Here is a 57,671-nt window from a genome sequence, read left to right as displayed (position 1 = left end):
GATTGCCGCGCTTGCTCCGAACGTCCGAATGTTGCTGCTGGTCGCCGCGGTCGAACCGCTCGGGGATCCCGTGCTGGTGTGGGGCGCTCTCACTCGGATGGGCGTGCCGGTCGACAGCCATCTCAGTGCTTCGTGGGCCGCCGCCGAATTCGTGGATTTCGGGTTCGGGGTCCGGTTTCGGCATCCCCTGCTGCGCTCGGCGGTCTACCGGGCCGCCAGCGCAGCGGAGAGGCGTCAGGCTCATGCCGCGCTCGCCGACACCATGGTGACGGGCCTGGATCCGGACCGGCGAGCCTGGCACCGGGCACAGGCAGCCGCAGGACCCGACGAGGACGTCGCAACCGAGTTGCAGACATCCGCGGCTCGGGCGCAGACCCGCGGCGGGTTCGCGGCGGCCGGAGCGTTCCTGGAACGAGCTGCGGAACTGACCCCGGATCCGACACGGCGAGCGTCGCGGCTGTTGGCCGCGGCGCAGGCCCGCCATGTGGGTGGCGCCCCGGACGCCGCGCTGCGCCTGCTCGCCCTGGCCGAGGCCGACCACTCGTCCGAGCTCGACCGGGCACGCGCGGATCTCCTGCGGGCCGACATCGCCTTCACGGTCGAGCGGGGCCGCGAAACGGCGGACCTGTTCCTTCGAGCGGCTTCGCGGCTCGAGCCGCTGGACGTCGGTCTCGCCCGCAGCACCTATCTCGACGCGTTGCGGGCGGCCTGGTACGCGTCAGATTCCGGCAGCAGCGGCACCCTTGGCGATGTGGCCCGGGCGGCCGTGGCCGCGCCGGTCGCCACACCGCCAGCGCGGCCGTCGGACCTCCTCCTGGACGGTCTGGCGGTGCGATACACCGCAGGCTTCGCGGCTGCCGTGCCGAAGATGAGAGAGGCGCTCAAGGCGTTCCAGAACCCAGAACTGGCGAACGAGGAGAGCCTCCGGTGGATGTGGTTCGCCAGCTCGATCGCGACAGACCTCTGCGAGGACGATGCGGCAGACGCGCTCACCGGCAACTATGTCCGGCTGGCACGCGAGAGCGGGGCGCTGGCCGGCCTACCCCTGGCGCTGACGACACGCATCCTCATGCACCTGTTCGCCGGCGACCTGTCCGAGGCATCCGTGTTGATCATGGAACTCGACGACGTCGCGGACGGAACCGGGATTCCGGTGCCGGGCTACATGGCTCTGTTGCTCGCCGCGTGGCAGGGTGACGAGACGCGGACCACCGAATTGGCCGCTGTCAGCACCGCCGACGCCCGCCGCCGTGGTGAAGGGCTCGCCCCGGCGATCGTCGGCTGGGCCCAAGCGCTGCTCTACAACAGCGTGGGCCGATTCGGTGAGGCGCTGAAGGCGGCTCAGCTGACGATCCAGTCGAGCCTGGAACCCGGGGTGCTGACCGGGGCGCCGCTCGTCGAGCTGATCATCGCCGCTGCCCGCAGCGGACAACCAGCAGTCGGGGCCGACGCGTTGGAGCGGCTGTCAACATCGACACAGGCATGCGGCACCGACTGGGCGCTCGGGATGGAGGCATGCTGCCGCGCCATGCTCACCACCGGCGCGAGAGCGGAGGACTCGTATGTCGAGGCGATCGAGCGGCTCAACCGTACGAAGATTCGACCGCTGACGGCACGCGCCCACCTGTACTACGGTGAATGGTTGTGGGAGCTCGATCGACGCGACGATGGTCGCGGCCAGCTTCGGACGGCCTACGACATGTTCACGGCGATGGGCATGGAGGCGTTTGCCGCCACAGCTGCTCATCGGCTTGACATCAACGTTCGCCAACGGCCCGGTAACGCCGGCCCGCTGACGCCACAGGAGACCCACATCGTCAAGTTGACCCGTGAGGGGCTCTCGAACGCAGAGATCGGCACCCGTCTGTTCATCAGTCCACGGACGGTGGAGTGGCATCTGAGTAAGATCTTCGCCAAGCTGGGCATTACCTCACGGCGTCAGTTGCGTCGCTGACTCCCAGGGCATCAACGACACTTTTCAAGAATCCGTACGGCTCGTCGCACTGCGGCTCGAGGCACCTGGTCGCGCGGTCGGCAACGGTCTGCCCACTCGGGTCGCCGACCACGAAGCACAACTGGAGTTACATGTCACAGCGTCGGTCCGTCGCGACCAACGGTATCAATCTCACGATAACGGAGGCAGGAGACGGGCCTCTCGTCCTGTTGCTGCACGGTTTTCCGGAGTCGGCTCACTCGTGGCGGCACCAGATCCGCCCGTTGGTCGAAGCCGGCTATCGGGTGGTCGCTCCCGAACAACGTGGCTATGGCACAAGCTCGCATCCGACGGCGGTCGAGGCTTATTCGATCATGCACCTGGTTGCCGACATCACGGGCCTTCTGCGAGAGCTGGAGGCCCACGATGCCGTGGTGGTCGGCCACGACTGGGGCGCCATTGTCGCGTGGCACCTCGCCCTCATGCGTCCCGACCTGGTCCGGGGGGTCGTGGGGCTGAGTGTTCCCCCCTATCTGCGGGGAGAGAGTGGACAGCTGACCACCATGCGCGCGGTGCACCACGGGCGCTTCTACGTGAACTACATCGAAGAGTCTGGCGTCGCGGACGAAGAGCTCGGCCGTGACCCGATGACGAGCCTGCGACGCACCTTCTACGGCCTGAGCGGCGACAATCCGGCGAACCGTGCGCCTCGGAACATGCTGGTCCCCCTGGGTGGAGGGCTGCTGGAGGCGGTCGACCCGGAGCGCAGTACGGCGATGCCGCAATGGCTGACCGAGCAGGACCTGCAGATCTATGCCGCCCAGTTCGAGGACGGCTTCACCGGAGCACTGAACTGGTATCGCAACCTCGATCGCAACTGGGAGCTCACCGCTGCCTTCGACGGGATCCGCTTGCCGATGCCCGCGCGGTTCATCTCCGGGGACCTCGATTCCGTACTGGGGTTCCGCGGACTCCGCGACTATGTACAGACCCTTCCCCGTCGGCACGACCACTTCGCCGAGCCCATCTTTCTGGCGGGGTGTGGACATTGGATTCAGCAGGAACGCCCGCAAGAGGTCAACCGGCTGCTGCTCCAGTTCCTTTCGGCCCTCTGACACTTGCCACAATGGCACTGACCGGTCCGGCCGCAGACCGACCGGACCGGCAGTGACATCCTCGATCGGGGCTATCTCGTCGCCCGGATCGTTCGGCCGCTCAGTCGGCTCACGTTCCTAGCTCCGGACGGGCTTCGCCCGCACGCGACGTCAGGATGTCCGCGACCTGGTCAGGCTGCGACAGCATCGGCGAGTGGCCCGTCGGGATCCGCACGACATCCGTCGTCTGCGCCGCATACCGCTCCTGCAGAGAGACCGGGAACTGCTTGTCCTCGGTGCAGATCACATAGGTCGATCCGACCCTGCGCCAGGCCGCCCGCGTCGTCGGCTGCACACACGACAGCAGGCTCTGGTCGACGAGCTGATCGATGGCCACCTTCGCGTCGACGTCCGACAGGTCCGAGTAGAACGTCTCCCGCGGATTGCCGTACGCCTCGCGCGGGGCGAGGCCGCTGGGGTCGTCGGGCACAGGAATGCCGAAAGCTGTCGCGGCGGAGACACCTTCGACCGGCATGAAGGCCGCGATGTAGATCAGGCGGACGAGGTTCGGGTGTTGGTCGCCGAGCTGGCTGATGGTCAGGCCGGCGTGGGAGTGACCGACCACCACGACGGGACCCTCCATCCGCCGCAGCCGTGCGGCCAGCGCCTCGGCATCGTCGTACAGGCCAGCAGTGGGCTGCTTGCCTGCGCTGGGCATGCTGATCGCCTCGGACTCCCATCCGTCGGCGGCGAGGATGTCCCGCACCGGCGACCAGGAGGACGCGGTGTGATAGCCGCCGTGGACGAGCAGGAACGAGGGACGAAGGACAGAGCCGGACAAGGTGGAACTCCTTCTGTTGGACATCACGACCGCCTGGAGCGGTCTTCATTGGCCAGCCGGAGTGCGGCCAGCAGGGCCAGGAAGCCCATTCCGTAGATCGCGGAAAGAGCCGAGCTCTCGTAGACGTCCGTGGAGCGCCACAGATGTCCGGTGGCATCCACGACCTGAGCCGGCACGCCATCGTGGCCGCCGGTCAGCCAGGTGACGACGTAGTCGCCGGCCACCACGACGTAGGCGACGATCGGCAGCGCCCGGTAGCCGCCACGCAACCGTTCGAGACTGTCGGCCTCGGGTCCCCGGTGGCGCAGGTACAGCGCGAAGAGCTGGTAGAAGACGTAGACGGTCAGGCTCCAGCCGAGGAAGTTCGTGAGCGGCACCCCGAAGTAGCCACCGCCGTCCTCCCACTCCCAACGTCCACGCAGGGTCGCCGAGGACGGGTCTAGGGCCAGATCCCAGGCCACCATGACGAAGGAGGCGACGAGGGGCGTACCGATGACCGCGGCGAGGGGGCTGCCCCGGTGCACCGGACGGAACAGGGTGGTCGCAATGGACCAGGCCATGTAACCGACAGCGAAATAGGCCGGCCCGATCAGCACGGGCACCTCGAACACCTTGGCACCGAGCTCGTCGGTGTAGTGATAGTGGCCGAACGGCACGCCGGTCAGCACGCCGATGTCCTCGATGACGTTGCTGACCACCAGCGCCAGCATGAGAAGAACCAGAATCCCCCGCCACCGGTAGCCAACTGCTCCGTGCAACAGCGCGAACGTCAGCTCCATCAGCAGGCTCACCACGGTCACCACCGAGCCTGCCAGCGGCAAGGGGACCAGATTCGCCATCGCGTCCACGCCGACTGCGAACCACATCACTACGAGGACTGTCCGGGCGGGGCGGCGCGACAGCTCGCGCCGCCCCCCGGCCTCAGAATCTTGGACTTGAGCGTTCACAACCAAGGGGTACGAGCCGCCACGGGTGGAGTTCGCTCGGTGCGGGAGATCACAGAGGTGGGCTCGGATGACGCGGCTCGGATCAGGGTGCGCGCCAGACGTGGTTGCGGCGTACGTAGAGCGGCTTCATCCCCACACGCAGCATGTTGTCCATTGACGTGTTCGACTTGCCCTCGTCGGGCTGACCGGTCTCTCCCATCACCCAACGACAGCCGAGTTCCCGCGCTCGGGCGATCCGGGCCGCGATCAGGGCGGTCTGCGCGCCCCGGTTGCGGAATGCCTGGTGTACCGCACCGGCGACGAGTGAGCCGACCTGCCCGTGCACGAACAGGGTTCCGCCTCCGACGATGGTGTCGCCGTCCCACACCCCGTACGGGTGGAATTGATGGTGGCCGACCATCGCCGCGAACATGCCGGCCAGGCCCTCGTGCGGCATGCCGAAGGCGTCGAGCAGGACGCGGGCCCACTGATCGCCGTCCTCCGGTGCGACCGGTGCGACCAACAGATCCGATCTGCCGGCCGGGCTGAGTTCGTCGATCGGCGCCGCCATCTTCGCGATCCGCCCGCCCGGCGACAGCCGGCGTGTTTCGCAGATCTCCTCCCAGTTGGCCGGAAGTGCCTCGGGGGCGATCTGCAGCGCGCCGATCGGGTTCCGTTCGGCGCGCCAGACGTTCAGGATCCGGTCGACCAGCTGCCCGCTGACCGGCTCGGCGAACCCGAGACCAAGGGCCTTGCTCCAGTACGAGGTCGGATCGTTGCGGACGGCCAGCACGACACCGCCGCCCAGCCGCTCGGTCGCGATGCCCAACAGTTGCCGGTCGGAGGCGGGCGCTGCGGTTTCGAGCTGGTACATGAACTCGGCTTCGACAGCTTCGGCCTCTGCGGCCAACAAAGTTCTCATATCTGCGTATCACGTGGGGTCGGGTTGATTTTTCAGTCCTGATTCAGTGGCATCGGTCACACGTTGACGACGCACGGCCCGTGGCGTTCGGGCAGCGTGATGTTCGTCGACTTCAACTGTTTATCGAGCTGGTGACGGCGGCGTTCGTCCTACTCCTCGCCGCCCGGTCGGCAACCGTGCGCGCCTCTTCCGGTGTGGCTCCTACTGCGGTCGCATCAAGGTACGCCTTCTGGCGCCGCTGCTGGACCTGCCTGTCCCGCCAGTTCTTGAGCTTGCTCCACATGGTCATGACAAGATCCTTTCCGGATCGGGGCTGCGGCAAACGGAGGGCCGAATAACCTCTCACAAGCTCTGCCGAGGTCCTAACGACGTAGGACGACCATGCGGCCGAGGTTCGTCGTGGCGATGCGCACCAGAGTGAAGCCCACCGCCCCGGCCTCAACGGCGAGCTGCTCGGCCGTCGACGCGAACGGAGCGCCCCAGCCCTGAAACACCATGCGGCGCAGCGCGAACGCCGACGCGTGTTCGATGTCGGTCGGCTTGCTGTCCAGCTCCTGTTCGAGCAGGATCCCGCCGGGGGCGAGCGCACGATGGATCGCCCTGAGGGTGGGCAGGCGTGCGTCGGCACTGAAGAACGGCTGAGCCCAGAAACACGCGTCGTAGGCGGCGGTCTCGTCGAGGTGACGGGCGTCCGCCGCGCGGATCTCGATGCGGTCGGCGACCCCGTGAGCCGCCGCACGCCGTGTGGCTTCCGCCGCCACCGCAGGCACCAACTCGAGGCCCAAGCCGTAGATCTCGGGAAAGAGCGCTGCCGTGGTGAGCAGCCCGCTGGCCACACCGCAGCCGACGTCCAGCACCCGGCCCTGTCCGATGGCGGCGGCGTACTCCGGCACGCGGTCCAGCGTCTGGCGGAAGATCGCCCGGCCGACCTCGGTGGGTTGGAACGTGGCACCTCGAGCAGCCGTCAACGCATCGTCGCTGCTCAGCATCGGCAATCCGTTGACCTCGACCGCTTCGCCCACCAGCCGGGCCATCAGGTGGGCCTCGTCGAGCTTGTCGCCGAGGGAGAGGAGTCCGTCGGGCGTCAGCATCTCGGCGAACGGGGCGGTCAGCCGCAGCTCGTCCCCGGTCTGCTCGACGATCTCGAGGCTGACAAGAGCGTCGAGGCCGTCACGCAACCGCTGCGGCGGGATAGCGGTGTGACGGGCCAACTCCGCGAAGGATCGTGGCTCCCGCAGGAATTGCGCCCACCCCAGCCGGTGGACCGAGGAGAGCAGAGACAGCGCCTGCGCACCCTCCGACCACGCGGCGAGACGACTGCGGGCCTCGCCGATGAGCTCGACCCTGTCGGTCGGTGTCGTGTTCATGCCTGACATCACGGCGGAGTCCGGGCCGGGTTCCCGTGACCTCGGTCTCCCGGGGCACCGGGCTGGCGACCCGTACCTGTTCGTGGCCGGTGTGCGGACGACGGTCTCGGACGTGGATCTGACCTCGGGCACTCACCTGTCCGGCAGGTCGCCCGACGAGGTCGCCAAGCTGCCGGCGTTTCTCGTCGGATCGCCGGCCGCCATCGCCGAACGCCTGCCGCGCTATCACGAGCAGTTTGGCGTCACCTACATCAGCGTGCTGGAACAGGACATGCACACCTTCGCGAAGGTCATGCCGCTGCTGCGCTGAGGCCGCAGGTGACGTGCAACGTGGCGGTGGGCACAGACGCGCAGCCGAACCGGGCGCCGGAGCCGACGTGACAGCGTTTATGGAACGTCCAGACCTGAACAGCCGGGCGTCCGCCGACGACGTGGATGAGCAGGAGTCACTGCTCAGGGCACTCGCCGTGCAACGGCTCGCGCTCGGCGACGACGTCGCCGCCGCCAAGTACGGCAGCACGATCCCGATCAACGACGAAGCTCGGGAGGAGCGGCTGCTCGCGGACGTCGTCGCGCGTTCCCGGGAGATCGGACTCGACCCGTTGCTCAGCCGTCGCTTCTTCCGGGCCCAGATCGAGGCCAACAAGGTGCTCCAGCGGTGCCTGCACGCCCTGTGGATGGATCATCCGGAACTCCGGCCACGGTGCCGGCCGAATCTGGACTCCGATGTGCGTCCGCAACTCGACATGATCACTGAGCAGATGCTTCTGCGGCTGAAGGCACTCGAGTGCGCCCGGAAGGCGGCAGACCGTCTCGACGGCACGCTCCACGAGTCACTGCACGGTCTGCACGAGGAGGCCCTGCGCATCGCGCTCGGGCGGATCCGGGAACGTGCCGACGCGAACGCGACGTCTGACGGCTCGCACCGAGACTGCCACGAGTGGTGATGGCAGCGGATCGTGCTGGTCCGACGCTCCGTTCGGCCCCAGGTGGTTCGCCGGGATTCCCGGGGATGGTCCGGGGCGAATACGGACTCACTCGGAACGACGAAATGCAACGGTGATCGAAGCTGACCCGACCATGCGATTCCGAAAGGCGAGAATGATGGGAAATTCCGAATTCAAGGCTACCGCGGACAGGACCTACGACGTGATCGTCATCGGCGCAGGTCCAGTCGGACAGAGCGTCGCCGCGCGCGCTACGGCAGGTGGCCTGACCGTGGCGGTGGTCGAGAAGGAGCTCGTCGGCGGTGAATGTTCCTACTGGGCGTGCATCCCGAGCAAGGCGATGCTCCGCCCGGTCGTGGCGGTGGACGAGGCCCGCCGGCTCGACGGCGCACGGCAGGCCGTCACAGGGCCCGTCGATGCTGCCGGTGTCTTCCGTCGCCGCGACCTGCTCGTCAGTGGTTGGGACGACTCCGGGCAGGCGCAGTGGGTCAAGGACATCGGTGCCGACCTGTTCCGTGGCCACGGCCGTGTCGACGGTCCGCGTCGGGTCGCCGTCGTCACCTCCGAGGATCAGATCGTCGGTCTGGCGGCCCGACACGCGGTCGTGGTCTGCACCGGCAGCCGCGCGGCGATCCCGGACATGCCGGGTATCGCCGAGGCGTGGGTCTGGACGAACCGGACCGCCACCGACACGTCGGCCGTACCCGCCCGCTTGGCGATCATCGGCGGCGGCGCGGTCGGTGTGGAGATGGCCACCGCCTGGCAGGGCCTCGGGTCCGCGGTCACGCTGGTGGCGCGGGAGTCGCGGCTCCTGCCACAGCTCGAATCCTTCGCTGGCGAGATGGTCGGTGCGGCGCTGCGGAAGGCGGGGGTCGACGTCCGCCATCACGCGACCGTGACCTCCATGCGCCGGCCGTCACCCGCCGGTCCCGTGACGCTGGTGCTCGACGAGGGGGACGAGGTAGAAGCGGACGAGGTGCTCGTCGCCGTCGGCCGCGTCCCGCTCACGGGCGACATCGGTCTCGAAACGGTGGGGCTCAGGCCCGGGTCCTGGCTCGACGTGGACGACACCTGCCGGGTACACGGCGTCGAAGGCGGTTGGCTGTACGCGATCGGTGACGTCAACCACCGGGCGCTGTTGACCCACCAGGGCAAGTACCAGGCCCGCATCGTCGGCGACGCCATCGCATCGGTTGCCGCGGGCAAGGCCCTGGACACGTCGACCTGGGGTGTGCACACGGCGACGGCTGACGTACACGCCCTGCCGCAGGTCATCTTCACCGATCCCGAGGTTGCGTCGGTCGGGCTCTCCGCCCAGCAGGCGCGCCGCAACGGCCGTGATGTGCGGGTCGTCGACGTCGACATGGCGGCAACCGTCGCCGGCGCTCGTCTGTTCGCGGACGACTACCAGGGCCGTGCCCGCATGGTCGTCGACAGCGCCACCGAGCACCTTCTCGGCGCAACCTTCGTGGGGCTCGGAGTCGCCGAACTGCTCCACTCGGCCACGGTCGCCGTGGCCGGGCAGGTGCCCATCAGCCGGCTGTGGCACGCCGTGCCGTCATTTCCGACGATCAGTGAGGTGTGGCTGCGGCTGCTGGAGGCGTATCGCGACGGTGCCAATGCCTGACCGCGCCCGCAGAGATCCGGAAGCTGCTACAGCTTCGCACGGGACTTGATGCCGAGTTTGGCGAAGGTCTTGTACAGGTGGTATTCGACCGTACGTGGGCTGATGACCAACTGTGCGGCGATCTCGGCATTGCTGAAACCGGCCCGGGCCAGCGATGCGACCCGCGTCTCCTGCGGGGTCAGCTGTCGTCGGCTCTCGTCGGTCTGTTTGCGCGTGGTCTCCCCGGTCGCGAGCAGTTCCCGGCGGGCCCGCTCGACGAAAGCAACGGCGCCGAGCTCGCCGAAATGCTCGCACGCGGCGCGAAGCTGAGCCCGGGCGTCAACGCGCCGGTTACGCCGACGCAACCATTCGCCGTAGAGCAGCTCGGCCCGTGCCAGCCGATAGCGCAGGCCGGTGCGGCCGAGCCGCTCGATGGCCTCCCGGTATGACGCCTCCGCGTTCTGGTCCTCGGCGAGTAACGCCTCGGCGGTCGCTTGGACGCCCAGCGCCCAGTCGCTCCCCACCGGGGTGGTGCGCTGAGAGAGCTGGGCCGCGGTCTTCGCGGCCAGACTCTCGTCGCCCGCACGGACCGCTGCCTCGACCAGCTCGGTCAGCGCCCAGCCTGTGAAGCCGGGATGCTCCGAGCGCACCGCCTCGCCAGCCGCCTCGACGGCCAGGTCGTACTGCCCTGCCGCGTTGTGTAGCGCCGCGGCCGCAAGCACATCGGCGATCCCGGCGTCGTGACTGCGGGCCCTCGCGGTGATCTGCGGGAGCGGGCTGTCCAGCCGTGGGTCCCGTCCGGTCGCGGCGTAGCGCTGAGCAAGGTCTCGCCACGCCTGGCCGTCCCACACGTCTGCGGCGAGCAGACCCGCAAGGCCGAGCCAGCGTGTCGCTCGCAGGTCGAGAGACGGGTCCCGGAACGCCGAGATCGCGGCCCGAACTGGGGCAACCGAGCGGGCATAGCCGTCGAGTACCCGCGTGGCCAGCCCGAACAGCAGCTGATCGGCCGGCCGGCGAAGTTGTTGGCACGCGGCGGCGCGGCCCTCGGTCGCCGTGACGAGCAGCAGCGCGCGATCCGTGGGTCCGGCGGCGAACGTCGCCGCGAGGAGGGCATCGAGGTACGCCTCCCGTGCGTCGGCCGGGTCGAGTGGCCACAGTCGCCGGGCCGCCTCCAGCAGTTGGCGCGCGGAGCCCTTACCGGGACGCACGACGGTCGTGATCCGGGCCTGGTGCCAGTTCCGCCGAGCCGAGCGGACGGCGTCCTGCGACTCCGTCGCCACCAGGGCCAGGAGCCGCTGGGCGCCGGCGAGGTCACCGTTGTCGTACATCGCGGCCGACGCCGCGAGCGCACGGTCGGCGCGTCCGGCCGCGTCGCTGGTGAGCAGGGCCGCCCTCTCCAGGAACGCCGCCCGGGCCGCTGTCCCGCCGCGGGGCTGCGCCAGGTCGGCGTGGGTCTCGAGGTCGCCGGCGAGGTCGTCGTCGTGGGCTGCGGCCGCCAGGCCGAGGTGCCACAACCGCCGCGTCGGATCGCCGGCGGTGTTCTCGGCGAGCTTGCGGTGGATCGATCGCCGTTCGTCGGGCGCGGCCGAGTGGTAGCTGACCGACCTCAGGTCTGGGCAGGCGAAGGTGACATGATCGCCGACCTCGACCAGATGGGCCGCGGCGAGGGCTTCCGGGTCGGCGCCCAGCTCGGCGGCCATGCGTGTGAAGAGCAGGACGTCTCCGGTCGGGTCGGCTGCCGCGGCGAGCAGGAGCCGCCGGGAGACCGGCGTGAGACGCCCGACACGGTCCGGGCAGCAGCCTTCGTGCGAGCACGCACGGACGGGACGTGGGCCGGGGATCGCGAATCCTCCGGCCAGCTCGGCCACCGTGTGGCACTGGAGCGACTCCACCAGCATGCGCAGGTTGCCGCCGGACTCCGCCAGCATGCGTTCGGCCACGGCGTCGTCGACGAGACCCGGCCAGGCGGCCCTGAGGTGCCCGCGGAGCTCGCCGCGACCGATCGGCCGCAAGCGCATCGTCGGGATCTGCCCGAACGGGTCGAGCCGCGGGGTGTGCGTGCCGGCGATCACGATCATCAAGGCTCGCCGGGTTGCGTGGGCGGCGAGGAAAGCCAGAACCTCGGCGGTGGCCTCGTCCAGCCAGTGGGCGTCGTCGACGGCGGCGCAGACGGGCTGCACCTGGGCGATGCCGCTGAACAACTCGAGCACGGCGGCAGCGACCGTGCCGACGGCGGGCCTGGGCTCGTCGATCAGGCCGAACGCGGCCTTCAGTGTCGCGAGATGGGCGGCCGGAAGGAACGCGCAGTGGTCGAGCAGCTCACGACAGAGCAGGTGCAGGGCCGCAAATGATATCTCCTGCTCGGCCGCGACCGCTCGAACCCGGAGCACGCGGAAGTCGGCAACCTGGTCGAGCACATGATCCAGGCCTGATGACCGTCCGATGCCGCGGTTTCCGACGATGCGTATCCCACCGCCGCGACCGGCGGCCGTACGCCGTCTCAGGTCCTCGAGTCGGTCTTCCTCGTCAGGGCCGTACAGCGGCGGTCGAGGGCTGGCCGGCAAGCCCTCGGCATCTGGGTCGACGTCCACAGGACAATCCTGCGCGTCGCCGGCCGGATCGAGTCACGAGTCCGCCACCGGTTGCACCCCCGGACCTGGCGACCGTACCCCCGGGGCAGTGGCCCGAGACCCCGGGGTCCAGCTGGTTGATCTTGTGAGGCGACCAGTCCGGCCCTACGGCGACAGTGACCCCTGCGCCGGACAACGCCGGTGCACTGCGGAGGACGCCGCCACCAACACCCTGCCTGAACAGGACAAGGCGGCCGAGACAGCCCACGCCGACGCCGCCGGGAACCGGTCGCCGGCCGAAGTCTCGCCAGGCACCCGTGATCAGGCCGGGGGTCGGCCCGTGGTGATTCGGAGGCGAAGCCCCTTCTCGCCGAGCCAAGCTCGCAACCGTACAGGTCGAAGACCGTCCTGACGGTCGATCCGCAGCGGCGAAGGAGGAGCCATGCCCACCGGGGTCCCCGACTAACAGGTAAGCCGGCCGGCCGCCCCCGACGTGCCCGCACGCGAGCTGCGGCAACCCCGCTCACCTGACCACGCTGTCCAGGAGCACATAATGGTTGTTCATACTCCGCGCCTCGACGGCCCGGACGAGAGCCCGCACGTCGCCGGAGAGTCGGGGCGACTCCCACGAGACGACGACCGGAATTCCCTCCGGCGGCGTGACGTGGAGCAGTTGCGGCAGATCTTCGAGGAACGTTCCGGCGTGCTGCTCCGGTTCCTCAAACGAATCAACACCTACCGGCCGCAGATCGTCGAAGACCTCTTGCAGGAGACGATGTTGAAGGTCTGGCGGCACATCGGCGACGTCCCGGTCGACGAGGACCACATCCAGTCCTGGCTCTTCACGATCGCTCGTAATGTGTCGGCGGACGAGGCGCGCAAGCGCGGACGGCGTCCCCAGGAGTTTCAGGGCGAACGTGAATTGCAGAACTATTCCTCGCCGTCGGACCCGATGGACTTCGTCATAGCCCGCGAGTCCATGTTGGATGCGTTCCGCAAGCTGAGCCCCGAGCGCCGCAGAGCGTTCGAGGAGATCTACCTGCAGAGCCGGAGCGCAGGCGAAGCCGCCGACCTCCTTTCCGTGCCGATCGGAACGGCCAAGTCGCGAGCCTTCTACGCGATGAATTCTCTGAGATCAGCAGTTTTCTCCGCCTGATCGAGAACCCCGTGGCCCTGCCCGGGGTTGGCCGGTGGACTTACGGAGGCGAAGGACCACGGCCAACGGCCAGGGTGGCAACGGTCCGGACCGATCACGAGGGAAAGCGATGCCGCAGGTGCAACGAACGATGGAGCCGGACCCGACGACGTCGATGGCTATGACGCCCGCCGGGTCGACGGCCCGCCGCGGGTTCCCGCGTTCCGGATCGGCCGGCGCCACGCTCCTCGTCGCTGCCGTCGCCGTCGCCCTCGTCTGGGCGAACCTGCCCTCGCTCGACTACGACGGCTTCTGGTCCTGGGTCCTGACCGTCCAGCTCGGCCCCTGGGCGGCGCACCTCGACTTGCGCACATGGGTCAACAGCGGGTTGATGACGCTGTTCTTCCTCGTCGTCGGCCTCGAAGCGCGCCGGGAGTTCGACCTGGGAGACCTGCGCGAGCGACGTCGCGTGGCCCTCCCGGTACTCGCCGGAGGGGCTGGCATGGTGATTCCGGTCATCGTCTATCTGATCGTGAACCACGGGGGAGCTGGTGCCCAGGGCTGGGGCATCGCGATGTCCACCGACACAGCGCTCGCGCTGGGAGCCTTCTCCCTGATTGCCGCACACGCACCGGGGCGAATCCGAACCTTCGTCCTGACCGTGTTCGTCGTCGACGACCTGGTGGCCCTGATCGTGATCGCCGTCGCGTACAGCGAGCACATCGCGGTGCCTGGCATGGTGGTGGCCGTGGTGGCCTTCGCCGGCCTGCTGACAGGGCGCCGCCTGCCGCACCGGCTCCGAGGCTGGAGTTTCGCGCTGGGTACCGTGTTGACCTGGGCTGGGCTGCTGTCGGCGGGCATCGACCCGGTGGTCGCTGGGCTGGCCGCGGGGCTGGCCGCGACGGCGTACACGCCCAGCCGCACCGAGCTGGAGGAGGCGACCAGGCTGGTCCGGCTGTTCCGGGAGCAGCCGTCGGCGAAGCTGGCGGCCCTGGCCACCCGGAGCCTGACCGGTGCGCTGTCGGCCAACTCCCGGATGCGCCACACCCTGCACGCAGCGACCAGTTACGGGATCGTCCCGCTGTTCGCGCTGGCCAACGCGGGCATCGTTGTCGACGGCGACATGGTGGGCCAGGCGCTACGATCGCCGATCACGATAGGCGTCGTTCTCGCCTACGTCGTGGGCAAGCCGGCCGCCGTCGTCATCACCTCCTGGCTGGCGGAGCGTCTCAGCGGAGGCTCGCTGCGTCCACCCGTTGGTTGGGGCGCGGTCCTGGAGAGCGGCACGATTGCCGGGATCGGCTTCACCGTCTCGTTGTTGATCGCGAACCTGGCCTTCAGCGGCGACGCGCTCGACCAGGCGAAGATCGGCACACTCGCGGCCGCGGCCGGCGCGGCTCTGCTGAGCTTCGCCGTCCATCGCATCATCGAGACCCTTCCGGCGGGAGCACGGGCGCGGGCGTTGCTCGGCACCGCGGGGCGGCTCGTCGACCTGGCCGAGCCGGTGAACGACGACCGCGACCACATCCAAGGCCCTCCCACGGCCGTCGTCACCGTCGTCGAGTACGGCGACTTCGAATGTCCGTGGACCGCGATGGTCGGGCCCACCGCCCAGGAGCTGCTCGTCGAGAACGCCGACGTGCGGTATGTGTGGCGGCATCTGCCGCTGCCGGACGTGCATCCGTATGCGCAGGAAGCCGCCGAGGCCGCCGAGGCCGCCGAGGATCAGGGCGCGTTCTGGCCCATGCACACCCTGCTGCTCGAACGCCAGGACCGGCTCACCCTCGACGACCTGACCGGGTACGCCGAGCAGCTCGGCCTGGACCTCGACCAGTTCCGCGACGACCTGGTCCGCCGCCGGCACGAGGCCCGGGTTCAGCGAGACATCGATTCGGCCGACCGCAGCGGTGTGGCCGGCACTCCCACGTTCTTCATCAACGGCCAGCGTCACGACGGACCCCAGGACCTCGCCACTCTCAACCGCGTCATCGACGAGGCTCGGGCCCAGGCCGCCGTCGTGAGCCGCTGACCAACTCCATCCGACGACGTCAACAAGGGGGGATGACATGGGACTCGCGTGGCAACAAGGTCCGCTGTCCGGACGGGCGGTCGGGAGATTCCTGGTCCCGCAACCGCTGCCCGACCGGCTGCTCTTCGCCGAGCGGCTACGCCGCCGCATGCGGGTGCGTTTCGGCGGTGCCTGGATCGCCGACAGCGAGGACGTGCTGCTGCTGCACGAACCCGGTCGTTATCCGGTGGCCTACTTCCCCCGCGCCTCGATCGACGACGGGGTGCTCCTCCCGACGACTCGCACCACTCGACATGGTGAACTCGGCGAGACCTCATGGTTCATCGTCGAAGCCGGCGACGGACGCGCAGAGCGAGCAGCCTGGGAACATTCGGATCCGCCGTCGCACGCCGAGGAATTGCGCGGGCGGGTCGCATTCGCGTGGCGGGCGATGGACGCGTTCTACGAGGAGGACGAGCGCATCCTCGGGCACGCGGCCGACCCGTACCACCGTATCGACGTCCGCCGCACCTCCCGGCACCTGCGTGTTCTTGACGGTGATCGCGTGATCGCCGACACCACGCGGCCGCTCGCGCTCTACGAGTCCGGTTTCGCACCGCGCTGGTACTTACCGCGCGAGGATGTCGCTCTGAGCGCCCTGACCGAGACCGACGTTCGGACCTTCTGCCCCTACAAGGGTCTGGCCAGGTACTACGACGTCGGCTTGCGCACTGGCGCGGCCTGGGGCTACCCCGAGGCCTGGACCGAGGTCGCCCGCATCAGCGGGTTCCTCTCCTTCGAGCCCGACAGGATCGACGTCGTCCTCGACGGTGTGCGCCTGCGTCTGGAACCCGGCCAGACCGTCGTTGCGCACGGCCTCGACCGCGGCCTCGACGCCGACGAGATCACCAAGCCCCTCACCTAGTGTTCCCGGACAGGAGCAACAGAGTCATGAACACCGAACTGGAAAACCGAACAGTGCTGGTGATTGGCCGCAGCGGCGGCATTGCCGGTGCGATCGTCGCCGCCGTACGCGACTCCGGCGCCACCGTGGTCGTCGCCTCCCGCAACCGCGACGCCCTGGCGGACGCGTACGGCGAGGATCTCACCATCGATTCCGTCGACGTCACCGATGAGGCGAGCGTGGCAGCGCTCGCTGAACGGCTGGGTCACGTCGACCACGTCGTGTCGACAGCGTCGGCCCGGGCTCGCGGGCGCCTGAACGACCTGCAGCCAGCCGCCGTGCTGCAGTCCCTGTCGACCAAGGTGCTCGGCCCGATCCTGCTGGCCAAACACTTCGCGCCGCGCATGCCGCAGGACGGCAGCTTCGTCTTCTTCTCGGGCGCCACCGCCCGCAAGCCGGCGCCGGGCATGCTGGCGGTCGCGGCCACCAACGGCGGCGTCGACGCGGTCACCCGGGCCCTGGCCGTGGAGCTCGCCCCGCTGCGGGTGAACGCGGTCTCGCCGGGAACCATCGACAGCGGCGCCTACGACGCGCTCGGCGAGCAGCAGAAAGCCGAGCTGTTCGCACGCCGGGCGGCCCACAACCCGGCCGGGCGGGTGGGCAACCCGGGCGACGCCGTCCGGGCGGTCCTCTATGCCCTCACGAGCACCTTCACGACCGGCACCACGCTGGGCGTCGACGGTGGCGAGACGCTGGTCTGATGATGAGCCCCCTCCGCCTCGAGGTCGTCGTCGTCCCCGTCGGCGACGTCGACCGATCCCTCGCCTTCTACCGGGACAAACTCGGCTTCCACCTCGATGTCGACTACCACCCGAACGACCGGTTCCGGGTTGTGCAGCTGACCCCGCCCGGCTCCTCGTGCTCCGTACAGCTGGGGATGGGCCTGACGGCGATGGCGCCGGGCGCCGTCGACGGGCTGTGCCTCGTCGTCAACGACATCGAGCTGGCGCACCGGAATCTGACCGACGCGGGTGTCACCGTCGAGCCGATTCGGCACAAGCGCAGCGTCGACTGGCAGGGAGACTTCGCGCCAGGTCTCGACCCGGACCGGCGCGACTACGCCAGCTTCGCCGATTTGCGGGACCCGGACGGCAACCTCTGGACCCTGCAGGAGCGGGGTTTCGCCGGCCGGAACACCGATTCATAGGTCGAGCACCACATCGCCGGCCGGGCGTGAGCAACAGATGAGCACCTCGCCCCCGGCCGGCGATTCCAGCGGCTCCGGTTCATTGGCGACGGAGCCGCTCAGCAGCGGCGTGGTGCAGTTGTGGCAGACGCCCGTGCGGCACGACCATCGGGTCGGCACGTCGCACGCTTCCGCCAGTTCCAGCAACGACGCATCGCTGTCGCGCCAGCGCACCGTCAGGCCGCTGCGAACGAACGTGACCAGCGCTCCGGTGCCAGCCACTCCGGCGGGCTGATGGGGCGCGGGGTCGTCTGCGCCGGCCGTGCCCGGGTGTAGACGGGAGCGTCCGCGGAATGACTCCGTGCGCACGACGATGCCCTGATCGGCGAGAGCCTGGCCAATCTCGGCCATGAATCGCTCCGGACCGCAGACGTACGCGGTGGCGTCGCGGGGCAGTCCGAGGTCGGCGAGGCGCTCGGCCGTCATCCGGCGGGTGTCACTGAGGAAGATCTCCGCACGGGCGTTCGGCAGCAGCTTCAGCAGCCGCCGCGACTCGGCGGCGAATGGCTGCTGCTCGATGTCGTGCGCGGCGTGCAACCACCAGATCTGCCGGTGCGTGCGGTCGCTCGCCAGCCGGTGGAGCATGGCCAGCAGCGGTGTCACGCCGACGCCGGCCGAGATCAGCAGCACCGGGCCGTCACCGCCGTCCAGCACGAAATCGCCGCGCGGCGCCGCCACCTGAAGAACGTCACCGATAGCCAGTTGGGAGTGCAGATAGCTGCTGACGAGCCCGTCGCGTTTCACACTGATCCGGTACGTTTCTTCGTCCGGCCCGGACGACAGCGAGTAGCTGCGCACCGGCGACGGTTCGGCCGCGCCCGGCACGCGTACGGTCAGGTACTGACCCGCCAGGGCGCTCGGCAGTTTCGTGCCGTCGGCAGCCGCGAGGCGTACGGAGATGATGGTGGAACTCTCGCGCTGGATCCCGATGACCGCCAGCGGACGAAAACCCTTCCAGCCCGGTTCGACGCCGACCGCCGGGGCCGCACCACCGGCCAGCAGGTCATGGAAGGACTGCTGCCAGCCGGGGCTCAGTGCCGGAACGTCCACCGCGTCGCGCAGCCGCCCCACATCGCGGTCCGGCAGATACAACAGGGCGTCGATCTCGGCCACGGTCAGCTCGTGCGGTCCGCGCCTGGTTCGGACGATCTCGTCGCCCGCCTGCACCCGGCCCTCGGTGATGACCCGGAGGTAGAAGCCGGGCCGGTGGTGCGCGACCAGTAACGCCGGCATGGTCGGCGCGTTCATCCGGAGGCCGAGCCGATAGCAGGTCACCCGCGGCTGGGTGACCTCGAACTCGGCCTCGCCGATGCGGTAGCGGTCGCCGACGCACACCTCGTCGTCCGGCAGCCCTTCGACTGTGAAGTTCTCGCCGAAATCCCCATACTCGTAGCTGTCGCGGCCGAGGAAGGCCCGCCAGTATTCGAGGGACTCGCGCTGGTAGACCAACACCGCGCGCTGCTCGCCGCCATGCCCGGCCAGATCTCCCTGACCGTCTCCGTCGAGATTGAGCCGCCGCACCATGCGCGGGCCGTCAACCGACTCTTTCCACATCCCGGTCCGGACCGCGCGGCCGTGCCACTCGACGTTCCTGGGCATTCCTACATTGACCGACAGAAGCCTGGGCCTGGTCATCGCTTCTCCGAATCAGCCGACAGCAGTCTCCCTGCGTCGTTCCACGTCCCGCCGGACCGGAAGTTCTGCTACCCGCCACCGTCGTCGCGTGGTGTGGCTCACGCGAATCCGACAGCAGTCGGTCGTGGGCCAGGCGGCCGAAGAGCGACCGGACCGGTAGACGGTGCCGTGCCGACAGTGGCGCGATCAGCGACCGTCGTGGAGCTCACCCGCCGAGGCCGACGGTGCGTTCACCGACGGGTCTCCTTTATCTTCGGGATCGGCCTGCCGTCGTCGCACCGCGCCTTGACCTCGCTCTGGTTGGCGGTGGACAGCAACACCACCTTGATTTCCCTGGCAGGCCCCGAGTTCTGATCCTTGATGCTGTATCCCGGGGCGGGAACAAGGCTGACAACGCGAGCCTGATCGCCGGTGCAGAGCACAGTCACGACGCCACCGAGTGCCTCAACGGGTGTACCTGGCTCTGCGGAGGCGAGCGTCGGTGCGGCACCCGAGGGCCCCGCCGGCTGCCCTGCGCCGGGTGGGGTGGTGCGGCCGACGCTGGCCGAGGCACTGGCTCCGGCGGTAGGTCTGGCCGGCTCAGGCGGAACGGCCAGCGTACGGCTTGGTCGCGAGACTGGGGCGGGCCCGCCGGAGGTCTGCCGGGAAGCAGATGGATCAGCGGCAGGTGCATCGAAGGCGGTGCCGGGTGGGGTGGCGCCGGGACGAGAGGCGGCCCCGCCCGAGCTGCCGTCGTCGGCTGAGAACTGGGGGAGCAGGAGCGCAATGATCCCTGCCGCCGCCGTCAGGACCAGTGGGATCGACACGGCACGGGGAATGCGGCGACGCCGACCGGCAGAGGAACCGGCGGTGGCCGGGGCCGACACCGGAGCGGCGGGCACCCGCTGCGCCGTCTCGTCCACCCGCCGCTCGGCGTCATCGGTCAGGCCGTGCAACGCCATCGCCACCTCGCCGGCGCCCGGACGATCGGCGGGATCCCTGGCGAGGCAACGGTCGAGGAGACGTTGAACCTCGGGTGACACTCCCTCGATAGCAGGCAGCGGTGCCGGATCGACGTACACGTGAGCATTCATCATCTGCGTGGGGGTCTCCGCCGACCACGGCAGCTCATTGGTCAGCGTCCGGTACAGCAACAGCCCGAGCGCGTAGACGTCGGAGGCAGGCAGGACGGTGCCACCTTCGAGTCGTTCGGGCGCGAGGTAGGCCGCGGTGCCCAACAGTTGTCCGTCCGCCTCCAGCTCCGGTCGGCCGACCGTGCTGGCGATTCCGAAATCGACCACCTTCACACCGGCTGGTGTCAGCATCACGTTGGACGGCTTGATGTCCCGGTGGACCAGATCACGTTCATGTGCGGCGGCGAGCGCCTCGGCGACCTGCGCGCATGTTCGCATCGCGGCGGCCGGCGGTAGCGGGCCGGCGGCAAGTCGCCGGGACAGGTTCTGGCCGGGCAGCAGTTCCATCACCACATACGACACCGGACGACCGGCAGCGTCGGTGTGCTCGCCATAGTCGTACACGCTCGTCACGTGGGGGTGCCACAGGCCCGCCGCGGCCCTGGCCTCTGCCTGGATGCGTTGTCGTGCCCCCTGGGCGGCGGCCTGCGCGCCGGCCAGGACCTTGACGGCCACCGCACGTTCGAGAACTCGGTCCCACGCCCGCCAGACGACCGACATGCCACCAGCACCGAGACGGCTCTCGATCTGATACCTGTCGTCCAACAGATCACCGACCATCACCGGGACAGCTTGCCAGAGTGAAGCCGCAGCGGCATGGTGACCGTCGGGCGCAGCTCAGACATGATCACGATCGACGCGCGTCTGCGGGACGAGACCGTCTGCCTCAGCGGTCGGGGGTGACGACGTGGCGGATGCCCCGAGCGTGTAGGTGCGCCTCGTCCTGGGCCTTGGAGGGCAGCACGATGCGCGGATGCACGCCGTCGGCGGCCAGTTCCAGGAAGGTGTCCATGGTTCGCAGACCGTCCTCGTCGAGGAGGACGATCGCGGTGTCCCGCGTCGCCGGTGGTATGTCGCGGTGATCCCGGATCGCGGCGGCGACCGCCGCGCCCATCGGCTTCACCGCGTTGTCGGTGGTGAGCAGGCCGAGGTCGTACTCCAGTGGGGCGAAGCCGGTGAGCGCTGGATCGATGTCGTGGCTGCACCACCAGGTGACGCCCCACAGTTGGCTGGCACTGGCCGTGCTGCGCAGGAAGTGGGCTGCCGCGTCAGTGATGTCCGCGGCCGGTACCCATTGTTCGGACAGGCCGATCTCCTGGGCCCAGACCTGCCGGTGCGGTGTCGCGGCGTAGGCGTTGGCCAGCTCGACCAGGTACGCGCCGATGTGCAACGCCCGGCCGTCGCGATGCCCGTAGCGGGCGAACGCGCCGGTGAAGTACGGCCAGGCGTGCACCACGGTGACCGATCCGTCGGCGGCCAACCGCTCGCGGCCGAACGGCGCGGTCCGGGTCAGCCAGGGTCGATGGTCGACGCCGTTGCAGTGCGTGCCGTTCGGCATCTCCTGCGCACAGGCCCGCAGCAGGTTGCCGGCCCAGCCGTCGGCGGAGAGCGGAGCAGGCCAGACCGGCTCATGGTCGGCCAGCACGCTGAGTTCGTTGCCGATGTCGATGCCCAACGCGGCCGGGTGGGCGGCTATCGTCCGTGCCACCGCCCGGACGTAGCGCTCCGCCGCCGACACCACCTCCGGGTCGTCGAAGAAGCTGCGGTCGGGCGACATCCACGAGGGTCGGAACAGGAAGCCGCTCATCCAGCCGTTGAGCACCGTGACCTGCGCCTGGAGACCCTCCGCGGCGCACGCGTCGAGCAATGCCACCAGGCGGTCCAGCAGCACCGGGCTGACCAGGGTCGGGTTGGGCTGGAACAGCGACCACAGCAGGTGCAGCCGGACGTGGTCGAAGCCGAGCGACCGCACCGCCGCCAGATCCGCCGCCACAGCACCCGGATCCCAGTCGGTCCACGAGTAGAGCCAGTTACGCGATGGGATGTAGTTGACACCGAAACGCATCTGACAGGGCCTCCGGGAGCGCGTTGCAGGGTTGGTCAGTATCAGGCAGGAGACCGACGCCCGGTCAGCCGGTGGCCGATGCTGGTCGCCGGACGTCCGGCGACGCGGGACCGTCCCGGAGGTGCTGCCGCACTGCCGGCCGATCAAGCCGGGCAGCTACCAACGACGGTCGACCAGCCGGATGCCGCCGGCAGCGCCGTGTGGGAGCGGCCTGTCCTGCCCGGCCACCGCCAGCACCAGGCCGTCGGGGAGCACACCGCAGGCCACACCGGCTCGGCTGCCGGGCACGGGGCGTAGCGGCAGCGACCCCAGCGGGTCCGGCCAGACGGGCGGCAGTACCAGCGGCTGCCGTAGACCACCGCCGCGCAGGCCGGTGCCGCGTGCCTTGCCGATGGCCTCCTTCTGCGTCCACAGCCACAGGAACGCGCTGGTGTGCAACGGTGCCGGTTGGTCGGTCAGCCAGTCCGCGTCGGCCGCCGTCATCCAGCGACGGGCCAGCGCCTCACCGGGCAGAGCGCGATCGCGCTCGATGTCCACGCCGACCGCCGTGACGGCAGACACGGCTACCGCGACCACGCCGCAGCCGTGGCTGAGACTCGCGTGCAACCCTCGCGCCGCGCCGGTGAGCCTGGGCCGGCCGGTCTGGTCCCGTGCCACGCCGACCTCGCCGGCCGGCACGCCGAGCAGGTGGGCGGCGGTGCTGACCAGATATTCCGACGCCCGACCCCGGGATTCGGCGGTGATCTTCGCGATCCGCACCACGACCCAGTCCACAAGAGGAGTCAAGCAATGTCAGACGAGGTACGCCAGTCCATCATCGACGCGCTGGCCCTGGGCCGGACCGGTGTCCTGGGCACCGGATGGCCGTCCGCCGGGAGGCGGAGGCGGTCAGCCCTCGAAGGGTGCGGCACAGCAGTCTCTCTACGGGTGGGCGGCTCGGGCGACGCGCCGGCGGTAGTCGGTGGCCACGGCTAGAACGAGGGGACCCCAGGCGAGCAGTGGGGCGTAGTATCGGAGCACGTTCCAGCCGGGAACGGGATGTACGGGTTCGTCCTGCCCAAGCCCCCTCCATCCGCGCGGCACGAAGTGGAACGTCTGGTTCAGGACGAAGTACAGGCTGATGGCGACGAGCAACGAACCGCCGGTCAGCGCGACGATCACGACTGGCCGCGCCGGTATCCGACGGCCTCCGAGCAGCGGTACCAGGTGCGGAACCTCCTGTCCCCAATGGTGCACCAGCCCGAGTGTCGACAGTGCCAGCCCCATCGACAGGACCGATAGGAAGATCATGTACCACGTGGGGACGGTATCGTCGGTGAACACGAGGGCCAGTCGCCAGACCGCGGACGGCAGGACGCACAGCGGGACCGCGTAGGCCGCCCAGACGGCCCAGGGCGACGGGGTGGCGGCCCAGGTACGGCCAGGGTCGATGGCAGTCATGAATTCTCCGATCTTGGCGGGCGGACGTCGTTGCGGCTTTGGCCGTGGTTGGTCCAACCGGCGGCTCACGGCGTGAGGCTGACGTTCGACGCCTGCTCTTGACGTGGCCGGGTGGCGAGGGCGTAACCGGTGGTGGTGACGCCCAGCGCCACTCCCCAGCCGAGAAACACCAGCAGCGTGGCGGCCACCGCCCACCCCTCCCACACGTCGGACCAGCGCATGTCGCCGAGGAGCAGCTGCCGCACGAACGCCGCGACGCTCAATGCGCCGTAGGTGATCAGCGCGAGCGCCACCACGCCGGCCGGAACCACCGCCAGCAGTCGGGGGACTGGTCGACGGCCGAGTCCCGGCACCCAACGCGGGAACTGTTGCCCCCACCGCTGTACCAACCCGAGGACGAGCAGGCCGGCGAGCGGCGGAACGACGGTGATCGCGACGCCCGTCGGCGTCGAGAGGTCGCGGTGGATGTCATCCAGTTGCCGCTCGGGGATCCCGAACGGGACGCCGAGCACCCAGAGCCCGTGCGGCGCCGCCCAACCGACCACCGGCAGGGCGACGGCTACATACGCCCAGATCCGGGTCCACCGGGGAACGGGCCGGTAGCCGGGAGTGACGGACCCCCGCTGCGGACCGCAGGTGTTCGCCAGCCCGGCGAACAGCATGCCCCCGGCCACCAGCGCGAGCCGGGCGCCGAGGTCACGCCAGTCCGAGGGACGCCCCGCCAAGGCCGCCGGGATCTCGAAGAGCAGGTGCAGCGGAAACGCGACGACCAGGAGCAGCGCGGCCGCCGCCCAACTGGCGGCCGCCGCCCAGCGGGCCGGGAAGCGGACCGCGCACACGACCACCGCCGCGAGGCCGACGCCGACTCCTACCGCTGCCCAGCCCGCCGAGAACGGCAGCGACTCGATGCGGTCAGCACCGCATCCACCTGCCGGATCGACCAGATCGGTCCGGTCGCAGGCGGTGTACCCCCACCGGCCACCCACGATCCAGTACGCACGCAGAGCGATCTCACCGACGACGAACACGGCGCACGCCACCGCCCACCGTCTGGCCCGGGCGGCCGCGGCCGCCCGGAGAGAACGAGCGGAACGATCCGACAGGTGAACCCCCTCGCGAAGGTGCCCCGACGACGTACCGGACCCGTGGCCGTGCCGGTCCGGAACAGGCACACGACCGAGCAGTCGCCCCCGCGCCGTCACTGCTTGACAATCTCGACCAGGGTGGGACCGGCGGCCCGGCCCCCGCCCAGACCGGTGCCAGCACCATCTAGAGCGGTAGCCGTAACGTCCCTCCCGTGCGGGCACGATCGGTCGACGGCTCGACAAGCCACTGTGGAACGCTGATTGGCAACCATGAACCAATGAAAGACGGCAGTGATCCGCCTGTCCTCCCCCGCGAATGGGACCACGTTCCCACTGCCGGGGGGCAACAGCTGTGCGCGAATCTGACCCCGAACGTTTGCCGGGCTGTGCGGCTGTCACCTCCTCGACTCGGCAGAGGACCCGGTGGGTCGACTGCGTTTCGTCTAGCGCTCCTTCGCCCGCACACGATCCCGTTCTGCAACACATCGACGTCCGTACGTGTAGGCCGCAGGCGTGTGCCTCAACTGCCTAGCGGTGGGCTGAGTGGTTTCTCGAAGGTCCGGGGTCAGCGTGTTGCGTCGTCCGTGAGGATCCTTTCGAGCCGTGTCCGGCATTCGGTTGCGAAGGCGGGCCAGGTGTTTCGGTAGTAGGAGAATCCGGCAATGCCCACGAAGATGGCCCACGCCCGAGCTTGAGCCCAGGTGAGGTGGTCAAGGTTCGCGGCATTCCAGTAGGCCTGTCGCGCAGGCTCCGGCAGGTCCCAGACAGGGGCGTGCTCGGCAGCGGGGAAGCCGACGGAGAGACACCCGAAATCGATGACGGCGTGCAGCTTGCCCTTCGCGGCCAGGAGGTTGGATGGCCTGAGGTCCCCGTGGAGCCACACGTGAGGGCTGGAGGATGCGGGCAGTCTGATGGCGGCGCGCCAGAGTTGTTCCAACGGTTCGACGTCCAGGTCGTGGTCAGTGGTGGTGCGGCAGTTCTCGAAATAGATGCTGATCGACTTGTCGCAGTCCCTCAGGTTGCCTCCGCGGTACCAGCTCAGCTCACCAGTCCGAGACGCGCCCATGAGGTCGATGTCGTGCAGCTCGTGGACGAACATCGCCAGCTCGGTTCCGACGGCGGCCCAGTCCTGGACGACATTCGTGTCGACTTCGGTCCCGTCGATCCAGCGGTAGATGGACCAGGGCAAAGGGAACTCGGGGGCGGGCGTGCCGGCATAGACCGGCTCCGGAATTTGGCAGGTCACAAGTGGTCCAAGTCGGGGGAGCCACGTCCGCTCCTTGTTCAGGGACCGAGCCTTGTCGGCTGTCCGCGGAAGCCGGACGAGCAGGTCGTTTCCCAACCGATACATGGTGTTGTCCGAGCCGGCTCCCGCTGGCGACAGTGGCAGCGAAGCCCAGTCCGGGCGTTGACATCGCAGAAGTGACGTGACGACTGCCTCGTCCACTGGGATCTCGTTCTCGTGAAGCATCACCACATGGATCATTCCGTCGTAGGAGACGCCAGACCAGTCAGATTCTCGGCAGAGCCGTCTGCTCTCAGCCGACTTGGTTGAGAAGGCACTGCGTCCGTGTCCGTGTAGCGGTCGTCTCCCGCGCTCTGGTGGTGCGCCGTCGGTCAGCCAGGTTCGGGGTTCGGCGCATCCGGCAGTGTGCCGATCATCTTCACCCGGAACGGCTCCGAGATCGTCACGTGTGCCCCGAAGCTTCCCGCCCTACGGACTGCTCACGCAGGATCGCGCGGGTTTGCATGAGTGCGAAGCCGAGCAGGCTCAGCCCGCGCCATCGTGCGGGGTCGACGGCGTGCGGGTGGTCGGCGGCCAGGCCGATTCCCCAGACCCGGTCGAGAGGGCTGGCCTCCACCAGCACCCGCTCGCCGGTGCCGAGCAGGTAGGCGCGCAGTGCGGGATGCTGGTCGAACTTCGCCACGCTGGCGGCCACCACGATGTCGTAGCGGTGCTGCTCCCATGCCTACTGGTCGAAGCCGGTGACCTGCCGGCCGAGGATCTTCGCCGCGTGCGGATGCGCCACCGTCAGAATCTGGGCGGCCGTCGCCTGGTCGCCGTCGGCGTCATGTTCGTCGTGGGGGTTGCTACAGGCTGATCGGGGTGCAGGACCAGGCGTGGTCGATGATCTCCTCGGCGGTCCGGGAGCGGCCGGCGGGCCAGAAGATCATGTCGCTGATGTGCAGACATCCCGTCCGGCGCGTAAGGCCGTCCAGCCACCAGGAGGCGATCCTTTCATCGCCGCCACCGGTGGTCACAAGAGTGCGTACCACGGTGGTCGCGGCGTCCCTGGTGAGCGGGTCGGGCAGCCGACCGGACCGTACGTAGTCGACGTAGTCCTCGGCGGCGACGCCGGCGTTCGTCCAACGCTCGCGTTCAGCGTTCGTGACCCGTTCGGCGGTGTGGAGGGCTTCGACGGCATCGCCGACCTCGGCGAGTAGTACACCGGCGTCGTCGGCTCGGGGATCCAGCGGCGGGAACTCCAGCAGATCGCCGACGTGCTCACCGCCGATGTCCCAGTTGAGGTAGAGCACCACCGCGTACCGACCGTTGCGCCGGGGCTCGACGGCGACCCAGCGGACACCTCGACGATCGCCGAGAAAGGCGGGGCCAAGAAACTGCTCGATCGAGGCCGATCGTCGCAACGCGCCGACCGCGAACGATTCGCTCAGGTATCGCACCGGGCGAGGCTAACGGCTGCACGTCGAGGACGGGTGCCCTGCAACGGAGCCGCCGGAATGGGTGGTGCAGAGTGGGAAGGCGGAGGAGGAGACCCGCGCGCTGCGGGGGCTCCTGGTTGGCCCCTTCATGCTCCTGATGTGCCAGCTAGAACCGCGCAGGTCGCCAGGCCGGCCCCGCGATCGTCGGCGGTTGGGTCAGCGTGGGCTTTATGGCGTGCCAGGTGGCGTGCCAGTCGGCGGGAGGAAGCGCCAGGGTGGCGCACACCTCGTGCGCCAACTCCTCGGGGCCTCGGCCGTGCCACGGCGTGTCGACAAAGACCTGATAGTCACCGTCGATCTGAAGGGCGACCTGGAACAGTTCGTGATCGCGGTAGTCGTTGTCTACCCAACCGGGTATGAGGCCGTAGGTGAGCAGATGTTCGCGGTCCATGTCCGTCAGGACACGTCGTCCGGCCGCACGCTCGGGCGTCTCCCACGAATGATCTGCGGCCACCCGTGCGAGTTCCCTGTCGTACTCGGCGGCTGCGAAGGAGACGCCTCGGTTCATGGGCACCTCGATCGACCAGTCCCAGTGCACCAGGTCGCCGTCCCGCGTGATGGTGACGTCTGTGGATCCGCAGCCGTACACCCCGCACGCGCAGCGGGCGATCGGGACGGTGTGTGGCTGCGCGGCGGCCACCAGACGATTGGTGGGGACAAGGACGTCGTACGGGTCCATCCCGAGGCCCGCTGCGGCAGAGGTCATCTCCGTACCGTTGACGTAGACCTGCACCTGGAACCCGCCGCCTGTGTCGCCGGGCTCAGGCGACACCTCCAGACGGAGGGCGTCGACTCCTGGCCGGCGGGTGACTCCTCCGCCTACCGCAAGGACGAAGCCTGGGGCAATGGTGCCCGGGTAGGGGATCTCAAGTTCCTGGAGCGACTCGGCCACGAGTTCGCGGATGTCCCAGGACGAGTCCTTCACCGAGGCACCGGCAAGTTCGCGCAACGTCGGCGAGTCCAGTCCGTCGATCAGCGCCTGGCAGGCGGCATGGATCATCTCCGGCAGGCCGTGCCCGGTGTCGGCGTTCCACCGCGCCACAGCGTCGTACAGGCGCCGCTCGGCGGACCCGCTGCCCATCTCGGTCACGCCGACCATCATCCACAGCCCCTGCGAGTACCGCACCACCGTTTCGCGTCTGACGCCCTCGGATCGTCCGCCATCGGCAAGAGCGGTCGAGGCGCTCAACATCCGCTCAACGGGCTGCTGTTTCCCGGGCGCCCCAGGCGTCATCTCGCGTCACATGCCGCACGGGCCGGCCGGACGAGCGGCGGCCGTGTTGCTTGCCCGTGTTCGGGGTTTCGCCTTTGCTGCGCCGTCGGCCCCTGTTGAATCGAAATGGAATTCTCACTGGTCAAGGCCTTCTTGATCAGCAAGGGAGGGGGCGGGGGACGTGCGAGGTGGGGCGGTACTGACAAGTCCGGGGCCGGGTGCCCTGGCGTGGTACGCCGGTGCTGCGGCGCTGGCGTTGGTCGCCGGGACCGGCGGCGCGGGGTTGGTGTCGGAGGTGGCCGATGCGTCGAGTCACCGGGAGGCACCGTTGATCGCGGGCGATCCGGAGGTGGACAACACCGATGTGTACGCCTTCGTCAGTCCCGACAAGCAGGACACCGTCACGTTGATCGCGAACTGGCTGCCGTTCGAGGAGCCGAACGGAGGGCCGAACTTCTACTTCTTCAAGCCTGGCGCCCAGTACGACATCAACATCGACAACAATGGTGACGCCCGGGCGGATATCACCTATCGGTGGGTGTTCGCCAACGACGACAAGCGCGACGGCACCACGTTTCTCTACAACAATGGCGTGGTCAACAACCTGGACGACCCGACGTTGCTGTTCAAGCAGACGTACACCCTGACCGAGATCAAGGGCGGCCAGTCGCGCGAGCTGGTGCGCGACGGGATCGTCGCGCCGTCGGACGTGGGTCCGGCGTCGATGCCGGACTACGGGCGGCTGCGTCAGCAGGCGGTGACGTCCGTCGAGGGCGGCGGTCAGACGTACGCGGGTCAGGCCGAGGACCCGTTCTTCCTGGACCTGCGGGTGTTCGATTTGATCTACGGCGCGAACCTGTCCGAGCGGGGGCAGGACACCCTGGCCGGCTACAACGTGCAGACCGTCGCGTTGCAGGTGCCCAAGTCGGCGCTGGCGCTCAACGACGACGACACCCGCAACCCGGTGATCGGCGTGTGGAGCGCCACCTCACAGCCCGGGATGCAGGTCAAGGACCCCAAGGCTGGCGGCGACCAGGTGCAGGTGTCGCGGCTGGGTAACCCGCTGGTCAACGAGCTGGTGCCGGCGGCCAACCAGAAGGACGGTTTCAACGCCAGCACTCCGGCGGACGACAGCAAGAATCAGAAGCTGATCGACCGGGTCCTCAACCCGGAGCTGCCGCGGGTGATTCAGCAGATCTACAACATTCCCGCGCCGGCCACACCGCGCAACGACCTCGCGGAGATCTTCCTGACCGGCATCGCCAAGAACGCGCCGACGCTGGACGGTTCGACGCCGCCGATCCAGGCGGATCTGAACTCGCAGATCCTCAACGCGGACGTCGACGCCAAGGCGTTCGTCCCGGCGGAGGAGTTGCGGCTGAACATGAGCGTGCCGGTGACGGCCAACCCGAACCGGCTGGGTGTGCTCGGCGGTGACCTGCAGGGCTTCCCGAACGGACGCCGGCTCGCCGACGACGTGCTGGACATCGAGTTGCAGGCATTCGAGGGCGCGGCGCAGACCGGGCAGCTGGTGCCCGCGCTCGCCGCCGGTGACAAGGTCAACACGAACAACGTGCCGTTCGGTAACACGTTCCCGTATCTCGCGCTGCCCAGCAACGTGGCGGTGAACCAGATCGACGCCGACGGGATGCCCTCCGGTGGGGTGCCCAGCGGCGCGGGCGGCACCGCCTCGACGGGCGTCGTCTGGATGAGGGTCGCTGGCGGTATCGCCGCGGCGGCCTGCTTCGGCGCCGGTCTGCTGGTCAGCCGCCGCCGTCAACGGCTGACCGTCTCGCGCCCGGCCAGCAGCTGATCGAGGGTGCGGCGCGGCCGACAGGCCGCGCCGCACCCTGGCGTCCGAACCCGGCAGGGCGCAAGCCGTTGTCGACGGTCGGCGGACCTGAGGCGGGAGAACGTTCACATGGTTGCCACACGGCTACTCAGAAGCGTCCGACGGGCCGCTCCGCCACTGCGGCGGCCACCCCCGAACGTGTTGCTCATGATCGTTGGAGGACTCATCGTGCTGATGACGGTCGCGCTGACGGCGGGCGAGCGGCCCTCGACGGAAGCGCGCGGGACGACGGCCACCGCGCCGCTGGGCGCTCCGGCTGCACCATCGGACCCGCGTCCCAACCACACCGGCTCGGGCTCGCCCGCGCAGCCGGCGGACCTGTCGATCCCGTCCATCGGGGTGCGGTCCGCCCTCGTCGACCTGGCACGTCAACCGGACGGCGCGCTGCCGGCACCCGACGACTATCAGGTGGCCGGCTGGTACGCGGGCGGTCCGATGCCGGGAGAACAGGGAGGTCCACCGGCGGTGATCGTCGGCCACGTGGACTCCCACACCGGGCCTGCGGTCTTCTACCGGCTGCGGGACCTGGCGGTGGGAAGTGAGGTACAGGTCCGTGACATCGCCGGGTCGGTCCTGAGCTTCCAGGTGTACCGGCTCGACGAATATCCGAAGGACAGATTTCCCGCCGACGCGGTCTACGCCCGCAGCGACCGGGCAGAGCTGCGGCTGATCACCTGCACCGGCGCGTTCGACCGGCGGGCAGGCAGCTACCGGGACAACCTCGTCGCGTACGCCACTCTTGTCGGCGGTAAGCCGTGAGCCGCCTGCGGCGCCGGCTGACCGTCGTGTCCCGAGGGCTCACCCGCCTACCGGTGGTGCTGCTGCTGGCCGGCGTCGTGCTGCTGGTCGGCACCCCGATCGTCACGAGTCAACTGCCGGGTCGGCAACGTTCCCCGGCCCTGGTCGGCCCGCCCCTGCGGACCGGCCCGCAGGTGGGTGGGGCCGCCCTGGAGGTCGCCATCGCCAAGGCCCAACGGCGGCTCGTGGATGTGCCGAAGGACTGGTCGACGTGGGCCGATCTCGGCTCTGCCTACGTGCAGCAGGGTCGGATCACCGGTGACCCCTCGTACTACCCGAAGGCCGACGGCGCGTTGCGGCGCTCACTCGAACTGGAGAGCGGCACGAACTGGAAGGCGATGGTCGGCACGGCGGCGCTGGCCAACGCCCGCCACGACTTCACCGCCGCCCGGGACTGGGGACGCCGCGCCGAGGCCCTCAACCCCGATTCCGGCAGCGTCCACGGCGTGCTGGTCGACGCGCTCACCCAACTCGGCGACTACGACGGTGCGCGCACCCAGCTGCAGCGCATGCTGGACGTCGAACCCGGAGTCGCGGCCTTCACCCGCGCCTCGTACGACTTCGAACAACACGGGCTGGTTGCCGCCTCCCGCGACGCCCTCAACCGTGCACTGGCGCAGGCCAGCAGCCCCGCCGACCGAGCCTTCTGCCGCTACTACCTCGGCGAGTTGGCCTTCCACAACGGCGACCCGCAGGCAGCCCTGCGGGAATACGACGCCGGCCTCGTCGCCGACCCGACCTACCAGCAGCTCTACGCGGGGCGCGGCAAGGCCCGGGCCGCGCTCGGCCAGAGCGCCGACGCCCTCGCCGACTACGGCCGCGCCGTGCAGGCGCTCCCACTGCCCGAACTGCTGATCGAGTACGGCGACCTCCTCACCGTCGCCGGCAAACCCGACCAGGCGCGCCAGCAGTACGACCTGGTCGCCACCGCCCGGCAACTGTCCACCGCCAACGGTGTCTCCGATCACCTCACCGCGGCGACGTACCTCGCCGACCACGGTCAGGCCGTCGAAGCATTGACCGAGGCGCGGGCGGAGTGGTCCACCCGTCAAACGGTCCTGACCGCTGACGCGCTGGCGTGGGCGCTGCACCGCAACGGCCGCAACGCCGAGGCGTTGGACTACTCCCTGCAGGCCACCCGCCTGGGCTGGCGTAACGCCAGCTTCTACTACCACCGTGGCGTGATCCGACACGCCCTCGGCGACCGGGATCAGGCTCGCGACGACCTCAACCTCGCGATGACGATCAACCCACACTTCGACGCCGTACAGGCGCCGATCGCGCGACGTCTGCTCGACAGCCTCGGTGGCGGCGGATGAGGCGACGAACGGCCGGTGCCGCGGTGGCGGTGACCCTCCTCGCCCTCGGGTGCGCTCTGGCATCGGCGAGTCCGGCAGCCGCGCACCCGTTGGGAAACTTCTCGGTCAACCACTATCACGGCCTGCAGCTGCATCCCGACCGTATCGAGGACCTGGCCGTCCTCGACGAGGCGGAGATACCCACCGCACAGCAGAAAACCGTCGTCGACCGAAACGCGGACGGCACCATCGAGCCGGGCGAGGCGGCGGCCAACGCTGCCACCACCTGCGCGGCGATGGCCGGCGCCCTGCACGCCGAGGCCGCCGGCCACGCTCTGACGTGGCGCGTTCGTTCCAGCGTCCTCACCTACCGCCCCGGTGCGGCGAACCTGGTCACCGGCCGCACCGAATGTCAGCTCACGGCCGCGGTGGACCTGCGGAAGGCCACCACGATCAGCTTCGAGGACACCTTCCGAGCCGACCGCGTCGGCTGGCACGAGGCCACCGCCGTCGGGCACGGCATCGGACTGCGGAACTCTCCGCTGCCGAGCACGAGCGTCACCGACGAGCTACGCACCTACCCCAACGATCTGCTGTCGTCACCGCTCAACCACCGCTCGGCACGGATCGAGTCCCTCGGCGCGGGCACCGCATCCAGCGGCGAACGGCAGTTCGCGATCCCCGCCGCCGGCCCGATCGCCCGATCGATGACCGCCCTCGGCGACCGACTCAACAGGATCAGCGGCGCGGGCCGGCTCACGCCGCTGGCCGGCGTACTGGCGACGCTCCTGGCCCTGCTGCTCGGCGGTGCCCACGCGATGCTGCCCGGCCACGGCAAGACGGTCATGGCCGCCTACATCGCCGGCCGGCGCGGCACCTACCGTGACGCCTTCACCGTCGGCGCCACCGTCACCGTCACCCACACCGCCGGTGTCCTGATCGCGGGACTGCTGCTCACCACCGCGTCGACCCTGGCCGGGGAATCCCTCCTCGGCTGGCTCGGGGTCGTCAGCGGCCTCCTCATCACGGGCATCGGTGTGAGCCTGCTCCGCTCAGCGATCCCCGCCAGGAGAAAGGACCAGCTCGCACAGCCGCAGACACTCGTCCTCGCGGGGCCCGCACCCGATGCCCTGGTCGCCGCCGACAGCGACATCTCGGCGACCCACCACCATCACGGTGTCAGCCACAGCCACGACCACCACGACAGCCACGACCATCATCACGGCCACGACCATCATCACGGCCACGACCATCACCACGGCCACGGCCACGACCACCACCACGGCCACGACCATCACCGTGCCCCTGGCAGGGCGGGCCTGCTCGGCATGGGCATCGCCGGGGGCATCGTGCCGAGCCCTTCCGCGCTCATCGTCCTGCTCGGCGCGGTCGCACTGGGCAGAACCTGGTTCGGTGTCCTCCTGGTCCTCGCCTACGGCCTCGGCATGGCCGCCACCCTGACCCTCGCAGGGCTCGTCCTCGTCGGACTGCACCACCGACTGCACCGCAGCATTCCTGTGCGGGTCGGAGGCTGGACCGGCCGACTCGCCACTCTCACACCCATCCTCACCGCCACCCTCGTCGTCGTCGTCGGCGCCATCCTCACCCTGCGCGCCGTCTGGCCCCTCCTGACACCGACGACGTAGCCACCCTGGCCGCGGTACGTCAGCCCTCGGCGCCCCGGTAGGCGTAGAGGCCGTCGACGAACTTCTTGCGCAGCTTCGGGACCCGGCTGGTCACGGCGAAGTAGCCACGCGCCCTCAACAGCCAGAGCCGCCCGATCACCGGCCGGTAGAGGAGATCGTCACCGCTGGTGCCGTTGTTCTTCAGCGAGTCGGCCACGCGGGCGAACCCGTACGGCAGCATGGCTGCCTCGTAGTCGGCCACCGCCTGGACGAGCGTCTTGTCACCGGCCGCGGCGAGCTTGAGTTGACGGCAGAGCAGGGTGGCGTCGCGCAGCGCGGTGTTCGCGCCGGCGCCCCGCCCCGGGGTCATCGTGTGGATCGCGTCGCCGAGCAGGGTGACGGTGCTGGCCTGCCACGGCGGCACCGGCTCGGAGGTGGCTACCTTGATCGGGATGACGCTGCCCGGGTCGCTGTACGACAGCAACTCACGCAGGTTCGGGTGCCAGCCGCGGGTGAGCTCCAGAGTGAGCCGGATCAGGTCTTCGCCGCGCCTCTGCATGACATCGGGGGGAAATCTGCGGGCCGTGCTCCAGAGGATGATGTTGATGTAGTCGCGGGTGTTGTCGTAGAGCAGGCCGGGCCAGTGTTCGAGCAGTTCAGCGTCGGCGCTGCCGATGCCGGAGCGGACCGACCCGTCCTGGTTCCACCCGAACTCCATGACGTGCAAAATGCCCATGATCCCGTGGGTTGCGAAGATCAGCGAGATGCCCTGCCGGACCCCGTCCGGCAGCAGCGTGCGGGTGTGGTCGTTGAGCGGGATCTTGGTGGCGATGTTGATGCTGCCGGCGTCATGGGTGACGGCGTGCGGCAGGTACTGACGGCGAATCGCCGAGTGCGTGCCGTCGGCGCCGACGAGCAGATCGCCCTTGGCGGTGCTGCCGTCGGCGAAGACGGCGGTGACGGTGCCGTCGTCGTGCTGCTCGTACCCGGTGCAGGTCTTGTCGAACTGCACCACGTCCTCCATCCCGGTGAGCAGGACCTGCCGCAGCGTCATTCGGGACACCGAGCGGTCGGTGTCGACCGGGTCGGTGTCCGGGCGTAGCGCGAACGAGGCGGTCTGGTGCAGCCGCTGGGTGATGACGTTGAAGTAGCGCGGCGAGCGGGCGCAGGTCGCGACGAAGGTGTCGAACAGCTCCGGCGGCAGGCACTCGCGCAGCGCCCGGCTACCGGTCGGCCCGATGCCGACCCGATAGCCGAGCAGGCCGTCGGTGCGGGTGCGGTGACGTTCGTAGACCGCGACGCTGATTCCAGCCGCGCGCAGCCCGTGTGCCAGGCACATCCCGCCGGTGCCGGCTCCGATGATCAGGACGTGAGGTGCTCTGGTCGGCATGGGTCGCTCCCTCCAGGCGGTTCCGTGACCGCAGACCGCACGATGCCCCGTGTCCTGTCAATCCACCGTCACCCGCACCGGCACCGTCGTGACGACCAGCCGTGGATCCTCAGATCTCGATCTGCGAGCCGATCGTGATGGTCCGGTCGCCGGGCAGCGCGAACTGTTCGGCGGCGTCCGCGGTGATGTGGGACGTGGCGACGAACAGGTGCTTTCGCCACCGCGCCATTGTCGGTGCGCTTCCCACGCTCACCTCGACCTTGGACAGGAAGTAGGAGGCGTTGTCCACCTGCACCGGGCCCTCGGACTGGGTGGCCTTGAGCAGGGACACGACATTCGGGATGTTCGGCCTCTGTAGGTAGCCGAAGCGGACGGTGACGTGGACGATGCCGTCCTGGGCGTGGCCGAGCCCGTCGACCTCGATACGGCGGTCGTCGGAGACGTACGGCACGGGCAGGGTCTCCACCGACATGATGAGGACCTGGTGGTGCAGTACCCGGTTGTGTCGGACGTTGGCCCGCAGGGCCAGCGGTGTGGTGCGCTTGTTGCGGTTGAGGAAGATCGAGGTGCCCGGCACGCGGGTGTGGGCGAGGCGTCCGCTGTGCAGGTCGTCGATGAAGCTGCGCAGGTGTCCCTCGGCCCGGTCGCGTTGGCTGGTCACGACGGTGCGGCCACGTTGCCAGGTGCTCATCACGGTGAACGCGGTCACGCCGATGAGCAGCGGCAGCCACGCACCGTGGACGAGTTTGGTCAGGTTCGCCCCGACGAACAGCAGGTCGATGCTCAGCAGGACGGCGGCTCCGGGTACGACCAGCCACAGCGGCGTGCCCGAGCGGACTCTGGCGAGGTAGAAGAAGAGCAGTGTGGTGATCGTGATCGTGGTGATCACGGCCATGCCGAAGGCGAACGCGAGAGCCGTCGAGCTGCGGAAGGCGAAAATCAGGGTGAGCACCGAGACCATGAGCAGCCAGTTGATCCACGGCACGTAGATCTGGCCGATGGTCGACGCGGACGTGTGCATGATCCGCAGCCGGGGCAGGTAACCCAGCCGGGCGGCCTGCGCGGACACCGAGAAGGCGCCGGTGATCACGGCCTGTGAGGCGATGACCGTCGCGGCCGTGGCCAGCACCACCAGGGGCGCTCGCGCCCAGTCGGGCGCGAGCAGGAAGAACGGGCTGCTGATCGCGTCGGGTTCCGCGAGGATCAGTGCCGCCTGACCCAGGTAGCTCAGAGCGCAGGCGGGCAGTACGAGCGTGAGCCAGCCGCGGGTGATGACCCGCCGGCCGAAGTGGCCCATGTCCGCGTAGAGGGCCTCCGCGCCGGTGACGGCCAGCACGATGGCGGCCAGGGCGAAGAAGGCGATGTGGAGGTGGTTGGCGAGGAAGCCGATCGCGTACGTCGGCGACAGCGCCCGGAGGATCTCGGGACGTCGGGCGATCCCGGCGGCCCCGCACAGCCCGATGGTCACGAACCAGAGGATCATCACCGGACCGAAGAGCCGCCCCACCGTGGCGGTGCCACGACGCTGCACGGCGAACAGCAGCACGATGATGACCACGGTGATCGGTATGACGAGGTTTTCCGCCGACGGCTCGATGACCTTGAGTCCTTCGACGGCGGACAGCACGGAGATCGCTGGGGTGATCATGCTGTCGCCCAGGAACAGTGCCGCGCCGAACAGGCCCGCCCCCGTCAGTGCTGCGACGGTCCGGCCCCTGCCGCCGGTGCTGCCGCGACGCAGCAGGGTGATCAGGGCCATGATGCCGCCCTCGCCCTCGTTGCTCAGCCGCATCGCGAGCGTCACGTAGGTGAGCGTGACGATCAACATGACCGACCAGAAGACCAGCGACGCGACCCCGAACACGTTGTTCGCGCTGACGGGTACCGGGTGCGGATCGGCGGGGTTGAACACGGTCTGCATGGTGTAGATCGGGCTGGTGCCGATGTCACCGAACACCACGCCGAGAGCCGCCACCACCAGAGCCGCTCGGATGACGTCGTGACCGCTCGTGGCCTGCGGACCCGTCGACGCCTCCGGCACAGAACTCTCCTTCACCCCGCTGGGGGCGACCGCCGGTGGGCGGCGTATCTCGGGGCCGCGCCACGTCACGTCGAGGGCTGGCGCCGGCACGTCGCGGCAGCCTCGCCGCGAGCGACGCACTGCCACCGGCCTGGTCGAGTAGGAGCCTAAGACGACGGCTCGTCGTCTCGCAGGCTCACCGCGGATATCACCCTCGCGCGTGTTCGGCGCGGGGACACCCGTCCGGCAATGGACCACCGGACGGGTGTCCCCGCATCTCTCACTCGCCGGTCGGCCGCTCAAAGCGACTGGCGGGCGGGCGAACCTGTCATCTGGGCACGTGGTCAGATGCCGCTCAGCAGCGGCCGAGATCCTCCCACTGCTGGGTCCAGCCCGGCTCGGATCCCTGCGTCCAGTACCGCGCCCGCCACAGGTGCTTGCCGTTGCCCGACGGCGGACCGCTCGGGTCGCCGTTCCTGCTCTTCTCGTGCTTCACCGTCTGACCGCCGGTGTAGGCGGTGGCGAAGGCCCATTCCGCTGCGGTCGAACAGTCCCCGGCCGGCGGTGGCGTGGTGGGCGGAGTCGTCGGCGGCGTGGTCGGTGGCGTGGTGGGCGGGTTCGTCGGGGTCGAGCAGCCACCCGTCGTGGCCACCGTGTCCGCGAACGTGCTGCCCGCCGACCGGTACGCCGCCGTCTTCGAAATCACCTGCGCCGGGGTCAGCGCCTGGTTCTTCGCGAACAACACCCAGTCGACCTGCTGGATGTAGGTGCTCAACCCGCCCGAGTGGGCCGCCGTGTCGATGAACCAGAGGTTCCAGTTGATCGTCATCGTCTGCCGGGGGTAGAACTTGCCCGAGTGGTCGCCCACCTGCACGCCGTCGATGTAGTAGATGACATGGCCGTTCGCGACCGTGGCCACCAGGTCGTGCCAGCCGTTGAGGCTGCTGCGCTGCTCCGAGTGCACGTTGTCCGCGTACCAGGGTTCGTTGCGGTACGTGTACCAGGTGGTCTGGTAGTTGATCGGCCCGGTCTCACCCCAGCCGCCGTTGGGCAGGTACTCGGAGATGTCCAGCTCGCTGTACGTCGGGTCGAGGTCGCCGTTGAGCGGGCTGATCGTGAAGAACGTCTCGTTGATGTGGTCGCCGTCGTTTCCGCTCGTCGGCGTGTCGGTGAAGCGCACCCGGCTGGCGTACGTGCCCTCGAGGTAGCGCTTCTGGGTGCTGTAGAGCTCCGCCTGGTTGGTGCCGGCGCCGGTGCCGTCGGTCGAGGCGGTGAGCTGCATGACCTTCTGGCCGTTGGCCGTGGGGAAGGTGATGCTGTTCGGGGACCAGGTGGCCCCGGGAACGCCCGGGCCGCCGGAGTAGCTGCGCGGCGTCCAGCCGTGCGCGGTCAGGGCGCTGTCGCTCGACGAGCTGTAGGAGAAGTCGTCGAACAGGTAGCCGCACTCGGCGGCGGAGGCACTCGGGGCGCTGGCGAAGACTGCGAGCGTACCGAGCAGGGCAACCGTTCCCGCGAGGCCCATTGATCTACGTTTGTCGATGTGCATGAGCGGGGTCCTCCAATGGTGGGGGATGGAGTGGGACCTACTTGACCGCGCCGGCGGTCATTCCGGCGCGGATGTGCCGTTGGAACGCGACGTAGGCGATGAGCACCGGCAGCATGGCGATGGTCAAGCCGGCGAACAGACCGCTCCAGTCGCTGCGATACCCCTGGCTGACCGACAGGGCGGCCAGACCCTGCGCCAGGACGTACCGGTCCGGGTCGGGATTGAGAACCAGTGGCAGCAGGTACTGGTTCCAGAGCCCGAGGAAATTGAAGATGCCGACGGCCACCAGGCCCGGCCGGGCCATCGGCAGCATCACGCGGAAGAAGACCGCGCTGTGCGAACAGCCGTCGATGAACGCCGCCTCCGCCACCTCACCGGGCAGCGTGCGGAAGAACGCGTGCAGGAAGAAGACCGTGAAGGGCACGGCGTACGCCGCATAGACCAGGATCAGGCCGGGGTACGTGCCCAGCAGCCCCAACCGTTGGACGACGAAGAAGAGTGGCACCAGCGCCAGGAACACCGGGAAGAACATCGCCGCGACGAAGGTGTAGTAGATGAGCCGGTTACCGCGGAACTCGTAGCGCGCCAGGGCGTAGGCGACCAGCGAGCCCAGCAGCATGGTCAGCAGCAGCGCGCCACCCACCACGATGACGCTGTTGAGGAAGTAGCGGCCGATGCTGGCCTGGGTCCACGCTCGTGACCAGTTGTCGAGTTGCGGCGAGGCCGGCAGGGACCACGGTTCGTTGAGGATCTCGTTGTCGGTCTTGAAGGAACTCACCACCGCCCAGAGCAGCGGCATCGCGGTGACGACGGCCCAGGCCAGCATGGCGAGGTGCGCCGGAAAGGCGGCGGGGGAGCGTCGGGCCCGCCGTACCGGGGCGGACCGGGTGGCGACGGTGATCCGCTCACGTGTCACGGTCATGCGGATCCTCCCTGGGCATGCCCTCCTGGCCCTTGCTGCGCTGCGGTGCAGTCGGTCATGCCAACTCCAACCTCTCCTTGCGGCCCCCCGAGCGCAGCGCGAGCACGGCCAGGGTCAGCGTGGCGAAGAACAGGGCGACACCCATGGCCGAGGCGTAGCCGAACTTCCCGTACTGGAAGGCGTTGCGGTAGAGCGACAGCCCGATCACCTCGGTCGCGCCGTCCGGCCCACCGGGGCCAACGGTCATCACCTGGACGACGGCGAAGGCATCCAGTGCCGCTATGCCGAGATACACGAACGCGACCTGGACGCTCTCTCGCACCAGCGGCAACGTCACCGTGCGGAAGGTCGCCCAGCCGCCCGCACCGTCGAGCAACGCCGCCTCGAACAGCTCTCGCGGAATGCTGTCGATCGCCGCGCTGAACAGCACCACGTAGAAGCCCACCGACGACCAGACCAGCACCGCCATCACCGCGATCAGCGCCAGGGACGGCGATGCGAGCCAACTCCGGGTCAACCCGTCCAGACCGACCGACCGCAGTGCCCCGTTCAGCAGGCCGGTGTTCGGGTTGTAGACGAAGCCCCACAGCACCGCGATGACCACGAGGGACAGCAACTGCGGAAAGAAATAGACGATCTGGTACGCGCCTGAGCCCGCGATCCCCCGTCGTCCATCGCTTCCGCCGAGGTGCATCATGCTCGCCAGGAACAGCCCGATGCCGATGGTCACCAGCGGCACCACGACCAGCATCACCGCGTTGTTGCGCAGCGCGTCCAGGAACAGGGAGTCGCCGCCGAGGCGGGCGTAGTTGCCCGCCCCGACGAAGTGCGCCTCGCCGGCAACGCCGGTCCAGTCGGTCAGCGACAGGTAGAAGGCCTGCGCGTACGGCGACAGCACGAAGACCGCGTGCAGTGCCAGCGCGGGCACCAGTGCGCCAGCCAGGAAGCGCCACCGACCGTGTCTCATCAGCGGGTGTACTTCTTCACCGTGGAATCCTTTGCCAGCGCGTCGGCCGCTTTCTGGATGCGATCCGACCACTGCGCCGCGGTGACACGCCTGTTCACCAACTCGCCGGTGGCGTCGTCGACGGCCTTGGCCAGCGGTGCGTACCAGGTGCGGAACCGGTAGGTGAAGGTCTCGGAGCCGGCGGCCTGGACCGCGTCGCGGACCGAGCCGAGGCCGCTGCTCAGGGTGAGACCGTCGGTGGCTCCGGCCACGGCGGGCAGCGTGCCGGCGGTCTCGGCGAAAGCCTTCGCCGACTGCTTGGAGAACAGGATCCGCAGGTACTCCATGCCGCCGGCGGGGTTCTTCGCCTTCGCCGGTACCAGGAACGACTCGCTGCTGGCCGCCTGCAGGGCGGTGTGCTTCAGGGCGTCCGACGAGGTCCGCGACGGCACCGGGCCCATCACCATGTCGAAGTTCGCCGGGGTGACGCCTTTCTGCTCGCTCTCCAGCCACGAGCCGCACGGGATGATCGCGGCCTTGCCCTGCGACCAGGCCGCCTGCGCCTCGGTGTGGGACAGCGCCTCGGAGCCGGACATGATGTAGCCCTTGCCGGCCAGTTCCGCGAAGGCCTCGGCCGCGCCGATCAGCCCCGGCGACTTCCACGCGTTCGGCTCGAGGTTGTCCACGGCCTTGACCAGCGCGGGTCCGCCGGTCTTGGCGGCCATGCCGAGCAGCGGGTCGTTGATGTACTCCGGGTACTTGCCCTGGTAGGTCCAGGGCGCGATGCCGGCGGCCTTGATGGTCGCGCAGAGCGTGAGCATCTCGTCCCAGTTCTTCGGGAAGGTCCAGCCCTTCGCGGCGAAGAGTGGTTTCGAGTACCAGAGACCCCAGACCGTGTAGGTGAAGTTGAGCGTCAGCGGCACCGTGTCGAACGTGCCGTCGTCGACCACGCCGGGCAGCAGCGTGTCGCGCACCGTCCTGCCTGGGTCGTCGTAGGCGGGAGCGTCGAGCAACTGGCGCAGATCGCTGACCTGCTTGGCGGAGACCAGCGTGGCGATGTCGAGGCGGCTGGCGCCGGTGTTGTCCACGACGTCCGGCGGGGTGTTCGCGACGAACCGGGGCTGCAGTGCCTCGCCGATCTTCTGGATGCCCTGATGGTCGATCTTCGCGCCCGCGTACTTCTGGGTGTAGAGCGTTCCGGCGTGCTTGGCGTAGTCGTCGCCGTACCCGCCCTTGAAGATCACGACTTCGAGCGGTGTGTCGGCCTTGACGCCCAGCGGGTTGTCGGCGCTCTTGGCGCCGGTGTTGCCGGCGGACGGATCCTGGTCGTCGTCGCCACCGGTCACGCAGGCGCTCAGCAGGGGTAGCGCGACACCGGCGGTCACCGCCGCGCGCAGCACGGTTCGTCTCGTGGGGTACGGTCCTGACAGGGGTGAACGGTTCATCAGCTGGGCCTTTTCCCTATGCGGTACGCCGGATGCGACCGGCGTACCGCTCTTCGATGAGTTTGTTGTGCTCCCGCCCACCCGGCACGTTGTCGGACAGGTAGACCGGCGGGATGACGTTGAGCGCCAGCAGCCGTGCCACCACTTCGGTGACGATCTGCTGGGCCAGCAGTGCCGCGGTGATCGAGGAGACGGCTCCGACGGCGCCGTTGCCGTAGTCGAGGGCCGCGTCGCCGTACGGTGCGCCGTTGTCGAGGACGACGTCGGCGAGGTCGGCGAGCTTGAGCCCGCTGTCGTGTCGCGACTCGACGCGGGCCGAGTGCTCGATCGAGGTGATCGCGATCAGTGCGTGCCCGCGCTGTTTCACCAGGTGCGCCATCTCCACCACGGCGCCGTTGACGCCCGAGTTGGAGGCGATGACGAAGGCGTCGTCGGGTTTGATCGGAGCGAGTTCGTAGAGGCGGTGCGCGACGTCGGGCGTTCGCTCGAGTTGCGGGTCGCTGAGCACGTTGGTCGGCTCACCGCCGTAGAGGACGATGTCGCGTAGGGCGATCTTGTTGGTCGGTACGAGGCCGCCGGCCCGGCCGGCGATCTCCATGGCGAGTGCCTCGGAGTGTCCGCAGCCGAACGCCTGGATCACCCCGCCGGCCTGCAGCGTCGCGGTCAGCAGATCGGCGGCCCGTGCCACCCGGTCGCTCTGCGTGGTGCCGACGCGTCCGATGGCCTTGGTGATGACCTCGACGTAGTCGGCGCTTCTGATCGTCACAGCGGCTTTTCCCTCCGTGCTCGCTTGCGGTTCCCATTGGTGTCCGGCAGCCGGTGCGCGTCGACGGCCCGCACGGTGAGTTCGAGCGCCTCCGCGGTCCGCTCGTAGGTGCGTTGCGCGACGGCGACGTAGATGAGGTCGAGGATCAGCAGCTGCGAGTGCAGCGCGGAGAGAGCAGCGAGCCGGAATGTGGTCTCGTGGACCGAGGTGGTGAAGACGACGTCGGCGACCTCGGCCAGCGGTGAGCGGGCGAACGATGTGACCGCCACGGTCAGGGCACCGTGATCGGCGGCCTCGGCGAGCATCTCGATCGCCTCACGGGTCCGACCGGAGTGCGACAGGCTGATCGCGACGTCGCCCGGCCCGAGCAGCGCGGCGTTGGTGAGGGCGGTGTGCGTGTCGGCGCGGTACCGCACCGGAATGCGGATCCGCTCGAGCCGGAACGCCATCTCACTGCCCGCGGTGCCGCTGCTGCCCAGCCCGAATATCTCCACCCGGCCGGCGGTGGCGATCGCGGCAGCCACCCGTTCCACCGCGGAGGTGTCCAGGCCGGACGCGGTCGCCTGGATGGCCCGGGTGTCCGCGGCGGTGATCACGTCGAGAACGCTGCCGAGTGGATCGTCCGGTGCGATGTCTCCGGAGATGTCGGTCTCCCAGCGTGCCTGCTCGGCCCGCCCGGTCTCGGTCGCGACGGCCACGCGCAGGTTGGCGTAGCCCTTGAAGCCGAGTGCGCGGCTGAAGCGGGTGACCGTCGCGGTGGAGGTCCCGGATCGTTCGGCCAGGTCGACGATGCTGGCGTGCGCCGCCGTCTCCGGATCGCCGAGGATGGCCTCGGCGATCTTCGCCAGGGCCTCCGGCATGGTCGGCCCCTCCATGCGCAGCCGCACCAGCAGCCCGCCACTCTCACCCGTCACCAGTGGTCGTCCTTTTCATCGAGTAACTATGAGCATGAAAATTACGACCACATTGCCATCTAGTCAACAAGAATTTTCTATGCTTCGATCTGCTGCATGATGCTGGTACTGGGTGTCGACGCCGGAGGCACCGCCTCCCGGGCGGTCGTGGCGACCCGGGACGGCACTGTGGTGGGCCGCGGCTCGGCAGGCCCGGGCAACCCGACGGCGGTCGGGCCGGCGGCCGCTCGCTCGATCGGTGCCGCGGTGCGCGATGCCCTGGGCGAGCACGATCCAGCGTCCGTGGTCAGCGGCGTCGCGGGCATCGCCGGTGCGGGCGTCCTGGCGGATCCGGAGGTCACGGCGGCCTTCACGAGTGAGTGGTCCCACCGTGGACTGATCTGCCCGGTCGCTCTGGTGGCAGACGCGGTGACGGCCTTCGCGGCAGGCACGTCGGCACGCTCGGGAGCGGCGCTCATCGCCGGCACCGGCGCCGTCGCCGCCCGCATCGACGACTGGCGCGTCAACCGCACCGCCGACGGCCTGGGGTGGCTGCTGGGCGACGAGGGCTCGGGCATGTGGCTGGGTCTGCAGGCGGTTCGCTCGGTTGCCCGAGCCTGGTCCGGGCCGACGGTGGACGGCGGGCTGGCAGCCGTGATCGCGGCGCGGGCCGGAGTGACCAGCTGCGACGAGCTCGTGCGCTGGGCCGGCCGCCAGCAGCCGGCGGCATTCGCCGCGCTGGCACCCCTGGTGTGCGGGTCCGCCACGGCCGGCGACGCCCTCGCCGAGCGCCTGACCGCCGAGGCCGCCGCTCGACTGGTCGCCACTCTCGGCGAGCTGGGCCCGCCGGACGGTCCCGTCGTGCTCGCCGGCAGTCTGCTGACCAAGACCACGCCGGTGCGAGCGGCGGTCCTGGCCTCTCTTGCCGGCCCGGTTACGACCGCAGGGGACCCGGCGGTCGGGGCCGCCTGGCTCGCACTGCGTCAGATCACCGACCAGGAGGAGGCGGTGCGCCTGCACCACCGCATGCTCCGGCCCGCGCCGGAGTGACACCGGCTCCCAGCAGCGCGGGCGCTCGTCTCGACGCCGGCATTGCGGTCTCCGCTCCAGAGAATCAACGACGCGCCCACCTCTGGTTGGCGCCTCCGTTGCACGTCCACAGTTGCAGGGGAGTGCCGTTGGCCGTCCCGTGCCCGGTGGCATCCAGGCATTTGCCTGCGGAGACGCTGACGACGGTGCCGTCGGGGTTGACGCTCCATCGCTGGTTGTTGGCGCCGGTACAGGTCCAGATCTGGACCTTCGTGCCATCCGCGGTGCCCCTGCCGTCGACGTCCAGGCACTGACGTCCGTACACCGACAGCTGCCCGGACGGGGTCGCCGTCCACCGCTGGTTGGATCCGCCGTTGCAGCCCCACAGGCCGATCGCGGTTCCGTTGGTCTGGCCGAAGCCGGGCACATCGGCGCACCGGCCCGACTCCTGCCCTCGGAGAATCCCGGCGGTGCCCAGGCCAAGCGCCGGCTGCAGCGCCGCGTACCAGAGATCGGCGATCTTGACATATCCGCCGTCGGTGGGGTGGACGCCGTCCGAGCCGATGTCGTCGAGGGTCAGCACGCTGTTCAGGTCGACGAGGTGGACCTTCTTCCCGGCTGCGGCCTTGGCCTGCGCGATGGCGGGAAGTTTGGCGTTGAACGCCTGGACGCTGGCGTTGTACGCGGGTGTCGCACTCGGTACGAGCGTCGACATCATGACCGTCGCGGTGGGCACGACCCGCAGGATCTGGTCGACCAGCGCGCTGAGCCGGTCCGGGGCGGTCGCCAGCTGGTAGTCCTGCCGCGTGTCGTTGGTCCCGATGTTGAGCAACACCACCTCGGGGCGGTACGTGGTCAACCACCCGTCCGCGCCGGCGGCGATCTGGTCGATGCGCAGCCCGGAGTGGCCCTCGTTGTCCCGATCCACCGAGTTGCCGGACCGCAGCGAGCCGACGTAGTCGATCGACAGGCCGGCCTCGTCGACCAGATGCCTGCGCAGTACCTCCCGGTAGCCATTGCCGTCCGTCGAGTTGACTCCGTACGTGTTGGAGGCCCCGAGCGGCATGATCCTGAGCGGGGCGGCGGCCGCCGCGTCTGCGGGTGCCGTAGATCCGGCAGATCCAAGGGCCGCCACGCCCAGCGACAGCGCGGTCAGGATTCGAGCGACACGCATGGGCGGAACCTTCCTGGCTGGTGGCCCTCGGTGCATGGCTTCGGGGGCGCTTCCTCCTCATGACAACGTTGCCATACTCACCCGATCCATCATCGACTGTCAATGCCTGGGGTGTCGTCGTCGCGCTGGCGGCGTGGGTGTCGGCCGACTGGGTCGGGGAGCCCGGCAGCGTGGGGCCAACCGGGGTGACGACGCGATGACGTCGGCGTAGCCGGTGGATCACAGGTCGATGACAACGTTAACATTCATGCCTCTGACAACGTTGACATTCGCATCAACATCGAGTTCTCTGAATGTCGATGGTCCCTCGACCCCCTCCGCGAGGGACGCCTCGATCTTGGAGCTGCCATGAAGATGCGATGGTGGTGTTTCCCTGTCGTCAGCAGCCTCGCACTGCTCGGGCTGGTGGCCGCACCCACCTCCCGGGCCGATGCCGCGGTGACGGATCCGGCCGCGCTGGTCAATCCCCTACTGGGGACCTCGCACGGCGGTAACACCTTTCCCGGCGCGGTCACGCCGTTCGGCATGGTCCAGTGGAGCCCCGACACGCCATCGCGGCCGCCGGGTGGGAACTACGCCTACGGCGACACGTCGATCACGGGTTTCAGCCTCAACCACATCTCCGGCCCGGGTTGCAACGCCACTGCCGACGTGCCGATCCTGCCGACCGTCGGCGCCGTCAACGGCGCGGCGACCTCGAGTTTCTCGCACAGCGCCGAGTCGGCGAGCGCCGGCGCGTATTCGGTGACGCTGGGCAGTGGCGTGAAGACCGAGCTGACCGCGACCACCCGCTCCGGAATGGCCCGGTTCACCTTCCCCACCACGGGCCAGGCCAACCTGTTGTTCAAGTTGGGCTCCGCCGGCACCCGGACCGACGCGATGAGCTTCACCCGGGTCAGCAGCACCGAGGTCCGTGGCTGGATCACCTCGGGGCATTTCTGTGCGTCGAGTCCGACGTACACGCTGCATTTCGCCATGCTCTTCGACCGGCCCATGAGCTCGAACGGCACGTTCAGCGGCGGCAACTCGGTGACGTTCGACGCCAGCAGCAACCGCGTCGTGCAGGCCAAGGTCGGCGTGTCGTTCGTGTCCGACGCCAACGCCGCGGCGAACCGGACCAGCGAGAATTCGGGCTGGGACTTCGAGGGCACCCGCCAGGCCGCCCACAACGCCTGGAACGGCATGCTCGGGAAGATCCAGATCACCGGCGGCACCTCGGACCAGCAGAAGGTCTTCTACACCGCGCTGTACCACGCGTTGCTGCATCCCAACGTCTACAGCGACGTCAACGGGCAGTACACCGGCTTCGACCGCCAGGTGCACACGGTGAGTGGTGCGCAGAAGGCGCAGTACGCGACCTTCTCCGGTTGGGACATCTATCGCAGCCAGGCCCAACTGCACGCCCTGGTCGACCGGCAGTCGGCGAGCGACGCGGCGCAGTCCCTGGTCAACGACTACGCGCAGAGCGGTTTCCTGCCGAAGTGGTCGCTGAACAACGCGGACACCGACGTGATGAACGGCGACCCGGCTCCCATCATCATCTCTGACTACCACGCGTTCGGTGCCACCACCTTCGACACCACCGCGGCGAAGAACGCGATGGTGGCGCAGGCCAGCGCCCAGAACATGATCCGCAAGGGCAACCGTTACATCGACACCATCGGCTACCTGCCGACGGACGGCACCTACGAGAGTGGCTTCTACGGCCCCACCGCGACGACGTTGGAGTACGCCACCTCCGACTTCGCAGTCGGTGCGATGGCCGGCCGGCTGGGTGACACGACGAACCGCGACCGATTCGTCAACCGTGCTCAGTCCTGGCGCAACGTCTTCAACCCGGCCACGGGCTTCATGCAGGGCAAGCAGCTCAACGGGCAGTGGCGGCCGAACTTCGACCCGAAGAAGAGCACCGACATGGTCGAGGGCACGTCCTGGCAGTACACCGGCATGGTGCCGTTCAACCTGCGCGGCCTCGCCGACGCCAAGGGCGGCAACGGCAGCATGATCACTTACCTGGACAGCGTGCTGTCCAGCCTGCACGGCCAGAGCAACGACTCCGACAAGGCCGACATGGGCAACGAGCCGTCGATGAACCTGCCCTGGGCATACGACTACGTCGGGCAGCCCTGGAAGACGCAGGCGAAGGTCCGCCAGGTGCAGAACGAGCTCTGGCCCAACTCGCCGGCCGACTGGGGAGTCGGCAACGACGACCTCGGCACCATGAGCGCCTGGTACGTGTGGTCCGCGATGGGGATCTACCCGAACACCCCGGGCACCTCGGACCTGGCCCTGGGCAGCCCACTGTTCACCGACGTGTCGGTGTCGCTGGGCGGCGGCGGCAGAATCCAGATCACCGCACCGCAGGCGGCCACCAACGCGCCGTACGTGCAGAGCGCCTCGCTGAACGGGGCGAACTGGAACAACGCGTTCCTTCCGCAGTCGTTCGCGACCGGCGGCGGCACCCTGGCGTTCACCCTGGGAACGTCCCCGAACACCTCGTGGGCGACCGGTGCCTCCGCGGCCCCGCCGTCGTACCCCGGCACGGGCAGCACCACCGTCACCGGCCCGCTGCGGGGTCAGGAGTCCGGCCGGTGCGTCGACGTCCCGGGCGGGTCGCAGAACAACAGCACCGTGGTCGCGCTCTGGGACTGCACCGGCGGTAGCAACCAGGCCTGGACGTCGAACTCCACGACCAGGGCCCTGACGGTGTACGGCAACAAGTGCCTGGACGTGCGGAGCTCGGGAACCACGGACGGCACCCCGGTGCAGATCTACGACTGCAACAGCAGCGGCGCACAGCAGTGGAACCTCAACGCCGACGGCAGCGTCGTCAACGTCGGGTCGGGCAAGCGCGCACGGCACCGCCAACGGCACCCTGCTCGAAATCTGGACCTGTAGCGGCGGCACCAACCAGAAGTGGGCACGAGCGTAGCCGTCGGATTCCGCGGGAGGTCTGCTCCGCTGCGAGGGCGCCTCGACGCCCTCGCAGCGGAACACTCCTTCCACAGCACCACCGGCATGCAGGGCCGATCGCGCCATGCCCGATCCGGGGGTGCCCCTGTGGGCTCGTGCAAGGAATCGGGTCGGCGTCGGGGCTGTGGTGAGGGCAGGATGACGTGGTGCCTGATCTGCTGTGGGATGACGTCAAGTGGTTCTTCGATCCCGGGGTGATGGGGTCGTTGCCGGATGTCTGCGTGCCTGGCGTCTCACTGGAGGACTGTCAGTCGGTCCCGGCATCGCGCAAGGCAGAGCAGGGCCTGGGTGTGGTGCTTGCCCTGGGTGATCTTCTTGTCGTGGCAGGCCCGTGAGAGAGCCTCCCGGCATACCAACAAGCCGGCGGTCATGCCCCTGACCAGTGGTCTGTCGATGCCTCCGGGCCGGTGACACCACACCCCAGGCCATGCGTTCAACAGGGGGAGCAGTCATGCCGGACCCGGAGGCCGGGCGTTCCTTTCGGGGCCACCAAGAAGGTAATAAGGATCCACCAGGTGTTGGGCGGGAAGCTCAGACCGTCGATGGCGAGTCGTTGTTCGGGATTGGTCAGCTTCGTGCCCACTTCTGGTTGGTGCCGCCGGTGCAGGTCCAGATTTCGAGCAGGGTGCCGTTGGCGGTGCCGTGCGCGGTCGCGTCGAGGCACTTGCCCGACCCGACGTTGACGACGCTGCCGTCGGCGTTGAGGTTCCACTGCTGTGCGCCGCTGCTGTTGCAGTCGTAGATCTGCACCGGGGTGCCGTCCGTGGTTCCCGAGCTCCGCACGTCCAGGCACTTGTTGCCGTACACCGTCAGGGCCCTGGTCGTGGAGTTCGACGTCCAGGCCTGGTTGCTACCGCCGGTGCAGTCCCAGAGCGCGACCACGGTGCTGTTGTTCTGCGACCCGCCCGGGACGTCGACGCACCGGCCGGACTCCTGACCTCGCAGGACACCCGACTGCGTCGGCGGCGTGCTGCCGCCCAGGGCGGCAACCAGGGCCGCCGCGGCGCTCGCCTGCGTGTTGTAGTTGACCCCTTGGACAGGCCCGGCCCACACCAGGCCGTGCTGTCCCGCGCTGTTGGTGTTGCGAGTGATGATCGAGTTGGCCTGGGTCTGGATGAATCCGTCGTAGGCGGTGGTGTTGGCGGCGGTGGCCAGCGTCCGGAGGCCCCGTATGAAGATCCCCTTGAACGCGGGCCCGTCGGCTCCGCAGTTGTTCGGCTCACAGTTCTCGGTCAGGATGCCGTTCCTGACCATCCGGGTGGTCGCCGCGTCGGCGGTCGAACGGGCGGTGGTGAGCAGGCCGGTGTTGCCGGTCGCTCGGGACAGCTCGGCCAGTCCGGCCAGCACCACCCCCTGGTTGTAGGTGAACGTCGAACTGTTGTAGCCGCAGGTGTTGACGTTGATTCCGTCGATGACCAGACGGGAGCTGTTGATGAGGCCGCTGCCGTTGAACCAGTTCCACTCGGCGTTCGCCCAGCCGAGGTAGGTGGTGTCACCGGGTATCCGGTTGTGCAGAGCGGCCGTGACCTGCAGGAAGAGCTCGTTGGCGATCGAGGCCTTGTAGGCCTTCTGGGTGCTCCAGTAGATGCCGCCACCACACGTGGAATCCCAGTAGGTGTGCATGAAGTTGGCGTCGGTCCGCGCCATCTGCAGGTAGGCGGTGTTGCCGGTGATGTCGTAGGCCTGGATCCAGGCCAGCGCCCACCACCCGACGTCGTCCAGGTACTCGTTGATGAAGTTGCCGGACTTGTTCTTGTTGAATCCCTCGGAGATCGCATAGTCGTACGACGAGTCGCCGGTCGCCTGCCGGTACGTCATCACCGTGCTCAGCGCCACCGCGCCGGTCCACCATCCACCGCCGATACGTCCGGAAGTGGCGTCGTAGGACTTCATCAGGGTCGCGATGCTGGCGGAGGCAGGGATCTGGGCGGCGGCTGCGGCCGCTGCGGGCGATCGGTCCGCTACTCCCACCACCGATCCCAGTCCGGTGACTGCGGCTGCCGCGATGGTCAGACAGCGTGTGAAGAACGAATTGCCCATCTCGATTCCTCTGGTTGTCGAGCGGTGGGTGCGGTGTGATGGTTGGTTGGCCCACTGTCGCCAGACCGGCGCTCGCCCTGCCGTGCGGGGACGTTCACGGCAGCAAGGTCCAGGAGTGTGCCCACGGTGACCACGGGGCTGGTCCGCTGTGTGTCGTGTGGGACAGCGGACCAGCCGTCCGTGGGTGGTGCGGTTGTTGCTAGGGGTTGGTCAGCTTCGTGACCACTTCTGGTTGGGGCCGCCGGTGCAGGTCCAGATCTCCAACAGGGTGCCGTTGGTGGTGCCGTGGGCGGTGGCGTCGAGGCACTTGCCGGAGCCGACGCCGACGATGGTGCCGTCGGGGTTGATGGTCCACTGTTGGTTGGTACCGCCGTTGCAGTCGTAGATCTGTACGGCGGTGCCGTCGGTGGTGCCGGCCGCGTTGACGTCGAGGCACTTGTTGCCGTAGACGGTCAGTTGCCGGGACGGGGTCGCGGTCCAGGACTGATTGGTGCCGCCGTTGCAGTCCCAGAGCGCGACCACGGTGCCGTTGGTCTGGCTGGCACCGGGCACGTCGACGCACCGGCCGGACTCCTGACCCCGCAGCACGCCGCCGACGTTGCCGTCGCCGGGGCCGTTGGGAGTGACCGTCAGGTTGTCGAACTGGTTGGTCTGGTAACCCACGACGCCGATGCCCACCTGTCCGGTGCCGTACGAGGCGTCGTTGACCGTGCCGAGGGTGGCGCCGTCGAGGGTGGCGGTGATCTGGGTGCCAGAGAAGCCGAGCTTGATGGTGTGCCAGGTGTTCAGGCCCAGTGCGGGACGGGTGCCCGAGGCCAGTGTGGTCGTGGTGTTGCTGGTGGTGTGCTTGGCGATGGACCAGCTACCGGTGTTGCTGATCCGCAGCTGGTAGGCGGCCTGCCGGTTCTGCGGACGGAGCTGGGTGTTCGCCCGGCCGAGCAGGGTCACCGTGCCGGCCTGCTGCATGGCGACGTCGGTGCTGACGGTGTAGTTGCTCCAGGAGGTGTCGCCGACCAGGCCGAAGGCGTCGCTGTCGTCCTGCCAGTTGATCGGCTGGACCGGTGCCACCTGCTGCAGGCACCTGCCGGTGCGCCCGGCGGCGCAGTCGCTTACCTCGTAGGCGCCCTGCATGGTCTGGAAGTACTTCGCCATGCCGCGGGCGGGGTAGCTGTCGAAGGTGTCCGAGTACGGCAGCGCCAGTGCCCTGGTCGCCGGGCTGGTCGCCGTACCCTTGCCCTGCCCGGTCGTGGTGGTGAGCGTGTAGATCCGGTTGGGCTGCATGGTGAGGGAGTAGGACCCGTTGGACGGGGTGATGTCGGCCTGCCTGACGAAGTGGGTCGCCGGGTTCGACGAGCCCATGTCGGTGGACCAGACGCGAACGGTTCCGGTGCTCAGCCCACCGGAGACGGTCACGTTCACCGTCTGGGTGGACGTCGTGCCGCTGGTCTCGTAGATCGTGGAGTAGTCGGTGTTGTTCGGGGACTTGAGGCTCACGTAGCTGCCGTTGGCCCGGTTGCCACCGAGGTAACCGCTGGCCGAGCTGTTCAGGTAGCGCCAGCCGGGCTGCGTGAACTGGGCGTAGTGCGCGTTGGCCCACAGGTTCCTGCCCACCCGGTACGAGCCGGACCACGGTGAGCCGGCGTCCATCAGACCCACGGTCGCGTACGGCAGGTTGGGGGTGATGGCGGCGATCAGCGGCCAGTTCATGTACCCGGTGATCTCCGCGTCCAGGTAGCCGCGGTTGACCGTGCGGATGTACGGGACCACCCCGTCGTTGTCGTCCTGTGAGCCGAACTCGCTGGCCCAGAGGGGCTTTCCCGAGCTTCTCGCGTTCTGGGTGGTGGAGCAGGACTCCGCCTGCGACAGGTAACCGCACACGTAGTGGTTGCCGAGCACGCCGACCGCGTTGCGCAACGTCGGGTCGTTCGCGAACTCGTCGGCCATGCCCCAGCCACTGTCGTCACCGACGATCTGCACCGAGGAGTACCCGGCCGCGTTCAGCGCCGAGCGCAGGTTCTTGTACCAGCCGCTGTAGTGGCCGCGCTCGTTCCAGCCACCGAGATAGTTGATGGTGAGCCCGTGCTGCCGGGCGCAGTTCAACCACGAGATGTCGTAGTCGATCATGTCCTGGGACCAGAAGTTGTGGTTTCCGATCCAGCCGGGTGCCGTCCAGGGCAGCGCCACCAGCTTGATGTTCGGGTTACGCGCGACCGCCTGCTCGCCGAGCCAGAACTCGTAGCCGACGTTGCAGTTGGTGTCGCCCCGTACGTGCTGGTGGCTCGGCTCCGCGCCGTCGGTGGAGTTGGCGTCGCCGCCGATCTCCAGCTTGAGCAGCTGCACCGCTGCGCCGTAGCTCGGCTTGAACAGGTAGTCGAGGATCTGCGACCGCTGGGGTTCCGGGTAGTCGATCAGCAGTCGCGAGTTTCCGCCTCCGCCGCTGATCGCTCCGACGCCGTCGAACGTCCGGCCGACGATGCCGCCGTTCACGTTGACCGTCGTCGTGGCGGCGCTGGCCGGTGTGGCGCTGACGACGTAGGCCGTCGTGGCAAGTAGCAGGGACGAGACCACGATGCTGAGACGACGACGTCCTCTTCTGTGCGGGGATGGGGACATGGGGGTTACTCCTTTGTGGTGGTGGTGCCGCGGGATGGGCGCGATCAACCTCCTGAACCGATCGGGAATCAACAAGATCGAACACAGCCTTACATCGACCATCAAAGATGAACGTTACGAGAATGTCAACGTTGTCATCTCCGCGGAAACGGTCGCCCGGGAAGCGGTGCGGGGAAGCGACCTGTCGGGGGTGTGTCACCGCCGCCGGCCGCGTTCGGCGACTGGCGGCGGTGACCGGCGACAGGTCAGCCGAGGTGCCACTTCTGGTTCGCGGTGCCGGCGCAGTCCCAGATGATCAGGCGTGCACCGTCGTTACCGTTCCAGCCGTCGATGTCGACGCACCGGTTGGCCTGCGGGTTGACCAGATCGCCCGCCGCGGAGAGGACGAACTGCTGGGCACCGGTGCCGTTGCAGGACCAGAGTTGGACCACGGTTCCGTTGGCGGTGGAGCCGCCCGTGACGTCCATGCACTTGTTGTTCTGGGTCCTCAGTGCCCCACCGGTGAACGTCCACGCCTGGGCGGCGGTCCCGTTGCATCCCCAGGTCTGCAGCGGTACGCCGTCGGAGAAGTTGGCCGAGGGCACGTCGATGCACTTGTTGTTCCAGTTGCTGATCAGGCGGGTGCTTCCGCCGCCGCCGGTGGTGACCAGGCTGAGGCCGTAGGTGCTGAGGATCTCGTTGACCGGCTGGAACCACATCGTGCCGCCCGAGCTGCAGTTGCCGGACCCGCCGGAGGTCACGCCCTGCGCCTGGTTTCCCGAGATCCACGAGCCGCCCGAATCCCCGGGTTCGGCGCAGGCGTTGCTGCGGCTCAGCCCGGAGACGGCACCCTGCGAGTAGTTGATCGTCTCGTTGCGGCCCAGAATCGTGCCGCAACGCCAGCCTGTCGTGCGGCCCGACCGGCACACCGAGCTACCGATCGCGGCGTCCTGGGAGCCCGCCACGGTCACATTGCCGCCCGAGTAGTTGTTGACCCACGGTTGCGGGGTCCACGAGCTGTTGGTGCGGATCCACGAGTAGTCGTTGCCGGGAAACGACGAGCCGGCGAAACTGCCCTGTGCAACGTTGTTGTATCCGAGGGTGGGGCTGCCGGTGCCGCCGCAGTGTCCGGCGCTGACGAAACCGCCGACGACCGCGAAGCCGACGGAGCAGAGCGTGTTGCCGTTGATGACGTACTGGTCGCCGCCACGGATGTCGTAGAGGGGCCTGGGCGCTTCGGGGTTCTCGACGACGGCGATGGCGTCGACAGCGACGCCGCTGTCCCGGGCGAACGTCCTGGCGGCCGGTTCGCCGCCGGGTCCCACCGTCACGACGACGCGGTTGGCCCGGACGTCGACGTACCAGCCGTGCACCTTCCTGCCGGCCTTGGCGCCGCGCCTGTCGAGCGCCGTGAGAGTGGCGGTGAGCTGCCTCTCGCTGTGGGAGACCACCGAGGCATCGGCGCCCTCGGCGCGTACCGCGCTGACGGCGGAGGTGTCGGTGACCGCGACGGTCAGGCGGTCGCCGCCGTCGGGGATCCAGGCGCCGGCGAAAGACGGGCCGAGCCGCTGGCGTAGCCGCCGCTCGACGGCGGGCGCTGCCGCCTCGACCCGCACCCGCTCGCCGATCTGGGCGTCGGTGAGGTGCAGATCCCGCCGCAGGGCGGCGACCATGCCGGGGTCGATGTCCAGGGTGGGCGTCGCGGTCGGCGCGGTCGGTGCCGGGCGTGCGTCGGCGAAACCGACGGTCGGCGTGAGACCGAGCATGGTGAGCACTGCGGCGGCAACGCCGAGCACTCTTGGGAAACGATTCATTGCGGGTCCTTCCAGCTCCCGGCCGCGGGTCGACCGCGGACCGGCGGTGGCGGAGGGGGTGTCGGAGCAGTCAAGAGAGCGCTCTCTCGAATGCCGAGTCTGATCCTTTCATTGCTGTGTGTCAATATATGAAGGTGGCTCTCCGGGCTGACTGTCGGGCGGTCGTCCGGTCCGGACGACCGCCCGAACGCGTCAGATGCCGAATACCTCCACCTCGAAGACCCGGGCCGCCGGGTCGGTGGTCTGCGTCGGAGTCAGGACGTTCAGTCGCACGTACCTGCCGTTGACCGCCACCGGGTGGGTGCTGACGTTGGCCGTGTTGCCCCGTACCTGCGCCACGGTGGTCCAGGCGGAGCCGTCCGGCGACACCTGCAGGTCGAAGTCCCGGGTGTTCCAGGCGCTGTCCTCGCCGCCGGCCCCCGCGTGGTAGAGGGTGACGGACTGGATGGCGTGGCTGGCCCCCAGGTCGACGCGGAGGAACTTGGTGCCGCCCAGCGAGCACCACTTGTCGGAGACACCGCCGGAGGTGCTGCCGTTGACTGCCTTCTCGGGCCCTTCGGTGCTCGCGCACTGGGAGTCGGCGGTGGCCGGCCGGTTGAGCGCCAGGTTGGTCGGGCCGGAAGCCCCGTACACCTCGAACTCGTCGATCCGGGCCGCGCCGTTCCCGTCGTTGGCCGGCGTGGTGACGTTGAGCCGGACGTAGCGGGCGGTCACCGCCGAGATCGGGTGGTACGTGCGGCTGGAGCGGTTGCCGGACACGGTGGTACGCGTCGTCCAGGTGGTGCCGTCGGTGCTGGTCTGGATGGTGAACGCGCCGGTGTTCCAGCCGGTGTTCTCGCCGCCGAGACCGGCGTGTTTCACGACGAAGGACCGGACAGTCTGGCTGGACCCCAGGTCCACCTGGAGGAACTTGGTGCCGGCCGCGAGGGAACACCACTTGCTGGTGCTGCCGAGCCTGCCGTCGAACGCCTTCTCCGGGCCTTCCGCCGCGCCGCACGCGGCCGAGCCGCTGGCCGGCTTGCCAGCGGCCAGGTTGACACCCAACTCCGGCGCGGCGGGCGGTGGGGTGGATCCGTCGGTGAACGACGGCGGTACGTTGGCCGGGTCGGTGCCCCACGACGAGGGGGAACTGCCCATGCTGTACGACAGGGTGGCCCCGCCGGCGATGTCGCCGTACCGCAGCCAGGTGCGCTGCGTCGACGTGCCATTGACCGACAGGCTCTGGACGTACTGATTGCCCGGCGCGGCACCGGTGCCGTTGATCTGGACGTCACCGGTCGGACGGTCCACGAGGATCGACGGGAAGAGCGGACCGTGCAGGGCGAGCGTGTCGGCTCCCGGCGTGGGGGGATACATGCCCAGTGCCGACCAGACGTACCACGCGGAGGTTGCGCCGAGGTCGTCGTTGCCGGGCAGGCCGCCGGCGCCGGTGGTGAACGACTCGTTCATCACCCGTCGGACGGCCGCACTGGTTCCGGCCGGCGCGGCCGCGAAGTGGTAGGCCCACGGGACGCCGTGCTCCGGTTCGTTGCCGATGTAGAAGAAGGGTTGCGACTGACCGCCGTTGGTCTGGGTGAAGTGGTGGTCCAGCCGTTGGATGGCGGTCTGCCGGCCGCCCATCAGGTTGATCAGGCCGGCGAAGTTGTAGGGAACCATCCAGGTGTACTGCGACGCGTTGCCCTCGGTGTAGCCGGACTGGCTGGCCGGGTCGATCGGCCACGGCCAGGTGCCGTCGGCGTTGCGCCGGTGGACGTAGCTCGACTCGGTGTTGAAGACGTTGCGCCACCACTGGGCACGCGTCATGTGGGTGTTGTACTTCGCGGTGTCACCAAGCGCCCGGGCGAACTGGGCGACGGCGAAGTCGCTCGCCGAGTACTCCAGCGAGTCCGACGGGTCACCGTCGATGTACTGCCGCTGCACGTACCCGCTCTGCC

The 57,671-nt window shown here is 68.9% G+C and carries 45 protein-coding genes and 1 pseudogene (2 of these 46 cut by a window edge); 17 read left to right on the top strand and 29 right to left on the bottom strand.

From position 1 onward, the window contains the following. Both ACLJN9_RS22260 and ACLJN9_RS22255 read left to right on the top strand, forming a co-directional pair. On the top strand, positions 1–1,954 hold the 3' portion of the coding sequence (locus ACLJN9_RS22260; RefSeq protein ID WP_410813425.1) for a helix-turn-helix transcriptional regulator. Its footprint begins 821 nt before the window's first position; 1,954 of the gene's 2,775 nt are visible here — the last part of the coding sequence; its start codon lies off the left edge, out of view; it ends in the stop codon at positions 1,952–1,954. 131 nt (positions 1,955–2,085) lie between these two features. Then, the gene (locus tag ACLJN9_RS22255) at positions 2,086–3,048 is read left to right on the top strand and encodes an alpha/beta hydrolase (protein ID WP_410813424.1); all 963 of its coding nucleotides are present in this window, start codon (positions 2,086–2,088) and stop codon (positions 3,046–3,048) included. A gap of 109 nt (positions 3,049–3,157) precedes the next feature. Here ACLJN9_RS22255 and ACLJN9_RS22250 read toward each other — a convergent pair whose 3' ends face one another. The 5 genes from ACLJN9_RS22250 to ACLJN9_RS22230 all read right to left on the bottom strand — a co-directional run bounded on the left by ACLJN9_RS22250 (position 3,158) and on the right by ACLJN9_RS22230 (position 6,927). Next, positions 3,158–3,892, bottom strand: a complete 735-nt coding sequence (locus ACLJN9_RS22250) for an alpha/beta hydrolase (protein WP_410813423.1) — start codon at positions 3,890–3,892, stop codon at positions 3,158–3,160. Beyond that, on the bottom strand, positions 3,892–4,734 hold the full coding sequence (locus tag ACLJN9_RS22245; RefSeq protein ID WP_410813626.1) for a carotenoid biosynthesis protein: 843 nt from the start codon (positions 4,732–4,734) through the stop codon (positions 3,892–3,894). The genes ACLJN9_RS22250 and ACLJN9_RS22245 overlap by 1 nt, the downstream gene beginning before the upstream one ends. 163 nt (positions 4,735–4,897) lie before the next feature. Beyond that, positions 4,898–5,716, bottom strand: coding sequence for a GNAT family N-acetyltransferase (locus ACLJN9_RS22240; protein WP_410813422.1), 819 nt, complete (start codon positions 5,714–5,716; stop codon positions 4,898–4,900). Positions 5,717–5,828: 112 nt separating this feature from the next. Next, entirely contained in the window at positions 5,829–6,005 is a 177-nt protein-coding gene (locus ACLJN9_RS22235) for a hypothetical protein (RefSeq protein WP_410813421.1), read from the bottom strand. A 73-nt stretch (positions 6,006–6,078) separates the two neighbouring features. Further along, positions 6,079–6,927 carry an SAM-dependent methyltransferase gene (locus ACLJN9_RS22230; RefSeq protein ID WP_410813420.1) on the bottom strand — a complete coding sequence of 283 codons (849 nt, stop codon included), beginning with the start codon at positions 6,925–6,927 and terminating at the stop codon, positions 6,079–6,081. 268 nt (positions 6,928–7,195) lie between these two features. On the opposite strand from ACLJN9_RS22230, the gene ACLJN9_RS22225 reads away from it, so the two are divergent. From ACLJN9_RS22225 to ACLJN9_RS22215, 3 genes are all read left to right on the top strand, one after another. Next, positions 7,196–7,393, top strand: coding sequence for a hypothetical protein (locus ACLJN9_RS22225; RefSeq protein ID WP_410813419.1), 198 nt, complete (start codon positions 7,196–7,198; stop codon positions 7,391–7,393). A 79-nt stretch (positions 7,394–7,472) separates the two neighbouring features. Continuing rightward, the gene (gene aroQ / locus ACLJN9_RS22220; protein ID WP_410813418.1) at positions 7,473–8,030 is read left to right on the top strand and encodes a gamma subclass chorismate mutase AroQ; all 558 of its coding nucleotides are present in this window, start codon (positions 7,473–7,475) and stop codon (positions 8,028–8,030) included. Between the two features lie 157 nt (positions 8,031–8,187). Next, a complete protein-coding gene (locus ACLJN9_RS22215) occupies positions 8,188–9,657 on the top strand; it encodes a dihydrolipoyl dehydrogenase family protein (RefSeq protein ID WP_410813417.1) in 1,470 nt (489 codons plus the stop codon). A gap of 26 nt (positions 9,658–9,683) precedes the next feature. On the opposite strand, the gene ACLJN9_RS22210 is transcribed toward ACLJN9_RS22215, so the two are convergent. Beyond that, entirely contained in the window at positions 9,684–12,227 is a 2,544-nt protein-coding gene (locus tag ACLJN9_RS22210) for an AAA family ATPase (RefSeq protein ID WP_410813416.1), read from the bottom strand. Between the two features lie 532 nt (positions 12,228–12,759). Between ACLJN9_RS22210 and ACLJN9_RS22205 the strand changes: the two genes are divergently transcribed. From ACLJN9_RS22205 to ACLJN9_RS22185, 5 genes are all read left to right on the top strand, one after another. Beyond that, positions 12,760–13,362 (top strand): sigma-70 family RNA polymerase sigma factor, encoded by a 603-nt coding sequence (locus ACLJN9_RS22205; RefSeq protein ID WP_410813415.1) that lies wholly within the window; start codon positions 12,760–12,762, stop codon positions 13,360–13,362. A gap of 109 nt (positions 13,363–13,471) precedes the next feature. Then, positions 13,472–15,370 carry a Na+/H+ antiporter NhaA gene (locus tag ACLJN9_RS22200; RefSeq protein ID WP_410813414.1) on the top strand — a complete coding sequence of 633 codons (1,899 nt, stop codon included), beginning with the start codon at positions 13,472–13,474 and terminating at the stop codon, positions 15,368–15,370. Between the two features lie 37 nt (positions 15,371–15,407). After that, positions 15,408–16,274 (top strand): DUF427 domain-containing protein, encoded by an 867-nt coding sequence (locus ACLJN9_RS22195; protein WP_410813413.1) that lies wholly within the window; start codon positions 15,408–15,410, stop codon positions 16,272–16,274. 26 nt (positions 16,275–16,300) lie between these two features. Continuing rightward, complete coding sequence (locus tag ACLJN9_RS22190) at positions 16,301–17,014, top strand: SDR family oxidoreductase (protein WP_410813412.1); 714 nt, start codon at positions 16,301–16,303, stop codon at positions 17,012–17,014. Next, positions 17,014–17,460 (top strand): VOC family protein, encoded by a 447-nt coding sequence (locus ACLJN9_RS22185; protein ID WP_410813411.1) that lies wholly within the window; start codon positions 17,014–17,016, stop codon positions 17,458–17,460. The genes ACLJN9_RS22190 and ACLJN9_RS22185 overlap by 1 nt, the downstream gene beginning before the upstream one ends. On the opposite strand, the gene ACLJN9_RS22180 is transcribed toward ACLJN9_RS22185, so the two are convergent. The 10 genes and pseudogenes from ACLJN9_RS22180 to ACLJN9_RS22135 form a co-directional block, all read right to left on the bottom strand. Continuing rightward, on the bottom strand, positions 17,455–19,134 hold the full coding sequence (locus ACLJN9_RS22180; RefSeq protein WP_410813410.1) for an MOSC domain-containing protein: 1,680 nt from the start codon (positions 19,132–19,134) through the stop codon (positions 17,455–17,457). The two genes, ACLJN9_RS22185 and ACLJN9_RS22180, sit on opposite strands and share 6 nt — an antisense overlap. Before the next feature lie 230 nt (positions 19,135–19,364). After that, the gene (locus tag ACLJN9_RS22175; protein WP_410813625.1) at positions 19,365–20,867 is read right to left on the bottom strand and encodes a protein kinase domain-containing protein; all 1,503 of its coding nucleotides are present in this window, start codon (positions 20,865–20,867) and stop codon (positions 19,365–19,367) included. A gap of 106 nt (positions 20,868–20,973) precedes the next feature. Continuing rightward, complete coding sequence (locus ACLJN9_RS22170) at positions 20,974–22,152, bottom strand: glycoside hydrolase 5 family protein (protein ID WP_410813409.1); 1,179 nt, start codon at positions 22,150–22,152, stop codon at positions 20,974–20,976. A 156-nt stretch (positions 22,153–22,308) separates the two neighbouring features. Continuing rightward, positions 22,309–22,926: a 4'-phosphopantetheinyl transferase family protein gene (locus ACLJN9_RS22165; RefSeq protein ID WP_410813407.1), complete on the bottom strand. Its 618-nt coding sequence runs from the start codon at positions 22,924–22,926 to the stop codon at positions 22,309–22,311. Between the two features lie 147 nt (positions 22,927–23,073). After that, complete coding sequence (locus tag ACLJN9_RS22160; RefSeq protein WP_410813406.1) at positions 23,074–23,592, bottom strand: hypothetical protein; 519 nt, start codon at positions 23,590–23,592, stop codon at positions 23,074–23,076. 65 nt (positions 23,593–23,657) lie between these two features. Further along, positions 23,658–24,620 (bottom strand): hypothetical protein, encoded by a 963-nt coding sequence (locus ACLJN9_RS22155; RefSeq protein WP_410813404.1) that lies wholly within the window; start codon positions 24,618–24,620, stop codon positions 23,658–23,660. 622 nt (positions 24,621–25,242) lie between these two features. Then, positions 25,243–26,148, bottom strand: coding sequence for an aminoglycoside phosphotransferase family protein (locus tag ACLJN9_RS22150; protein WP_410813624.1), 906 nt, complete (start codon positions 26,146–26,148; stop codon positions 25,243–25,245). A gap of 217 nt (positions 26,149–26,365) precedes the next feature. After that, positions 26,366–26,740, bottom strand: a pseudogene (locus ACLJN9_RS22145) (NADAR family protein); the annotation flags it as partial. A gap of 28 nt (positions 26,741–26,768) precedes the next feature. Beyond that, positions 26,769–27,362, bottom strand: a complete 594-nt coding sequence (locus ACLJN9_RS22140) for a hypothetical protein (protein WP_410813402.1) — start codon at positions 27,360–27,362, stop codon at positions 26,769–26,771. Positions 27,363–27,507: 145 nt separating this feature from the next. Beyond that, positions 27,508–28,503 (bottom strand): hypothetical protein, encoded by a 996-nt coding sequence (locus ACLJN9_RS22135; RefSeq protein WP_410813401.1) that lies wholly within the window; start codon positions 28,501–28,503, stop codon positions 27,508–27,510. A 292-nt stretch (positions 28,504–28,795) separates the two neighbouring features. On the opposite strand from ACLJN9_RS22135, the gene ACLJN9_RS22130 reads away from it, so the two are divergent. The 4 genes from ACLJN9_RS22130 (at position 28,796) to ACLJN9_RS22115 (ending at position 34,208) form a co-directional block, all read left to right on the top strand. After that, on the top strand, positions 28,796–30,427 hold the full coding sequence (locus ACLJN9_RS22130; RefSeq protein WP_410813400.1) for a DUF4331 domain-containing protein: 1,632 nt from the start codon (positions 28,796–28,798) through the stop codon (positions 30,425–30,427). Positions 30,428–30,613: 186 nt separating this feature from the next. Next, positions 30,614–31,225: a class F sortase gene (locus tag ACLJN9_RS22125; protein ID WP_410813399.1), complete on the top strand. Its 612-nt coding sequence runs from the start codon at positions 30,614–30,616 to the stop codon at positions 31,223–31,225. Continuing rightward, entirely contained in the window at positions 31,222–32,583 is a 1,362-nt protein-coding gene (locus ACLJN9_RS22120) for a tetratricopeptide repeat protein (protein ID WP_410813398.1), read from the top strand. Before ACLJN9_RS22125 ends, ACLJN9_RS22120 begins: the two co-directional genes overlap by 4 nt. Then, positions 32,580–34,208 (top strand): nickel/cobalt transporter, encoded by a 1,629-nt coding sequence (locus ACLJN9_RS22115; RefSeq protein ID WP_410813397.1) that lies wholly within the window; start codon positions 32,580–32,582, stop codon positions 34,206–34,208. The genes ACLJN9_RS22120 and ACLJN9_RS22115 overlap by 4 nt, the downstream gene beginning before the upstream one ends. Before the next feature lie 19 nt (positions 34,209–34,227). On the opposite strand, the gene ACLJN9_RS22110 is transcribed toward ACLJN9_RS22115, so the two are convergent. The 8 genes from ACLJN9_RS22110 to ACLJN9_RS22075 form a co-directional block, all read right to left on the bottom strand. Further along, a complete protein-coding gene (locus tag ACLJN9_RS22110) occupies positions 34,228–35,577 on the bottom strand; it encodes an FAD-dependent oxidoreductase (RefSeq protein WP_410813396.1) in 1,350 nt (449 codons plus the stop codon). Between the two features lie 109 nt (positions 35,578–35,686). Further along, complete coding sequence (locus ACLJN9_RS22105; protein ID WP_410813395.1) at positions 35,687–37,618, bottom strand: potassium transporter Kup; 1,932 nt, start codon at positions 37,616–37,618, stop codon at positions 35,687–35,689. Positions 37,619–37,952: 334 nt separating this feature from the next. Beyond that, entirely contained in the window at positions 37,953–39,143 is a 1,191-nt protein-coding gene (locus ACLJN9_RS22100; protein ID WP_410813394.1) for a glycosyl hydrolase, read from the bottom strand. Between the two features lie 37 nt (positions 39,144–39,180). Further along, on the bottom strand, positions 39,181–40,065 hold the full coding sequence (locus ACLJN9_RS22095) for a carbohydrate ABC transporter permease (RefSeq protein ID WP_410813393.1): 885 nt from the start codon (positions 40,063–40,065) through the stop codon (positions 39,181–39,183). A 55-nt stretch (positions 40,066–40,120) separates the two neighbouring features. After that, positions 40,121–41,032: a carbohydrate ABC transporter permease gene (locus ACLJN9_RS22090; protein WP_410813392.1), complete on the bottom strand. Its 912-nt coding sequence runs from the start codon at positions 41,030–41,032 to the stop codon at positions 40,121–40,123. After that, the gene (gene ngcE / locus ACLJN9_RS22085) at positions 41,032–42,411 is read right to left on the bottom strand and encodes an N-acetylglucosamine/diacetylchitobiose ABC transporter substrate-binding protein (RefSeq protein WP_410813391.1); all 1,380 of its coding nucleotides are present in this window, start codon (positions 42,409–42,411) and stop codon (positions 41,032–41,034) included. Before ngcE ends, ACLJN9_RS22090 begins: the two co-directional genes overlap by 1 nt. A 61-nt stretch (positions 42,412–42,472) precedes the next feature. Next, on the bottom strand, positions 42,473–43,222 hold the full coding sequence (locus tag ACLJN9_RS22080) for a sugar isomerase domain-containing protein (RefSeq protein ID WP_410813390.1): 750 nt from the start codon (positions 43,220–43,222) through the stop codon (positions 42,473–42,475). After that, a complete protein-coding gene (locus tag ACLJN9_RS22075; protein ID WP_410813388.1) occupies positions 43,219–44,136 on the bottom strand; it encodes a MurR/RpiR family transcriptional regulator in 918 nt (305 codons plus the stop codon). The genes ACLJN9_RS22080 and ACLJN9_RS22075 overlap by 4 nt, the downstream gene beginning before the upstream one ends. 96 nt (positions 44,137–44,232) lie before the next feature. Here ACLJN9_RS22075 and ACLJN9_RS22070 point away from each other — a divergent pair, with 96 nt between their 5' ends. Next, positions 44,233–45,165 carry an N-acetylglucosamine kinase gene (locus tag ACLJN9_RS22070; RefSeq protein ID WP_410813387.1) on the top strand — a complete coding sequence of 311 codons (933 nt, stop codon included), beginning with the start codon at positions 44,233–44,235 and terminating at the stop codon, positions 45,163–45,165. 64 nt (positions 45,166–45,229) lie between these two features. Here the strand turns inward: ACLJN9_RS22070 and ACLJN9_RS22065 are convergent, their stop codons facing one another. Then, on the bottom strand, positions 45,230–46,318 hold the full coding sequence (locus ACLJN9_RS22065) for a ricin-type beta-trefoil lectin domain protein (RefSeq protein ID WP_410813386.1): 1,089 nt from the start codon (positions 46,316–46,318) through the stop codon (positions 45,230–45,232). Positions 46,319–46,666: 348 nt separating this feature from the next. Between ACLJN9_RS22065 and ACLJN9_RS22060 the strand changes: the two genes are divergently transcribed. Together ACLJN9_RS22060 and ACLJN9_RS22055 are read left to right on the top strand one after the other, a co-directional pair. After that, positions 46,667–49,216 carry a lectin gene (locus ACLJN9_RS22060; protein WP_410813385.1) on the top strand — a complete coding sequence of 850 codons (2,550 nt, stop codon included), beginning with the start codon at positions 46,667–46,669 and terminating at the stop codon, positions 49,214–49,216. Between the two features lie 221 nt (positions 49,217–49,437). Further along, positions 49,438–49,626: a hypothetical protein gene (locus ACLJN9_RS22055; RefSeq protein ID WP_410813384.1), complete on the top strand. Its 189-nt coding sequence runs from the start codon at positions 49,438–49,440 to the stop codon at positions 49,624–49,626. A gap of 232 nt (positions 49,627–49,858) precedes the next feature. On the opposite strand, the gene ACLJN9_RS22050 is transcribed toward ACLJN9_RS22055, so the two are convergent. The 4 genes from ACLJN9_RS22050 to ACLJN9_RS22035 all read right to left on the bottom strand — a co-directional run. Next, complete coding sequence (locus ACLJN9_RS22050) at positions 49,859–51,184, bottom strand: glycoside hydrolase family 76 protein (RefSeq protein WP_410813383.1); 1,326 nt, start codon at positions 51,182–51,184, stop codon at positions 49,859–49,861. A gap of 357 nt (positions 51,185–51,541) precedes the next feature. Continuing rightward, positions 51,542–53,899, bottom strand: a complete 2,358-nt coding sequence (locus tag ACLJN9_RS22045) for a ricin-type beta-trefoil lectin domain protein (RefSeq protein ID WP_410813382.1) — start codon at positions 53,897–53,899, stop codon at positions 51,542–51,544. A gap of 290 nt (positions 53,900–54,189) precedes the next feature. Next, positions 54,190–55,737: a ricin-type beta-trefoil lectin domain protein gene (locus ACLJN9_RS22040; RefSeq protein WP_410813381.1), complete on the bottom strand. Its 1,548-nt coding sequence runs from the start codon at positions 55,735–55,737 to the stop codon at positions 54,190–54,192. Positions 55,738–55,929: 192 nt separating this feature from the next. Next, positions 55,930–57,671, bottom strand: partial view of a GH92 family glycosyl hydrolase gene (locus tag ACLJN9_RS22035; RefSeq protein WP_410813380.1) — the 3' portion only. 1,402 nt of this gene lie beyond the right edge of the window; 1,742 of the gene's 3,144 nt are visible here — the last part of the coding sequence; its start codon lies off the right edge, out of view — the gene reads right to left on this strand; its stop codon occupies positions 55,930–55,932.

This window comes from Micromonospora sp. 067-2, assembly GCF_046549295.1.
Classification (GTDB): Bacteria; Actinomycetota; Actinomycetes; order Mycobacteriales; family Micromonosporaceae; genus Micromonospora.
This window is presented reverse-complemented; position numbering and strand designations above follow the sequence as displayed.

Excerpts from the sequence above, each read along its gene's own strand:
- ACLJN9_RS22255 (WP_410813424.1), top strand. The coding sequence starts at position 2,086 with ATGTCACAGCGTCGGTCCGTCGCGACCAACGGTATCAATCTCACGATA.
- ACLJN9_RS22195 (WP_410813413.1), top strand. The coding sequence starts at position 15,408 with ATGGGACTCGCGTGGCAACAAGGTCCGCTGTCCGGACGGGCGGTCGGG.
- ACLJN9_RS22170 (WP_410813409.1), bottom strand. The coding sequence starts at position 22,152 with ATGCGTTTCGGTGTCAACTACATCCCATCGCGTAACTGGCTCTACTCG.
- ACLJN9_RS22250 (WP_410813423.1), bottom strand. The coding sequence starts at position 3,892 with ATGTCCAACAGAAGGAGTTCCACCTTGTCCGGCTCTGTCCTTCGTCCC.
- ACLJN9_RS22090 (WP_410813392.1), bottom strand. The coding sequence starts at position 41,032 with ATGAGACACGGTCGGTGGCGCTTCCTGGCTGGCGCACTGGTGCCCGCG.
- ACLJN9_RS22180 (WP_410813410.1), bottom strand. The coding sequence starts at position 19,134 with ATGACCAGGCCCAGGCTTCTGTCGGTCAATGTAGGAATGCCCAGGAAC.
- ACLJN9_RS22245 (WP_410813626.1), bottom strand. The coding sequence starts at position 4,734 with ATGTGGTTCGCAGTCGGCGTGGACGCGATGGCGAATCTGGTCCCCTTG.
- aroQ (WP_410813418.1), top strand. The coding sequence starts at position 7,473 with ATGGAACGTCCAGACCTGAACAGCCGGGCGTCCGCCGACGACGTGGAT.
- ACLJN9_RS22065 (WP_410813386.1), bottom strand. The coding sequence starts at position 46,318 with ATGCGTGTCGCTCGAATCCTGACCGCGCTGTCGCTGGGCGTGGCGGCC.
- ACLJN9_RS22200 (WP_410813414.1), top strand. The coding sequence starts at position 13,472 with ATGCCGCAGGTGCAACGAACGATGGAGCCGGACCCGACGACGTCGATG.
- ACLJN9_RS22115 (WP_410813397.1), top strand. The coding sequence starts at position 32,580 with ATGAGGCGACGAACGGCCGGTGCCGCGGTGGCGGTGACCCTCCTCGCC.
- ACLJN9_RS22110 (WP_410813396.1), bottom strand. The coding sequence starts at position 35,577 with ATGCCGACCAGAGCACCTCACGTCCTGATCATCGGAGCCGGCACCGGC.
- ACLJN9_RS22190 (WP_410813412.1), top strand. The coding sequence starts at position 16,301 with ATGAACACCGAACTGGAAAACCGAACAGTGCTGGTGATTGGCCGCAGC.
- ACLJN9_RS22095 (WP_410813393.1), bottom strand. The coding sequence starts at position 40,065 with ATGACCGTGACACGTGAGCGGATCACCGTCGCCACCCGGTCCGCCCCG.
- ACLJN9_RS22175 (WP_410813625.1), bottom strand. The coding sequence starts at position 20,867 with ATGGTCGGTGATCTGTTGGACGACAGGTATCAGATCGAGAGCCGTCTC.
- ACLJN9_RS22150 (WP_410813624.1), bottom strand. The coding sequence starts at position 26,148 with ATGCTTCACGAGAACGAGATCCCAGTGGACGAGGCAGTCGTCACGTCA.
- ACLJN9_RS22215 (WP_410813417.1), top strand. The coding sequence starts at position 8,188 with ATGGGAAATTCCGAATTCAAGGCTACCGCGGACAGGACCTACGACGTG.
- ACLJN9_RS22125 (WP_410813399.1), top strand. The coding sequence starts at position 30,614 with ATGATCGTTGGAGGACTCATCGTGCTGATGACGGTCGCGCTGACGGCG.
- ACLJN9_RS22135 (WP_410813401.1), bottom strand. The coding sequence starts at position 28,503 with ATGATGGTCGGCGTGACCGAGATGGGCAGCGGGTCCGCCGAGCGGCGC.
- ACLJN9_RS22050 (WP_410813383.1), bottom strand. The coding sequence starts at position 51,184 with ATGAAGTCCTACGACGCCACTTCCGGACGTATCGGCGGTGGATGGTGG.
- ACLJN9_RS22240 (WP_410813422.1), bottom strand. The coding sequence starts at position 5,716 with ATGAGAACTTTGTTGGCCGCAGAGGCCGAAGCTGTCGAAGCCGAGTTC.
- ACLJN9_RS22060 (WP_410813385.1), top strand. The coding sequence starts at position 46,667 with ATGAAGATGCGATGGTGGTGTTTCCCTGTCGTCAGCAGCCTCGCACTG.
- ACLJN9_RS22185 (WP_410813411.1), top strand. The coding sequence starts at position 17,014 with ATGATGAGCCCCCTCCGCCTCGAGGTCGTCGTCGTCCCCGTCGGCGAC.
- ACLJN9_RS22235 (WP_410813421.1), bottom strand. The coding sequence starts at position 6,005 with ATGACCATGTGGAGCAAGCTCAAGAACTGGCGGGACAGGCAGGTCCAG.
- ACLJN9_RS22040 (WP_410813381.1), bottom strand. The coding sequence starts at position 55,737 with ATGAATCGTTTCCCAAGAGTGCTCGGCGTTGCCGCCGCAGTGCTCACC.
- ACLJN9_RS22100 (WP_410813394.1), bottom strand. The coding sequence starts at position 39,143 with ATGCACATCGACAAACGTAGATCAATGGGCCTCGCGGGAACGGTTGCC.
- ACLJN9_RS22205 (WP_410813415.1), top strand. The coding sequence starts at position 12,760 with ATGGTTGTTCATACTCCGCGCCTCGACGGCCCGGACGAGAGCCCGCAC.
- ACLJN9_RS22160 (WP_410813406.1), bottom strand. The coding sequence starts at position 23,592 with ATGACTGCCATCGACCCTGGCCGTACCTGGGCCGCCACCCCGTCGCCC.
- ACLJN9_RS22070 (WP_410813387.1), top strand. The coding sequence starts at position 44,233 with ATGATGCTGGTACTGGGTGTCGACGCCGGAGGCACCGCCTCCCGGGCG.